Raw genomic sequence first — 41,086 nt, 5'->3', positions numbered from 1 at the left:
TGAGTTGAGCCCGCTGCTCATCGGTGAGGTATGCAGGCCTACCAGTCCGAGGTTTTTCTTGAAGTCCTTCTAGGCCTTCTTCAAAAAAAATCCGAACCCATTTATTGACACTGGTTCGACTGACTTTGAGAGATTTTGCAATTTGTGTACGAGAGAGGCCGTCTTTAAAGTGTGCGAGCGCAAGTAAACGCATCTTCATCTGAATGGTTTTTTGCTGGCTCGCAAGCTTTTTGAAGTCAGTGTTATTAAGGCTATCCATGGCTAAATTTCACAATAATTCATCAATCTTAATTAGATCACATTTTTACTTTAATTGGTATTAGTTCGCTAACTGATTAATTAGAAAGCTTAGCCTCGACTTGCCCAAGTGCGCGTTGGTACATAAACCAAGCACATGTACCGGCAAGCACATTACCCACCATGGCACCCCAGAACAGGCCTTCAATACCAGCAAGCTGCGAACCAATCCACAAGCAAGGCAAGAAGAAGGCGAACAGGCGCAGTGCTGATATCGTTAAGGCAGTATAAGACTTACCAAGCGCGTTCGAGATAGAAACCATCAGCATACAGATACCCAACGGCCCTAAACTGATAGGAACGATAAGTAAGTGGTAGTTCAAAATGGTCGAGACTTCGTCTTCGCTGGTCATGAGATTTGCCAACCCGCCAGAGAACACCCAAGTTACTAGTGCGATCACCAATTGGAATCCTAATACAAACATCACGGCAATCTTCACAAGACTACGTATGTTCCCTAGGTTCTTTTCTCCCAACATTCGGCCAATCATAGGTGGCATCGACATAGTCAGAGCAAGCACTGCAACAATCGAAAAGAACTCAAAACGTGAACCTAGCGCCCAAGCTGCAACGGCTGCTGTGCCGTAGCCTGCAAGCAGTTTGGTGGCGAGCATCGAAGAGACTGGTGGCAGTAGCTGACTGATCATCGCAGGCCCCATGATGTTTCCTATAGAACGAATACTCTTGCCGATATCAAGATCGTGCCAGTCGAATGTCATCCAATGCTTCTTAGTTACCTTAGGAGCAACGATAAAGATACCCGCACCGAACGCCAAGATGGTCGCAATCGCGGCTCCGTTGATGCCCATGTCGAGCGTGAATATGAAAATCGGGTCCAATATCAAGTTGATGATGCTGGTCGCGATCATCATCGAACCGGGCAGCATGGTATTACCATTGGCACGACACACACTGTAGAAAAAGTAGAGCAGTGCGCCTGTCCAAGAGCTTACCAGCCAATAGATCCAGTAATAATCAATGATCGGCAGTACCGTCGGTGGTGCATCGAGGAGTTGTAAAATAGGACCACGCAACAGATAGATGATGACCGAGAACAGCGCGACACTCACACTGCCCATCGCAACGACTAATCCGCCGAGCTGTTTGGCATAGCGTATCTCGTTAGCCCCAATAGCTCTCGCGATCACAGCCGTTGTCGCGATGCCTAGTCCGACTTGAATCCCGATAATGATCATCTGAATTGGTAGCGTGAAGCCTTGAACCGCGAGCGGCAGTACGCCTAACTGGCCAATAAAAGCACTGTCTACAAGTTGGAAGCTCATCAGGGAGAGCACCCCAAACAGCATTGGCCATGTCATTGTATAGAGTTGTCGGCCAAGAGAAGGCGAGGGAGTTGCGGTCGTAGAATTCATAACACTCTTATCAGTCTTGAAGGTAGGTTTGTCGTAGTGACAATCCACTCAATGAAGAATTGCGTAAAGGATAACGTAACGTTAGCTCGATACCAATAAATGTCATTAAATCTATCGATATTACCTTTGCACAGTTTCATCGGTATGTGAGCATTGTGCAATGTAACTTTATGCGTTCGCTTATTGAAATTTAAGGTGTCGTATCTTGTTTCTGAGTTTTATATTAGCGGATTGGGTCTAAAGGTTTTCCATTCGACTATTTCTAATGTTTCGCTTTATCCCGATAACTTGGTGGCGTGACTCCAACCCAACCTTTGAATGCACGATTGAAATTACTCAAGTCGCTGTAACCCACTTGCCAACTGATGTCTTGAACAGAAAGGTTGGTCTCTTCAAGTAGCTGTTTTGCTTTAGCTTCCCGAACTTGTTCTTTGGCTTGTTTAAAGAGAATGTTTTTGCTCTTCAGGTTTCTCTGCAGCGTTCGTTTTGTCATGCCGAGCATGGTCGCAAACCACTCAATATTGAACCAAGGTAGAGTCGCATAGGTGTCTATTAATATCTCGACAGCGTGATGCCAATCTTGGGTACTATTTCGTTCTGAAATGGCACGATAATCATCGGGCAGCGGAATCGAGAACGCACCGTATTGCTCTTCAAACTGAATATCAGAATCAAAGAAATGCTTAGGTAATTTACGTGCGCTGTTGTTCTTAGAGACCAACTTGGCGTGTGATGGTTGCCAGCGACTGTCAATGAACTTACGGCATAGGCTAATCACGGTCAGGGCGCGAAACCATTCTGCTTGTTCAAAACCTGAGGTCGATGGGTCATAGCAACTTCGATGACACAGCCACCACAATCCATCGCTTTTTTCCGTCCATATGGTGACGTGATTACTTAAGGTCGATATTTCAGTAATCAAGCAGCGTACCGCTTGCTCGAGAGAAGTGCATTGTTCAATTTTTCGGTCTAGCTCAGGTGACAATTGCTCTAGAGAGGCCTTACGTCCAACCTCAATCCCTATCGAATAGCCAAACTTACGCTCAAGGCCATGAATGAAGCGAATCACGTCTTGTGTAGGAAGCCATTGATTGGATTGTGTCAGTTCAATGGGTAGACCGCACGCAACGGCGACGGTGCGCCAATCCAGTCTATGTTTGTCACAATACTGAATATATGGAGCAATGTTACTGGTCGAAGTGAGCAGTATGCTGGTGGTGTTCGATGATGCTTTCATTGTTTTGTGCCTACCATTAAATGTCATCAAGTGACCTAATTAAGTGTAGCGCATCTCCCTATACTTTTCCTAACCCAAACAGGAGAACAATTATGAAACTTAAACACATTGCCGTTCTAGTATCGTTAGCGACCCCATCATCATTTGCTCTTGCAGCAAACCCAGTTGAAGAAGCTCTGAAAGTTGAAGGTGCTCAAGTTACCTTGACCGTGAAAGAGGCGAGCACAGCATTTACCCCAAGTTTTACTGACTCAGCTCGTGAGTTATTCAATAACTTTCATTGGCAGATGGGCGGCGACCACAGCGTTTACTACAACATGCACATGAGTGAGTTTCTACCAACGGCACTGGCGGCTCCAAACGAAGAGTACAAGCCTTTAGTCAAAAATATCGACCCACGACTCGCTGCACTGAAAGTTGATACTGAAAGCAAAGGTCAGTTGACAATGGATGAGTACTTGGCGGATGAACAGTTCCGTACCCAAGGCTTTATGTTGATTCACAAAGGGGAGATCGTTTACGAAGCTTACCCAGGTATGAAGCCGACAGATACGCACGTTTGGGCATCTACAGCAAAAACGACGGTTGGCACAGTGATCGCAATGTTAGTGGAAGAGGGCAAAGTCGACCCTGAAAAAGAGATCGCTGAGTATGTTTCTGAATTGAAAGGAACGAACTGGGATGGCATCACAGTACACCAAGTTCTGAACATGTCGACCGCGCTAGACAATGAAGAGACATTAGAGTCTATCTTGAACCCAGACTCTGATGTGGTGCGTTTCTTTGCGGCATCGTTTAACTCACCTCGTGCAAAAACGGGTGAAATGGAAACTTGGATGGAAGTGGCTCAAGGTGCACAGAAACTGGAAGGTGAAAAAGCCGGTGACCATTTCCGTTACGCATCTATCAACACCATGGTGCTGACTAAGTTAGTTGAAAACGTTGAGAACAAAACTTGGACTCAAGTATTCGAAGATCGTGTTTGGTCAAAAGTGCACGCACGTCAACCAATGCAATTCAACTTGACGCCAGATGGCATGGCGATCGCGGTTGGCTTGGTTTCATCAACGGTAGAAGACATGGCTCGCTGGGGAACACTATTTACACCTAGCTGGAAAGCGGTGGCTGATGAGCCAGTGGTGTCACAAGCTGTGATTGATCGTATCCGCAACGGCGGTGATCCAAAAGCATTCGTAGGTACTAGCAAAGAGAGCAGTTCACTGCACGCATACAACGAAAAAGCAGACTACAACGCATACCAATTTGATTTCATTTTCAATGACGGTGCGATGTCGAAAAGCGGCAACCTAGGCCAATTTATTTACATCGATCCTGCACGTGACTTTGTGGGTGTGATGTTCTCAACCAACCCATACCACTCAGGTTTTGGTGAGAATAAAGGCCCTGCACTAATGCGTTCGGCAGCAAAACTACTTGCTGACAAGTAATCTATTTATTACCTAACAGGATGTTCCAGGCTTCAAGGAGGAAGCAAACGACTTTCGAGAGATATAATGAAAAAGTTTGCTCTATTAATCCCGTTGAGTTTAGGTCTAGCCCTTCCTGCACATGCCGATTCAGATTCCGAACGTGTTATCGATCCTGCTGATGTCACTAAAGTTTATACTCAAGCTGCATTGATGCTGAATGGTAGTTCAGATATCCAATTTCAAGGGCAAGTTTCTGGCGGTTTAGAAAACGGTCAGCAGTTTGCCCTACTGGCCGAAGGGACGTTTGTCGATGAAAGCAACACAGCGCTTCGCGATCCAGACAAATTCGGTACAGAGTACAGCAACTCTAGAATTCAGTACTTCCACGTCTTTGAAACGGGGACGAAAGCTACGCCTAAAGTGGGTCTTTCATTAGATTATATTAATACGCGCAACAGTATTAAAAATGACTTATTGTCGGTTGGCGGTGTTGTTGCGATTAATCCAGCTTATACCGGTGGATTCCTGGTATTTCCAAGAGCAGGACTGATGACTGGTAGTATGGAGATCCCTGGCGTCACTTCATCTAAAGATGATTTAACGGGATACTCGCTTGGTTTGATTACCGCGAAGCATCTCGGTGACTCTGGCGCTTATGTGTCTTTGGTTCCTGAGTGGCAAGATCTTTCTGGTGATGATATCGACATGCAAAACTTCTCATTTAAAACATCGTTAAATGTGCCGATGAACACTGCAAGAACTTGGTGGTTGAATACGCGCTATGACATTACCAAAGCGGATGTTGATGTGAAAGGTGTGCCAATGCCGAATGGTTGGCAAACCGAAGCTTGGGTTGGTGTGAGATACTACTTCTAGCGCTCTAGCCAGCTAATTTGGAAAGAACCTAAAAAAGCCAGTCAACGTGACTGGCTTTTGTCGTTAAGGTACCGCGTGAAGCGTTACTTATTTACTTATTTACTTATTTACTTATTTACTTATTTACTTATTTACTTATTTATTAGCAACGTTACCTAGCTTCAACCACGTATCGATAACCGTATCCGGGTTTAGTGAAACAGAGCTGATGCCTTGCTCCATTAACCACTCTGCTAGGTCGTCATGGTCAGATGGGCCTTGGCCACAAATACCCACGTATTTACCCGCTTTGGTTGCCGCATCGATCGCCATTTTCAGCATTGCTTTCACGGCTGGGTTACGCTCATCGAAGAGGTGTGCCACATCGCCTGAATCTCGGTCGAGGCCAAGTGTCAGTTGCGTCATGTCGTTTGAGCCGATAGAGAAGCCATCGAAGTACTTCAAGAACTCATCAGCCAAGATTGCGTTCGATGGTAGCTCACACATCATGATCACTTTCAGACCTTGGTCGCCACGGCGAAGGTTGAATTTAGCCAGAATGTCGATAACCGATGCCGCTTCGCTTGGAGTACGAACGAATGGGATCATGATTTCAACGTTCTTAAGGCCCATTTCGTTGCGAACGCGTTTGATCGCTTGAGTTTCTAGCTCGAAACAGTCTTCGAATACTGGTGAGATGTAACGAGATGCACCACGGAAGCCCAGCATTGGGTTCTCTTCATGCGGTTCAAACGTTTTACCGCCGACTAGGTTGCTGTACTCGTTCGACTTAAAGTCAGACATACGTACGATCACACGCTTAGGCCAGAATGCAGAAGCGATGGTCGCGATGCCCTCTGTTAGTTTGCCTACGTAGAAATCGATAGGATCTTTGTAACCACGAATACGCTGTGTGATTTCAGCTTTAAGCTCATCAGACTGTGCGTCAAAGTTGAGCAGTGCTTTCGGGTGAATACCGATCATCTTGTTGATGATGAACTCTAGACGAGCAAGGCCGACGCCTTCGTTTGGAATCTGCGCGAAATCGAAAGCACGATCTGGGTTACCCACGTTCATCATCACTTTAGTCGGTAGCATTGGTAGCTCATCAACCTCAGAACGTTTGATTTCAAAGTCGAGTTCGCCGTTGTAAACGTAGCCTGTTTCGCCTTCTGAACATGACACTGTCACGGTATCGCCATCGTTTAGGCTGCTTGTTGCGCTGCCACAACCAACGATTGCTGGAATGCCTAGCTCGCGAGCAATGATCGCAGCGTGACAAGTACGGCCGCCACGGTTAGTGACAATCGCAGATGCTTTCTTCATAACAGGTTCCCAATCAGGGTCTGTCATGTCTGTTACCAGTACGTCGCCTTCTTGAACCAGTGACATTTGGTCTAGTGAATCAACCAAACGAACTGGGCCAGAACCGATACGCTGACCGATAGCGCGGCCTTCAACCAAGACATCCGCCTTGTTGTTTAGCTCGTAACGCTCGATAACGTTTTGGTCGCTTTGAGAACATACGGTTTCTGGGCGAGCCTGAACGATGTAAAGCTTGCCGTCGATGCCATCTTTCGCCCACTCAATGTCCATTGGACGTTGGTAGTGCTTCTCGATGATCATCGCTTGTTTTGCTAGCTCTTTGATCTCTTCATCGTTGAGTGAGAACTCGTTACGCTCTTGAGTATCGGTGTCGATGATATCTACTTGCTTACCGATCTCTTGATTGGTCGAGTAGATCATCTTGATCAACTTAGAACCAAACGTCTTTTTAACGATTGGGTAGTGACCCGCTTCTAACATTGGCTTGTGAACGTAGAACTCGTCGGGGTTCACAGCACCTTGTACAACCATTTCACCCAAGCCCCAAGAAGAGGTGATGAATACCACTTGGTCGAAGCCAGACTCAGTATCAAGCGTGAACATCACACCTGAAGAGGCTTTGTCTGAGCGAACCATGCGCTGGATACCCGCAGACAATGAAATGCCACGGTGGTCAAAGCCTTGGTGTACACGGTAAGAGATAGCGCGGTCGTTAAACAGTGACGCGTAAACGTGCTTGGTTGCTTCGAGTACCGCGTCGATGCCTTTCACGTTAAGGAAGGTTTCTTGCTGGCCTGCGAAAGAAGCATCTGGAAGATCTTCTGCGGTTGCCGATGAACGAACCGCTACAGACAATTCTTCGTTGTCTTCAATTAGCTCACGGTAGTTCTCACGGATGTCTTGCTCTAGTGATTCTGGGAAGGGTGCATCTAGAACCCATTGTCGAATCGTTGCACCTGTCTTACGCAGGGCGTCAACGTCTTCAACATCAAGTTCATCAAGTAGTTGGTGAATGCGCTCATCAAGACCTTTGTAATCAAGAAAGTCGTTAAACGCATAAGAGGTGGTAGCAAAACCATTAGGTACAGAAACACCAGCATTGGACAGGTTAGAAACCATCTCGCCCAGTGAGGCGTTCTTACCGCCGACTTTGTCGACATCTTCCATGGATAGGCCATTGAACCATAGGGTATTATTTTGCATTTATTTCTCCAGAAACATAGCAAGCATTGTAGGGATTTAAAGGCAAACGATTACGTATCAGTTTAAAAAAATGTAAATTATTTTCTAAAGCTGTGGGGGACGTAATAGTCAGCAGGGTTTTATTATCTATATTATGGTTACCATCCTACTCAAAATAATTTTAAACATTAAATAAAAAATGCAAATTGATATTCAAAGTCGTGATGTATTCTATGTTTCTGATGGAACGGCCATAACATGTGAGACTTTAGGGCATGTTGTTCTAGGTCAATTCCCTTTTAAAGCCAATGAAAAAACCTTTCCGTTTGTGGAAAGTGAGGACAAACTTTCTGATTTATTAAAAGAGATTGAAATTTCGTATCGTGATACCGGATTAGAACCGCTAGTGTTCTTTTCGATTGTGATACCTGATATCAAAACCAAATTGCTAGAAGCGCCCGCGCACTGTTATGACGTGTTAGAGAGCATCGTGCAGAAAGTACAGGATGACATTCAGATGGCGCCTGTTCCTAAGTTGCAGCGCTCACGCAGTGTAAACAAGGACTCGGTGAAGTATTTCGACCGTATTGCTGCGATTGAGTACACGCTCGCGCATGATGATGGCATCACGCTAAAAGGGCTGGAAGAAGCCGACATCATCTTGTTGGGTGTTTCTCGAAGTGGCAAAACACCAACAAGTTTGTATATGGCGATGCAGTTTGGCTTACGCGTAGCAAACTACCCATTTATCCACGATGACTTGGCACGCTTAAAGCTGTTGCCAGAGTTTGAGATTTACCGACATAAGCTGTTTGGTTTGACCATTGATGCAGAAAGGCTCACTGAAATTCGTGAGAACCGCTTAGCAGGCAGCGAATACGCCAGTGACTCACAATGTTTGTATGAATTGCAAACGGTAGAGGCGATGTTCCGTCGAGAAGCGATACCTTACATCAACACCTCTTCACTATCGGTTGAAGAAATTTCGACACGAATCTTGGAGCGAACAGGTTTGAGAAGGCGTCTGCTGTAAGACAAAGCCTTAGAGAAATAGAATGGCCAGATAAAAGAAAATCGAAGCTCGCAGTTTACACCTGAGAGCTTCGATTTTTTGTTTGTGCTCGTTGTAGTCGCTTGCGAGTCAGAGCTTGTTTTCTTAATCAGAGCTTGCTTTCTTAATCGAGATAGCTTTCTAGCGAAGTAAAGACAGCTTTAGCGTTTCGCTTTTCTTTTCTAACCAGCGTTCAAGTGCTGGTGGCCAACTGATGCTTGGTTCTACGCAAAAGCAACGAAGCATCGAGAAATACACCGCTTGATCGATTAGAGGCAGTGATGACTCACCATTCTCTAGATCCAGTAAGAGTTCGGCATCTTTCAGTAATGGGTTAATCAGTTGAACGAACTGAGGCGTCTTTTCTAACAGTTCTTCAAAGTTAAAACCTTCGGTCTCTTTACTGGCACGCCAAGCTTCTTTGGCTCCAGAAGAGCGATATTCAGCCAAGTCGAGGTTCCACCAACGTGGGCGTCCAATCTGTTGAGTAAGAGGGAATGCGCGAGTTTGGAACACAGTCACTTGCTCAGATGGCACACGCTGCTCATCGCTTGATTTCAAGTCCATGAAGTACGCGATGATATCTAGGCTCTCTGCCATGATAGAGCCATCGTCTTTTTGTAAGACGGGCACCATCTTTTTACCGATCAGATCGATAAGGGTTTGGGCATCATCATAATCGACAGAAACAAGCTCAATGTTCAAGCCTAGCGATTGAGCAATGTAGGAGACTCTTGCACAGAAAGGGCAGTGGCCGTAAATGTAAAGCTTCATAGCTTCCCTCATTCGGGTCTTTCTTAGTATAAGATGATGCTAATGTACCAGAAACTTTCGCAGACAATAAGCCTTTGTTAACAAGAACTATTCACTGCGATTAAGTGCTCGGGGATATCAAGAGAACGATGGGAATAAGCACTTAGTGTAGAAACTCGTTGCCTAATTCTATTGTCAGTTGAGTGCGGTTTTATTGTAACGAGTAAGCGAATGAGAAAGCTAGTGGGTAAATTACAGGCATAAAAAAGGCTCTGGCTGCTTACTCTAATGCAGAAGAGTGAAGTCAGCCAAAGCCTCAATTTTGTTACCTTTAGTAGAGTGACTACTAAAAGGGCAGAGTGGTTAAACTATGCTTTTTTAAGATCTTGCGCTGGGTAAGTAAGCGTCATTGCGCCTTCTACCGTTGTAACGTGAACGTAGCCGCCACCAGCACTTAGGCCAGTTACTACCATTTCACCTAGTTCAACACCTTTTGTTGCTACAACGCAATCATCAACTGAAAACACTTTACACACCTTCAATAAATTAAATAAATACGATAGATATCGAACGCGGATTTAAACAGATGGGACCTCAATCAACTAATCCGGTTATTTGTCGTAAAGATTAAATTCAGTTATGTATAAATAATTATGTATTAAAAATCAGTTTGTTAACTTACGCTGTGACGTTATTTATCCGCTGGATACACTACACCAACTTGTTGGCGCATCTCTGTAATTAACTTCGCAACCGTTAAAGCGCGCAGTTGGGCCTGCGCTTGTGTTGCGTTGTCGCCAGCAATGCAGCTAGCAAAGGCCTGCGCTTCGTAACTCATGGAGTTTTCGCTTTGTGCTTGAGTAAGGTTTTCTACCGTGCCATCGCGGTAGCGGATCTTAACGTCAGTACATTCAGCGATGTGATCGATGATGATCGCCCCTAATTCACCTTGGATCTCGCTTGGCGCATAAGAGTCGCTGACTTTGGAGTGCGCAAGGGTCACATCAAACTCAGGGTATTGGAAGATCGCACAGCCATGAGCATCGACACCTGAATCAATTAGCTTTGCAGAAGCCTGTGCGTTTTCAGGTTTGCCAAATAGCGCGACTGTCGCGGCAACACAGTAAAAGCCAATATCGACCAATGAGCCGTTAGAAAAAGCTGGGTTGAAGGTATTTGGGTTCTCGCCGTTTAGGTATTTTTGGTAGCGCGATGAATACTGGCAGTAGTTGATGTGTGCTTTATGTACCTTGCCAATCTTTTCTAACCCAAGTTGAACTTGCTTAAAGTTCGGTAGGAATTGAGATTTATACGCCTCAAACAGCACCACACCGTTTTTCTCAGCGACTTCGAACATGCGTGTTGCTTCATCAATATTTGATGCAACCGGCTTTTCACAGATAACATGCTTGCCGTGTTCAATCATGAAGATAGATTGCTCGCAATGCAGTGAGTTAGGGGAAGCGATGTACACGGCTTCTACAGTGTTGTCATTGGCCAATGCGTCGAGTGAGTCATACGTGGTTTCAACGTCAAATTCTTGGGCGAACTGTGCCGCGCTGTCTAGATTTCGAGAGTAAACCGCAGCAAGTTGCATCGATTGAGATTCGTGCGCAGCTTGAACAAACTTTTGTGTAATCCAATTGGTTCCAATTACAGCAAACTTAATCATATAGGTATCCAGTCGTTAGTCGTCGTTAGTATATTGATTCTGCAGAGATAGTAGCACTCAACGGCTGGCAATGTGCCTGAGATTTACGGAACAATTTCCCTAAACATAGTGCCTAATATTAATGTTCAGCCTTCACAGAGCGTCTGAGTTGACCAGTGTAACGGTGCACAACTAAGCCATTTTTGCTAAGGTGTTATTGAATTCAAACAAGGTGATGATATGCAAATCCGGACGGCCAAGGTAACTGATATTAACGCGATCTTAGCGCTCTCTGAGCAGATAAACCGTCAACATCATCTTGGTGCGCCTATGGTATTTGCACCAGCGTCACAAGGCTTGGCCGACAGTGAAGAGTATTGGTTAGGTTTGATGCTTGACCCACTTGGCGCTTTCTTGGTTGCAGTAGACGACAAGCAAGTCGTTGGCTTTTTAGCGGGTAAGGTAACGCAGAACAAAGGCGTCAGTTTTATTCAGCCGCACAAGGTGGCAAGGGTCAATACGATTGTGGTGAACGATCAGGTTCAGAGCCAAGGTGCTGGTCGAGCGTTAATGAAGTCTTTTAATCAATGGGCGCAGGCGAGAGGAGCGATAGAACTTAGGTTGGAGGTAATGGAGTTTAACCAACAAGCTCAGGGTTTCTATGAGTCGTTAGGAATGGAAACTCAGTCACGAACCATGTCCATGCGTTTTGAGGAGATCTAAAGGTGCGTCTGTTTCTGCCTTTATCACTGTGTTTACTGTTTGTGGCTTCGAACGCGAATGCTGAGCAAGTCGTGGTCGAGAAAATAGTCTCTGACGCGACCGCTATCGAAACCATCGTATTCGAGTCTGCACCGGCTCATTCTCAACGTGTCTCAACGTCTTCATCTAACTCAACCTCTTCCACGAGCTCAAACTCCGAGCATGTGATTATTGTGGATGATGTTCTTAACAGTAGCCCTGATGAAAAGGTAGCTCAGTTTTCTCAAGGGTCATCGAAACGTCCACCTCAAAGTTCCTCTCGACAGTTTTACAACGTACCGGATAGCGCATCTGAGATAGATTCGCTGTCGCAAGTGGTTACGTTAGTTAAAGTCGATAAATCGAAACGTAGGATGTATCTGCTAAAAGGTGAAGAGGTGATTCAGGAGTTTCGTATTGCGCTAGGCAAACAACCGAAAGGGCATAAACGCTTTGAAGGGGACAACCGAACGCCGGAAGGGGAATACCAGCTCGATTATGTGATGGAAGAGTCGGACTTTTATCGCTCAGTACATATTAACTATCCGCAACCTTCGGATATGCAATGGGCAGAGCAAAATGATGTAGATCCTGGAGGAAACATCAAAATCCATGGCATCAAAAACGGCGAGCGTCGTTCGCCGAGCTTTATTCAAAGTTTTGATTGGACGGATGGCTGTATCGCGTTAACCAATCAAGATATGGATGAGTTTCTCCAACTTGTAAAAATGGGTACCCCTATCCATATCGAATGGTAGTCATTGGTACCCAGTTTTCTTAATCACTTTCCGCAGTCAATTAGCGCAATCAATTCGCGAAACCAATTCGTAAAAGCAACGTCCAAAATTAAACGCTAAAGCCGTTACAGTAAGACTCGACCTGCACTGAATATTGCAATCACAATCAGCAATGCAATGGTGACTGGCTTAAACTTCGCTCCACCAAATCTTTCGAACAGTTTAGAACCCACATAACCGCCAAACATGCTGCTTGGTAGAAGCGCGAGAGTCAGCCAAACTACATCGCGGTCGACTAACCCAGCGATAGATGCCGAAACAAACGCAGTGGAATCAGCCAATACAAAGAAGGCTATCAGGCCTGCTCTGGCAATGTGCGGACCGACTGGGCTTGCTAATGCATGAGTGCCAATTGGAGGCCCTGACATCGAAGCCGCGCCGTTCATTACACCCGCAAGGCTTCCTAGAATATAGGGAGTAAATCTAGGTTCGCTTTTGTACTGGAAACCTTTGTAGATCATAAGTGCAGACGCAAAAATGAAGGCACTGATGATCAAGATGATCGTGTCTTGGCTAACGGATTTAAGCAGAAGTAAGCCGACTGGTGTGAAGGCAAAACAAGGGATAAATACCTTTAAAACCCAGCGCCAGTTAACGTGTTTTCGAACTTTAGGCAGTAATTGAACATTGCCTAGGAGATCGATCAACATGAAGACAGGAACCAGTTCGATAACAGGCACGAATAACGCACTTAATGGCAATGCCACTAAGGTGAAACCGAAACCTGAGAAGCCACGAACAATAGCGGCGAAAATGAAGATTGCACCCAAAATTGGGAAGGTTGGACTAAAAATGAGATCCATAAATTAAGTAACCAATGAAGCTGTCTGTATAGAGCGAGCTAATGAAACCAAGTGAGTAGCGGAATGTACTCCTACTCACTTGTGTTTGCTACCTAATTTTAAGGTTTCCCGAGAGTTAATTTTAAAGTCTCTCGGGGTTGTTTTTGCGGTATTTGTTTGGTCAATTTATAGAGGTAAATTGATTCGGAAAATCAGTGAATACGGCATCTACTTTTGAGATGAATTTGAAGTGAGACGGATCGTTTACTGTGTAGCACCATGTTTGGATGTTTGCTTCACTGAGTGTATCAAGATCGCTCTGATTCACATGCTCGTAGTTCATGTGACAGCTGAACGCTTTAACCTCGTCAATCAACATCAAGTCGGCTTGAGTCAGTTGCTCTGTGATCAGACCTACGCGGTATCTCGGCAGGTGACGAGCCATTTCAGAAACGACTTGATGGCTGAAACTTGAAAGCAGAACTCTGTCGGTGTCTAGATTTGAACGAATCAACTCGGTATGCAGCAAATCAACGACATGAGGCGCTTGATGTCGACTGTCGACTTTGATCTCTAAATTCACGCTGAGATCATGCTGTTCAGCAAGCGCGAGCAACTCTTCCAACGTTAATATTCTTTCACCTGCGAACTGCTCAGACTTCCAACTGCCAAAATCAAGCTGACGCAGTTCTGCAAGGGTGTGTTCGTCGACACGCCCCTTGCCATCGCTGCAGCGCTCAAGGGTGTGGTCGTGACAAACTACAAGTTGATCATCCTGAGTTGGCTGAATATCTACTTCAATCCATTTCAAGCCGAGTTTAGCGGCTTGTTCAATGCTTGCTTTGGTATTTTCTGGGTGAGTACCTGCTACACCCCGATGACCTACGATGATAGACGACATAATTAATCCTTCTTAAAGACGCACCGTAAAAACGCATTAAATATCAGTGTACTCGATTAAGCGAGGGCCGTCGTTATGCTTGTCGTCTCTTCGCGTGACTCTTGTGAAGTAAAGTTATTCGGCTGAATACGCTTTCCACGACTGTCAAAAATATGCAGGTTAGATTTATCAATGCTTAATCCGAGCGGCAGTACTTGGCATAGTGTCGTTTCTGGCGTGACGGCGATAAAGGGTTGGTCGTTCACAAGGCCATGAACCAATTGATTCGGCCCCAATGGCTCAACCACACTGATACGCAGTTCGAGAGGCAAGGTGTTCATTTTTAATTCGGAACAAACCTCAGAGTGTTCAGGGCGAATGCCAAGCGTGATAGTCGCGTTCTTAACGTGCGCGTACTCTGGCAGGTACATTTGTTGATCACCGATTTCAAGATAGCCATCATCGAGCGTGGCAGTTAGGAAGTTCATCGCGGGGCTGCCAATAAAGCTTGCCACAAAGGTACTGGCAGGCTGGTGGTAAACTTCTCTTGGTGTGCCGACTTGTTCTATCTGACCTTTGTTGAGAACCACGATTCTATCTGCCAGTGTCATGGCTTCGACTTGGTCATGAGTCACGTAAATACTGGTTACGCCTAGCTCGCGTTGTAGCTTTTTGATTTCTAACCTCATGTGAGCGCGCAATGAGGCATCTAGGTTAGACAAAGGCTCGTCAAACAGGAACAGTTGAGGGTCGCGTACAATCGCTCGTCCCATAGCAACGCGCTGGCGCTGACCACCAGAAAGTTTGGCTGGCTTGCGGTCTAGATATTCTTCGATCTTCAGTGTTTTGGCGACTTTCTCAATTTTATCTTCAATAAGGTGCTGACTGACACCTCGGTTCTTTAAGCCATAAGCGAGGTTCTTATACACCGTCATGTGAGGGTAGAGCGCGTAATTTTGGAAGACCATCGCGATATCACGCAGGGCAGGTTTCTCTGTATCAACCCGACGACCACCTATATGTATCTCACCGCCAGAGATGCTTTCTAAACCCGCAATGGAACGTAGGATAGAGGACTTGCCGCAACCCGATGGGCCAACCAACACAAGAAATTCACCCTTTTCGATATCAAGCGAGACATCTTTCACTGCACGATGACCGTTCTCATAAGTCTTGACCAAGTTTTTGATGCCTAACATGGTAGGTGCTTTGTGCGTATGGTTGTGAGTGGCTTGGGTGTGCCCTAACGTTTGTTTTAACTTTGGCATCGGGGTGTCCTCTGTATTTTTGTGGATAGCTTGGTGAGAAGGCAGGTGAGATATCTTGTACTCAGCGAGTGATTGAATGCGGTTATCGTTCATTTGAGTTGTGTCGTTATTATTTTTCACTTTCTACTAGCCCTTTTACAAACCAACGCTGAAATACAACCACTACTAAAACGGGTGGCAACATAGCTAAAATCACCATGGCAAAAACATAGTCGTAGCGCGGTAAACTGGTTTCATTGATGTTGTTGAGTACTTGTTTGATGCCCATCACGATGGTGTTGTAGCCTTCGTCCGTGGTCATCATGATTGGCCACAGATATTGGTTCCAACCCACCACAAACATGATGATGAAGATTGCGGCAATCATGGTTTTAGACAGTGGCAATAAGATGTCGACAAAGAATCGAAATGGACCTGCGTTATCTAACTGTGCGGCTTCTAACAATTCATCGGGGATGGTTTTGAAGAACTGCCTAAAAAAGAACGTCGCGGTGGCTGAGGCGATCAAAGGCAGAATTAAACCTGTGTAGCTATTAAGAAGCCCAAGCCCAGCGACAACCTCATAGGAAGGGATAATGCGCACTTCTAATGGCAGCAAAAGCGTCACGAAGATCAACCAGAACCAAGCTGTAGCATAAGGCAGTCTGAAGTAGACCAAAGCATACGCAGCCATTATCGAAATGATGATCTTACCGATCGCAAAACCTAGCCCCATGATCATCGAGTTGGCGATCATTTTGCTGGCGGTGACTTCGCCACTGAAGCCCATGCTTTTGTTCCAAGCTTCGCTATAAATGGCCGTAAAGTTATCGCCTGGTAGCCATTGCAGGCCTTCGCTGACAATGGTGTTCGGGTTATGCGTCGAGCTGGCGAAGATTAGCCAGATAGGGACCAACATGAACAGCATCCCAGCAATTAGAATTAGGTGGTCATAGACCTTATTACTTTTCATAAATAACTCCTGTCGCGTTAAATCCTAGCGGGGATGGGCTAGTAATGGACACGCTTTTCTACAACGCGAAACTGGATAAATGTGAGAGTGAGTACCAGTAGTAACAGCACAACAGATTGTGCGGAGCTGCCGCCTAAATCTGCGCCAACAAAACCATCTCGATACACTTTGTAGACTAACGAAGTTGTACCGCCACCCGGGCCGCCATTGGTCATGGTGTCTATCACCCCAAAGGTTTCAAAGAAGGAGTAGGTGAGGTTGATGACCAACAGAAAGAAGCCAGTAGGGGCGAGTAGTGGGAAAGTGATGGTCCAGAAACGTTTCGAGTCACTGATACAATCCAACATCGCTGCTTCTTTTACGGCGTAAGAGATCGATTGAAGCCCCGCCAGAAAGTAGATGAAATTCACCGAAACCTGTTTCCAAACCGAAACCAAAATCAGAGCAAACGTGGCATCTAAAGGGTCGGTTTGGAAGCTAAAGTCCCAGCCTATAACCGCAAATATCTCGGTAAACACGCCAATGTGTGGGTTAAACAAGAAAGCACCGATTACGCCTGCAATCGCAGGAGCAACCGCGTAAACCCAAGTAAGAGTGACCTTGTAAGCGCCTTGTCCGTGAATGATGTTGTCGGCTTTAACCGCGAGCAGCAGCGCTAAGGCAAGCGATAAGAAAGAGACCACGATTGCGAACATTAATGTGAAGCCAATCGAGTTCAGATACTCGCTCGATTCGAATAGCATCTGATAGTTTTCGAACCACACGAAGATGGAAGAGGTGCCCCAAGGGTCTTCTAGCATGAAGGACAGGTAAACTGCCTTTGCCGCTGGGTAGATAAAGAAAACCGCAATGATGAGTATCTGAGGCGCCAAAAACAGGTAAGGCAGCGGAGAGTGAAAGAATTGCTGACGTCGTTCCACAGGGTAATCCCCAAAAATTAGTGACTGTTATCACTGTTAGTTACGGTGAGCACTAGCGCTATAGCAAAGGAATGCATCCAGTTGAGTTGTAGTTTTTGGAGCAAGAAATGGCGCTAGTGAAGAATCTCCTCACACCTTGCCATTACGTTTTTAATGACGCAGTGACAAGTGGTGAGGAGCAATGAACGGCTTTGGTTTATTAAGCCTTTAGCTCAGTAATCTGCTTTGGTTAAAAAGCCAAATTAGTTCATCGTACGAGCGAAGCGTTTCAGCAGTTTGCTGCTCTCATCTTCGACTTTATCTAGGCTGTTCTCGACGCTAGAGCGGTCAGCGAAGATATTGTCGAATTCACGATGCATCACTTCACGAATTTGAGGGTAGTAACCTAAGCGGTAACCTTTAGTCCATTCGCCCGATTTTAGGCTTAGCTGCTTAACGCCCACTTCTGCATCTGGTTGTTCGTTGTAGTAGCCAGACTCTTTCGCTAGCTCATAGGCAGCCGTTGTTACAGGTACATAACCAGTGGTTTTGTGCCAGTAGACTTGAGTTTCAGGCTTCGTCAGGTAATCAAAGAACGCTGCGACACCTTTGTCTTGTTGTTGGTCATGGCCATTGAGTGCAAACAGAGCTGCGCCGCCAATGAAGGTTAAGCCTGCGTCTGGGTTAACCGATTTCCAGTATGGAAGGTATGTGGTGCCGAGTTCGAAAGGTACGCGATTACGTAAGCCACCGAATGAGCCTGAAGAACCCATCCACATCGCCACTTCTTGGCGCTCGAAAGGGGTTTGGTTTGCATCCCAGTCGCTGCCGTAATACTTGTAGTAACCTAGATCTGACCACTCTTTCATCTTGCTAACGTGCATCATCATGTCTTTGGTGTTGAACATGATCTTAGTGGACAAGCCATCGTAGCCGTTGTTTTGATCTGCGACTGGCAGGTTGTGGCGAGACTTAAAGTTCTCGAACATGATCCACGGCGTCAGAGATTGAGAAAACGCGATGTGTCCTTCAACCTTCAGTTTCTTAGCGACCACTTCTAGTTCTTCATAAGTTTTAGGCGCGTCTGCACCCACTTCCGCGAGAAGATCTTTGTTGTAGTAAAGAACCGGTGTCGAACTGTTGAAAGGCATACCAACCATCTTGCCTTGGTTGTCGGCATAGAAGTTACGAACGCCCGCTAGGTAGTCGTTTGAATTAAAGTTGTAACCCGACTCAACCAGAATATCCTGTACCGGTTTCGCGACGTCTTTCGCGTTCATGATGGTTGCTGCGCCTGCATCGAAGACTTGCAGAATATTGGGTGCTTCACCTGCTCGGTATGCCGCGATACCGGCTGTTAAGGTCTCTGTGTATGAACCTTTGTAGATTGGCGTGATCTCGTAATCATCTTGTGACGCATTAAAGTCGGTCGCAATTTTGTTTACTGTTTCTCCAAGCTGGCCGCCCATTGCGTGCCACCAAGTGACTTGAGTCGTTGCGAACGCTGGCATTGCCGCTGTCGCAGAAAGAACGCCTGCCAAAATTAGCTTATTCATCTTCGTTTCCTTTTGGATGAAATCGATGTCGAGGTATTGGATTAGAGTGTTAACGAGACGGTAGGGGTGTCGTTTGAAGCTATCTTGAACAGGGCGTATTTCACTTAAGTGGCTAAACCGTTTCACTGATATGAAAGATTCATTTCGATTTCATTTAAGAGAAAAGTTATTGATGGTTTTAATATTTATTGCGTGCGGTTTTTAAGAGGTATGTTGTTCAATACTCGCTCAATATTTGTTCCATAAAAAAGCCTCTCGAAGGAGAGGCTTTGAATAAGCTAGAGCTTGTTATAATCGGCTTTGTTCTAGTGTGCGATATCGAGTTGGTTGTCTTTCACGCCGTTAATACGGAACCAACCTGCAATACTGAATCGCTCTGTGTTTGTCGGCAGTACCTCGTGTGGGAACTGTTCAGATAAGAACACAAATAAGCGGCCTGACTTTGGTGGAATGGTCGTGATGTGGTTGTCTTTTAGGTCGTAAACCACAAGTTCACCAGCGTCTTCTTCTGTCCACTCATCATTCATATAGAACACAGTGGTCAGGCGGCGGTTTTCATTGCCCTTGAAACAGTCTAAGTGCTTCTGGTAGAAGTCGCCTTTTTCGTATTTAGCAAAGTGCGCTTCGTACTCGAACAGACCCAAAAAGAACGCTTGGTTTGCCACTAAACGAATTTGTTCCATTTTGTCTAGGAACAGAGATGCTGGCTGACCCATATCGCGGCGCACCCATTGAATCTTGTCACTACGAATGGTCGACTCTCGCGTTACTTCATCGTTACGGCCAATCCTAGCCTTTTTCCAGTTCTCTGGAATGCAATCCCTCAATGCCACCACTTCTTCTTGAGTTAAGAAGTCATCCCAAACGAAATAACCTTGGGTAGAAAGAGCATCGATTAATTGGTTCATGTATAGCACTCAGACAATAAATTAGAGGCGCATATATAGTCCTAATAACTTAGGTCAACAAATCACGTATTTTGTCGTCACGATAAAAGAGCGGAAGAGCATGGTACTTTGATGTGATTTTGTAGTTAACAAATTTGTTACAAATAAATGTGAGTTTGCTATGGTGTAGGTCTGACCAGTTGAATTATCACAAGGAGTGGGTTTGCAGCTGCATACCATTAAAGGTTACATCCAAGACATGTACTTGGTGGAGTATCCGGACAAATTACTGTTGCTCGATGGCGCATGTCGAGCCGACATCCCGCATTTGAAGGATTTCATCGAAACTGAGCTTGTGCGTGATTTTGCTGATTTGCATACGGTTGTGGTTACACACATGCATCCGGACCACGCAGGGGCAGCGCATACGCTCAGAAAGCTGACTAATTGTCATTTGGTGGCAGCAAACAGAGACAAAGATTGGTATCACGGCATCGATGGCATTTTGATGCACCTGACCGACTTAGCGCTTGCTAGGTGGATGGCGAACCGCTTAGGCAAGCCTAAAGCAAACCTATGGTATTCAAGAAAGTTAAAGCCGGACTACAAGCTGTCTGATGGGGATAGTATTCCAGGGTTTGATGATTGGTTGGTTCTTGAAACACCGGGCCATACCGACCGTGATCTCTCGGTCTATTGCCCATCACACAGCGTGGCTTATGTTGCCGATTTAATGGTCGAGGTTAAGAAGAAGCTGATTCCGCCGTTTCCTATCTTTCACCCTAATAAGTATCGAGCGTCTGTATCGCGCATTTATGACATGCAGCTCGATACCTTGCTGGTGGCGCATGGTGGGCAAGTCGATTTCAGTCAGAAGGCTTTTGAACACCTGCTGATGAGTGCCCCAAGAAGGCCTGTTACACATTGGCGAGTGACGAAAATCAAAACCAAGAAATTACTTTTATCGATTGGGCGATTTGGTTTTCAATCTCATGGTAAATCGAAGAAATAGATCAGAAGTCTGAATGCAAAGTCGTGTATTCAGAGCTGAAAGTAGAAATAGAAAAATAGATAGCAATAAGGCCAGTCATGAGACTGGCCTTATATCGTTGTGACGAGCTTTAGTTATAACCTGTGGAGCGGTTACGATGACTCGGATTAGTGAGTCAACAGGAATTCACCCGCTGGGTCAACAATCACTTTGTCACTCATGCCTTGACGACCAAGCAACATCATGTAAGTCATGTCTTGACGGTTGCTTAGCGTGATATCGATAGGCCATTGTTGGCCACCGATTCTCAGCATGGTTTCAATCACACAACGGTGTTCAACTTCGCCGTTAGATGATTTGATTTTCTTACTTGTTTTCAGTTTCGCCTTGCAGCGCACCGTCTCTTCTAGGTGATAAACGTCTGGGTGAAGGTCGAACTCTACGAATTTCTCACCATTTGATTTAACACATAGTAGATTGTCTACGTGTAGAGAAGAGGTTTTAGCCCCTGTATCAACACGTGTATGTAGTCCAGTTATCCCTAACTCTGGTAAGCAAAGTGCTTCGGTATTCCCTATGATCATTTTATTGTTCATTTTCTTTCCAATCATGAGTTATCGGTATTCAATCAGCCCTTGCCACGAGTACGGTTAGCGTTTGGTTTTGCATTCTTCTCGATGAATTCGAAAATCATGTCTGCTACATCTTTACCCGTTGCTTTCTCGATGCCTTCTAGGCCTGGAGAAGAGTTTACTTCCATTACTACTGGGCCGTTCTTAGATTGTAGGATATCTACACCACATAGGTTTAATCCCATGATTTTCGCTGCATTGATTGCTGTTGCGCGCTCTTCTTTGGTTAGTTTAACCAGCTGAGCAGTGCCGCCACGGTGCAGGTTAGAGCGGAATTCACCTTCACCAGCTTGACGCTTCATTGCAGCAATTACTTTGTTGCCAACAACAAAACAACGGATGTCTGCGCCATTTGCTTCTTCAATGAACTCTTGAACCAAGATGTTCGCTTTTAGGCCCATGAACGCTTCGATAACGCTTTCTGCTGCTTTGTTTGTTTCTGCTAGTACAACGCCGATACCTTGAGTGCCTTCAAGAAGCTTGATCACAAGTGGCGCGCCGCCTACGTTTTTGATCAGGTCTTGAATCTTGTCTGGGCGGCTAGCGAAACCTGTTTTTGGTAAGCCAATACCTTTACGAGACAACAGTTGTAGTGAGCGCAGTTTGTCGCGAGAGCGACTGATTGCTACTGACTCATTGATACAAAAAGTGCCCATCATTTCAAATTGGCGAACAACCGCAGTTCCGTAAAAGGTAATGGAAGCGCCAATACGTGGAATAACAGCATCGTATTGAGGTAGCTCTTCACCCATGTAGCGAATCTTCGGATTGTTACTCGCGATATCTATATCACAGTGCAACGTGTCGATAACATCGACCTGATGACCACGTGCTTCTCCAGCCTGCTTTAGACGAGCGGTAGAGTATAGATTTTCGTTGCGAGAAAGAATTGCGATACGCATGGCGTTTCCTTAGTTAATACCTGATTGGTAACTGCAAATAAATTAGTTGTTAGCTGAGCTTTCAGTTTTTTCTGAGGCTCCTTGCTTGCTTCGGGGCGAACCTTAAGGCTTTTCGTTCAACTAAGAAAACGAATTAAATTTGTCGAGTCGACAACGGAAATTTATCGATTGTGTGAGCTATTGGTACAGCAGGCTTGAGAGGGGAATTGGAATGGAAAAGCGAGTTGAGACCTAACTCATATTGGGGGTAGGAGCATATTAGGTTGTACCCAACTCGCGTTTACTCGGTGCTAAAAAGTGTACTAATAACGCCAGTTACATAGATCTAAAAGTGTTCGTAGTGCTTCTCTTTCGAGCTTACTGCAGGTGCTTTTTAGCTTGTTAAGATAGTATTTTCTCATGGTCATTACTCTCTCTGGTTAGGCTTTATTTACAACCTATGGTTTGTTGCTGACCCGTTCATTATGGATAATTAAGAGGAACTAAAAAACAGATGGTATTTTTATTGGTTGTTCCTGTTTTGGTCGCATTACACTACTTTTTGATGAATATGTTTTATAATGAGCTTAATTAGGAAGAGCTATCTTTAAAAGGTTCACTATTTGTCTGATCTAAACATGATGCGTTACTACACGCGGCTAGAATCGTTCGAGCCAAACATTTCTCATTCAGTCACCCTAGCCGAAGTAGCGGATATGCTGTTTACTAGTTTGCGCCATGCACGAACCTTGTTAGGCAAGATGCATCAGGCTGAGTGGGTAGTGTGGGAGCCTAAAGTGGGACGGAATCAACGTTCTAACCTGACATTACGTTTTAGTAATCAAGAAATGACTCAACATGTTGCCAGTAAATTGATAGAGCAGGGCAAATACGAAAAAGCACTCTCTATTTTGGAAGATGACCGCGCTGTATTTGGCTCTCTCCTCCAAGAAACCTCTGGCGCGACGATGCGCGAAGGGTTACTGCACGTCCAATTGACCTACAAACGTAAGTTTGAAGATCTCTTCCCGCATCATATTCACCGCAGTAGCGAACGATTTTTGATCAGGCAAGTGTTCAGTTGCCTCGTCACTTGTAATGGCAAGGGCAAGTTGAAGGCTGAACTGGCACACCATTGGGAATATGATGCTGAAAAATTGGTTTGGACTTTCTATTTACGCCCAGGTCTAACTTTCCACGATGGCAACCCCGTCGACGCCAAGCAGCTAGTTTCGTTGTTTACTGCCTTACAATTACTACCTTTCTATCAGACAGAGCTGGGCCATGTCGCTTCGATTTACAGTGAACAACCATTGAGTATCAGCTTCCAACTCACCAAAGCAGATACTGGTTTTGCTGGTTTACTTGCTGGCGTTAAATATTCGATTCAACCCGCGGCACAAGTCACTGGTGAACCGTCCCCATTAAACTCGGTGTCACATGCTGTTATTGGAACCGGTCCATTTAAAGTGGTTGAGACCAATAATGAACGAATCAAGCTTGCCGCATTTGAGCACTATTATGGTTGTCGCTCGTTAACTGATGAGGTGACCATCTGGCAGTTTGAGGAACAAATGACGGGCAGTGCTCGGTTTGATGACAGCCAAATGCAAGTCTCGTCTTATGAAGATTCTTCTTGTTTCCATCAGTTAGGGAAAAGCGATACGGAACTTGTTTCTGCAGACACAGACGGCCTTCGTAGCCGAGTCGAGGATGGGTGCTTATTTATCCTGTTCAATCAAAACTCTGGGGCAACTCCGCTTAATAATGAGCAGCGTAAATACCTTTCAGAACTGACCAACCCACAAGCGATCTTGTCTCAGTTGGAACATAACAAAGGTCTGTTTAGTGTCTCTTTGGCTCAAAATATACTGCCAAGTTGGCAGAAGCTGTATCGAACGCCTTCGAAAGAGACACAACTGCCGAAAAAGATGAGTATAGCGGTTTACGATTATTATGCGTTGTATCGATGTGCGATTTGCGTATCTGACATACTCAAACGATATGGTGTGGAAGTTGAGGTGAACACCTACAGTTTTCGAGAATTGGCTCAGTTATCTCAGAGTGGCGAGTTAAAGGAGGACTTGGTGCTGTGTAACTTGAACCTCGATGACAATGCTCCGTCTTCGCTGTTCTCGTGGATGATGAACGATCCTGTTTTGCACTCTGCTTTAGGAGAGATGAACAGCGATTGGCTCAAGCAGCGCTTGGATAGTCATAAAGCATCCGTGGAACTGCCTAATTACTTGGCAGAGCTAGAACCTATCGCGTCTACTCTGATCTCAGATTATTGGTTAGTGCCTATGTTCCATCACTTACAGACCGTTCGTTTCCAAGGGATTCTTAAAAACGTAGCCATCACCAACTGGGGATGGCCAGATTTCAAGAATGTATGGTCTGCTGATTAACCTTTCTTACTAGCTAAATAACTAAGTTAACTCGTTGCCAAAATTGGTTTTTCCAAAATCGACTTTGACACGCTTACGTCTAGATAAATTAAAAATTACACTCGGTGGTTTACTTTTTGGTTTTGGCATATAAACTAGTCGGTGTAGTTTATGTGTTGGGTCTATCCCAACGGTTAAAGAGATACCAATGAAAAAATATCTATTACCGATTTTAGGAGTACTTGCCGTGGTCGCTATCGTAAGCACAGGTTCACAATCAAACGACAATCTAGATAAGCTTCCAAAGAAGTTTACTAACAGTGAGTTGGAATACAAATCGGGTATGTCTGATATTTTTTCAATCTTGAAAGCATACGTGACTGTGGAAAGAAACGAGCCAGTGCCGCGCGCTGCATTGCCTTTGATTCCAATGACAGCTGAGCAATTGATCGAAGAACAAGACGACGTTGCTTACCGCTTAGGTCACTCAAGCGTGATGATGAAGCTGGATGGCAAGTTAGTGATGACTGACCCTGTGTTCAGTGATCGTGCATCACCAGTGCAATGGATGGGGCCAAAGCGCTTTCACCCAACCCCAATCTCACTGCAAGATCTACCTGACATCGATGTGGTAGTGATCAGCCATGATCACTACGACCATTTAGACAAAGGTGCCGTGAAGGTATTAGCCGACAAAGTAGGGACGTTCTTAGTGCCATTAAGAGTGGGCGCACTGTTGGAAAAGTGGGGCGTGGATAAAGAGAAGATCATCGAATTGAACTGGTGGGAATCGGCAACGGCCTCAGACATTGAGTTCACGTTGACACCGACACAGCATTTCTCTGGTCGTGGCTTGCTTGATCGTGACCAAACACTGTGGGGCAGTTGGGTTATTAACGCTTCAGACAAGAAAGTCTTCTTTAGCGGTGATTCTGGTTACTTCAATGGCTTTAAAGAGATTGGCGACCGTTTTGGGCCGTTTGATTTAACCATGGTTGAAACGGGTGCGTATAACTCACTTTGGGCGGATATTCATATGTTCCCAGAACAGAGTGTTCAGGCACACATTGATCTGCAAGGTAAGGTGATGATGCCAATCCACAACAGTACCTTCGACCTTTCTATGCATGATTGGCAAGACCCAATGGAACAAGCACTGGCGATAAGCAAAGAGCGAGATGTACAAATGGTAAGCCCGGTGATGGGTGAACGTTTGGTGATCTCAGAGCCTGTACCTGTTCAGGCATGGTGGAAACTAGCATCGAATTAGAGCTGTCATCCAAATAGACATAGCTAAACCACTAAGCTGTACAACCCAACTTCTACACGAAACGCCACCGATCTTACGATTCGGTGGCGTTTTTTCGTTTTATTTTTAAGATCAGCTTTCTAAGTTCTGCGCCATTTTCTTCGCAATTTTTCTGAATTGTTCTAACTCGTCTTCGGCCATGCCTTTGGTCATTCTCTTCAGCATGTCTCGATCGATATCCGAGACCTTACTCATGATCTCTTGACCCTTATCAGTCAGAACCAATAACTGGCTGCGCTTGTCTTCCGGGTTCGGAGACTTCTTCACAAGTTCCTGATTGATCAAGGCATTAATGAGCCGAGTGACCTGTGCTTTATCACGATCTAGGAAGTGTGCGATATCGATAGCGGTACATGGAGACTTCTTAGTAATGATCTTCATGACACGAATGTTCATAGGGGCGATCTCTGAGTCTAAGCTCTCAATCTGTTCGCTCATTTGACGTTTCAAAGAGTGCACTAGACGAAAGATTGATTCTAGCGATGTGTTATCAGACATAAACTATCCTTAGAAATATAGTTGACATTATCAACTACTGTATTTATAGTTGACATTATCAACTTAATTGTTCGTAAATTCAAGACAGGAAATAGATATGACGATTCAAGCAACTCTAACGCCAACTCTTCCTGAGCAAAAAGGCACACCGGTTTTATACAAAGTTTTGGTCATGATGAGCTTAATGCTGACGATTGGCGGCAGTTTAACGGCTGTGATGACTTACATGAATGTCGGATTCGGCGAGGAATTTATTGGCAACTGGCTTTCTTCGTTAGCCCTTGTTGTCGTGATCATGATGCCAATGGGCACGGTGATGATGGCTTTAGTCACCAAAGCCGTTGCTAGAGTGTTCACAACTTATAGCGAGAAAGTTCGCAACCTGATCGTAGGACTGATCATGGCATTCATAATGGAGTCCATGATGGCATTTGTAACAGCGGCAAATAACATTGGATTTTCGGATACATCGGCGTTTACCAGTGGATGGTTTAATGGATTTATTGCCGCACTTCCCATTGGCCTTGCGATCATGGTCGTGATGTCGATGACGGTTAAACCTAAGCTCGAACGATTCATGAAGAGCTAACCAAAACACTTTTTAAGCATTTTAGGAGGTCCACATGAAAGCATTCACAGGCAAACACAATAACTACCGTATCACTATCGAAGAAGTGAACATCAAAGAAGATCGTGAACTTCAAACCATGCAGTTTGAAATTGAAGACAGAGAAGATATGTTCGCGATTGTTGAGAAGATCAAACATGACAGCGGCTTAGACGAGCAATCAGCAGCGCGACTAGGAGTGAGTATTCGCTTACTCGGCCCATTGATGATGCAAGATAGAAAGCATCCTCTGTTTGTTAATTTTATGCCTCACTTCAGAGACTTCATGCAAAACCTTAAGAAGATCTTGAAAGGGCAGTAAAGCCTAATCATCAGTAACACATCGAAAAGCCAGTAACGAACTTACTGGCTTTTGTTGTCTTTAAATCAAAATAATTTCAGTTGTTTGCGTCTAGAATATGCGAAAATTGATGGCTGAATTTTCGGTGTAGCACCGTTGTTGAATTGTCTATTCAAGCTTTAAGAAATCCGATATTATACTGGTCATAAAACTAAAGGTGATATTATATGACAAATGTATTTAAGCAAGCAGCTGAAGAACTGTTGAGTCGTCGCGTTGCTGGCACCAAAGCACCAAGATTGGACGAACAGTACCGTCCGAATAACTTGGAAGATGCGCTAAAGATCCAATCTTCAATGATCGATTTGAAAAGCGATAAAGTCGGCGGTTGGAAGTGCTTACTTCCTCTGGCTGAAGACAAGTTTGTTGTTGCGCCAATCTTCTCGGGCAGCGTTCAACAAGGCGAAGTTTGTGAACTGTTTGCAGACAACGATGTAGTGCGTGTTGAGCCTGAAATTGCATTTACTCTTGCTAAGAGTCTGCCTGCAAACCAAGAAGGCTACAGCGAAGAGCAAATCAACGAAGCGATTGGTTCTTGTCACATGGCACTTGAGTTAATGCAGTCTCGTTTTGCGGATGACAGCGGCGCTGAGTTCTATGAAAAACTGGCCGATGGCCTAGTAAACCAAGGTCTATTCATTGGCCCTGAGATTGATCGCGAAAAAGCGTTCACTTCTGCAGAGATCAGTATTGAAGTGACTCAAGGCGAGCAAGTTCAAGCATTCGACGGTAAGCACCCGAATACACTGCCACCAAGCCCAATTTACTGGCTGATTAACTACATGACGCGTCGTGGTGTCGATTTCCAAGCGGGTGAAGCTATTATCACGGGCTCTTACTGCGGTATCGTGGAAATGGAATTCGATAAGCCAACGACCTTCCACTACGAAGGCATTGGCGAATACCAAATAACGTTCAAGCAGAAACGCTAACTTCTAGCGGCGCACTATCTGTTATCGAAAGGCTGTTTACTGATGAGTAAATAGCCTTTTTTATTACGTGATGCTCAATAGGGTTCTTATTACTTTGCATTAAATTAGGCGTTTAGACGTCTAGACGTTGACAAGTTCTAAGTGTGACATTAGTCTGCTCACCTTCCTGTTCTATTGTGTTGTCGTTCCATGTCCAATTCAAAAAATTCTAACGCGGTAATTGCCCCTTCTGCAGTGGCGCTTATCCCTCTGATCGTTTTCCTTGCGCTGTTTATTGGCGTGGGTACATACCTGTCGCTACAAGGCGTCGATTTTGCTTTCTATCAACTTCCAGCTCCGATTGCGGCTCTGCCTGCTGTGATGTTAGCGTTGCTATTGAGCAAAGATAAATTGAACCGTGCGATTGAGCAGTTCTTAGGTGGCGTGGGTCACAAAGACATTATCGCAATGTGTATGATCTACCTATTGGCGGGTGCTTTTGCTGCTGTGGCTAAAGCTTCTGGTGGCGTGGACGCGACGGTAAACCTTGGTCTATCGGCTATCCCAACGAGCATGATCCTACCGGGCATCTTCCTTATTTCGGCGTTCATTGCGACAGCAATGGGCACCTCTATGGGTACTATCGCTGCGGTTGCTCCTGTTGCACTAGGCATTGCTGACTCAGCTGGCATGAGTATTCCTCTAACCGCTGGCGTGGTGCTAAGTGGCGCTATGTTTGGTGACAACCTTTCTATCATCTCAGATACCACGATTGCTGCGACTCGCTCGCAAGGCTGTGAGATGAGAGACAAGTTTAAAGAGAACATCCGTATAGCACTTCCTGCTGCACTTATCGCGATTGTTATCTTTGCTTTCAACAGCACAGCAACTCAAGTTCCTGAAACAGGCCCAATTGAATGGCTGAAAGTCCTTCCGTACATCACTATTTTGATTCTTGCTGTATCGGGTATGAATGTATTCGTTGTGCTGACGATTGGTATCTTGCTGGCGGGTGGCGTGAGCCTAGGTTCTGTTGAGAACTACGGTATGACGGATTACGCTCAAGATATCTACGCAGGCTTCGGCAACATGCAGGAGATCTTCTTACTGTCGATGCTGATTGGTGGTTTGAGTGAGCTGATGCGTCGCCAAGGTGGATTGGCGTTCCTGACTAGCTTGGTAAGTGGTGTGATTCGTGCGTTTGGCTCTTCACACTCTAAGCAAGCGAATGGCCGTGCGAGTGAGTTGGGTATTGCGGGCTTGGTATCAATGGTGAACCTATGTACTGCAAACAACACGGTAGCGATTATTGTGTCTGGTAGTGTGGCTCGCCAATTAGCTGAAGAAAATAACGTTTCTCCACGTCGCTCTGCCAGCTTATTGGATATCTTCTCTTGTGTGATTCAAGGCGTATTGCCTTACGGTGCACAGGTATTGCTATTAGGTTCGGTATTTAACTTATCGCCTTTGGATATCGTGGCTAATTCTTACTACTGTTTCGCGCTTGCAGTCGTTGCTGTGGTAGCTGTGTTTATTAAACACCCAGCACATCAAGTGGCTCAAGCTTAGTAATAATTGACCAAACTGAGTGCTCACTGGCTCTGATAAGAAGGCTCCTTAATAGGAGCTTTTTTGTGCGTGAAACTCATGGCTTGAAAATTCAATGTACGTCTTCAAATACAAGAAAACCGCCTATGTAGACGGTTTCTAATTTCGTTATAGCGGTTTTCAAGTTTATTGTAGTGTGAATGACAATTAGGCTTGAGAGCTTTAATTCAGCTTATTAGTCACGAACTCTTTGTTTCTGACCATTAGCCACATCAGGCCGCCTAGCGTACCGATGGATAATTGGATAAAGCCTAGGTTTTCAATCAGTGACTCTGGGCGGATTGAAACTAATACCATGCCAAGCGAGCCACAAATCATGCTGAAGAACTGTATCAGTGCGACGGCAGAGCCCGTGTCATGATCTTGTTGATTCAACATCAAGTTGGTCCCCGGTACTCGCATGATGATCGCCATTAATGTCGCTGGTGCAGCGATGAACATGAAGAACCAAGGGGACAGGTCGCCAATGGTTAGGGTGAAGATTCCCGCAAGCGCTAATAAAGCAAAACATCCTGAGATGACCTTTTGAACCGGCATTCGGTAGGACAACTTCATGTAAATTGTTGGACCAAATGAGGCGCACAATGCATTGAATGCGAATGCGTAACTAAACTGTTGTTCGGTCAATCCAAAGTGATCGATGTAGATATAAGAACCCGCCGCAAGAAAGCCCATCAACGCCATCGGTATGATAGAGAAAATGACCAGTAGCTTGAGGAACGAGCTGTTTTTCATGACCACGCCCATTCTTCCCCATGAGCGGAACATAGAACCTTGGTATTTGGTTTCGAGCGTTTCTCGATAGCAGCAAGCTAATACTGACGCAAATGCACCAAAAATGGCGAGGGTGACGAACATCATTCGCCAAGACGCAATTTTCAGTAGAAAGGCACCAAATACAGGCGCAACCATTGGCGCGATGATCACCAGTGACATGATAGTCGCCATGATCTTTTCACGTTCTCGGCCATCATAAAGATCTTTGACAATGGCGGTAGCGATAACGGTGATAGCACTACCAGCAAAGGCTTGGCATACACGAGCACCAATTAACTGTTCGATGCTATTGGTCATCGCGCACAATATGCTCGCGACCATATAACCCGCTAATCCAATTAATAGGATCGGCTTACGACCGAATTTTTCGCTGAGCGGCCCCCAGAACAAAAGACCGATGGCGTAAGTAACGAAGTAGCTGCTCAGGGTTAGGTTGACCATGGATCGGTCAGTATTAAACACCTCGACCATCTGCGGAAGCGCAGGTAGGTAAAGGTCGATGGTCAATGGAGGGAAAGCACTTATTATGACGAGAAAAAATAGCATACCGGTCTTTCCCAGTACTGGTTGTGGTCTCTTCAAGGTGGCTCTCCGTTGTCCAAAATAGGTTTTTAATTGGTGTGATATTGCTATACAGAAGGCTAAGGCACGTCAGACAAGAAGGATAGAGTCGTTCAAGAATATGGTGAAAGTAACGATGAACTTATCTCTAATGAGTTCGAATCTACGAAGTCGGTCTTTGCACTGAATTGTATTACAAAACATTATTGCTTTTATAGCTAACGAGTTCAATCAGTTAGTAGCAGTGTAGCTTGTAATCGCCAGCGACACATTGTAATGATTATCGACTTGGCTTGTTATCTTTTCTTTGGGCGTTTTTCGACTAAACCGTTACGCTCTAAACCACGTCGAACGCTGCTGCATAGTTTACCAAAGCGGCGCAGTTCTTCGAAGTTAGGGCCTTGGCCAATGGAAATACTGTGCTCCCAATACATTAACTCGCTGTCGACCATCTCAAGTAGTTTCTTAGAGCAACCCGAGCAATTTCCTTTTGGACCACAGATAAACGTCTCTGACTCGTAAAGTGGGAGTTCGTTTTTAACTTCTTCAATTAAGTTAAGCATTGCCGAGTTTAAGTCTGGCTTTTTGGATGTAAGTGGCTTCAAGCTCGGTGCTTGAGTCGCAATTAATGGGGAAGTCAGTTTGTTAGGTTGTAAATTCAAAGCAGCTGATGACATATCAAAGGCCTCAAGGAGAGAAGAAGGTGGGCATGCTACTCTTCACAACAAAGTGAATCTTGATGTAGTGCAATAAGCGTGGATATATACCCAAAAGAGGTAGGAGCCACAAGCGGTTGTGACTCCTTATCAAAGCTCGGTACTAATGAGAGATTTTAGAATTCGGCGTCGAACTGGAATTCCATCCACTCTTTGGTGACTGGGTGGTGCAGCGCAAGTCTTTCTGCGTGTAAGTGCAATCGGTCGGCTTTATTGCCATACAAGCCGTCACCGACGATAGGCATGTTAAGGCCTTCTTGGTGTGAACAGTGAACACGCAACTGGTGTGTACGCCCTGTTTTAGGATGCAGGTAAACCTTAGTGGTTTGCCCGTTTCGCTCAATCACTTCCCATTTGGTTTCTGCTGGCTTGCCGTGTTCGAAGCAGACAATTTGACGAGGGCGGTCATACAAATCACCACGTAATGGTAGTCGAACATAGCCTTCATTTTCTGTTAGAACGCCTTCAATCATTGCCACGTAACGCTTTTCGACTTCACGAGTAATGAACTGCTTCTGTAAGCTCTTGTTCGCACGTCGTGTGAGAGCGAAGATTAGAATGCCAGAGGTCGCCATGTCTAAGCGGTGTATAACGAATGGCCCTTCAACATCAGGATGCATTTCTTGAACGCGAGTGTAGGCCGAGTCTTTGATGGTTTTTCCCGGTACGGATAGAAAACCTGCTGGTTTGTGTACCACAACGATGTGATCGTCTTGGAACAGGATATCGAGGTCTTTGCCTTCAGCTGGGTTTTCTAGCAATGGGTTGGGATCGACTTCTAAGCCTTTCATCATATGGCCTAAAATCGGCACACATTTACTCTGACAAGAAGCGTAGTATTTCTTGTGCTTGCGGATTTCCGACTTTGGAGAGCGGCCCCACCAAAATTCAGCCAATGCCAGTGGCGTGTAACCATGTAAGTACGCGTATTGCAGCAATTTAGGCGCAGCGCATTCACCAGAGCCAGCTGGTGGTATCTTGTTTGGCGTGTTTTCAAAGATCTGGTTAAGGTCTTCAACGTTCCCTTCCGCATTTTGGAAAGCGTATTGTGAAAACAACTTGTGCTGAAGCTGATGAGAAATGTGTGCTCTTTGCTCTTTTAGCTCAGCCAGTTGAGTGTTGAACACATCAACTTTAGCTTGCAACACTTGCAGGGTCTGTTCCCAGTTAAGTTTTAGGTACTTCTGCTGGTTCTTGTCGGCAACACTGGCTTTGTTTAGCTCATTATTTAGCTGTTCGAAAGCTTGCTCATCAAGGTTTTCTTTACCTTGTTCACGTTGTTCTTTACGCGTTTTTCGGCCTTCAATAATCAATAGACGTTGAGCTTCAATCTCTTGCTCGGCTTGCGCTTTTTGCTGTGCCAGTTGCTCGCACAATTCAAGGTATTCAGTATTTGCTTGCAGCGCTTTAAACTCAGCGTTGACAGCCATCATGTCGGCTGTGTCTTGATGGAAAAAGCTGTCGCTGCTGAGCATGTCGAACACGGGCGGTACAAAGTGAGGCAGTAGGTTTTGGTCGGCGATTTTCCCTGAAAAAGCAGAGAAGTACCCCAATTCACCTTCAGGGCTTTTCACCAATAACACACCAAACATTTTGCCGCGACCAGCGTCAGTATCAAGTCCGAAGTCATGCTGCCAGTCGGTTTGAGTTTCTAGATATTGTTGAAGCTGATGAGAAGCGATTTCACACAATGGGTGCGGTTCGTAGTAGAACGGGAATGTGAAACGCTCAGGCAACGAATATGACTCGATCGGCTGTTGAAAACGAGTGAAGCAATGCTCAGGTGTATGGCTGTTTTCTGAGTCGTGCGTTGGTTTTGATGAGTGCATAGTCGTATTAATACTTATATCGTGGTGATAAATGGTTGTGAGTCTACTGTGTATGTTCAGAGACGTTAAACACAGTACAAGGCGGCGATTCTACTCTTTATCGAAAAGCGCCTCAAATAAGAAATAGTTCTATTACTGGATAGCCAAGCGACGAGCCTATGAGTTATGGCTTGAACGCCATTAATTGATGAGTAACTTCTCGTTTTTAATCATAGAAGACAATTTAACAAACCAAGGGTGGTAGCCTTGCCGCCCTCTTATTAAAACTAAGGTAACGTTATGATTCCACTCAATACTTCGATTGTTTCCGGTGTCGCTATTTCAGAGAGCGGCGGACAAATGAAAATGCTATTAATGAAGCGTGTTAAAGGTGAGTTTTGGTGTCACGTCGCAGGCTCGATTGAAGCGGGTGAAACAGGCTGGCAGGCTATCGTGCGCGAGTTTGAAGAAGAGACCCAAATTAAAGTGGAAGCTTTGTATAACGCGCAGTTTCTGGAGCAGTTTTATGAGGCGCACGTGAATGTGATTCAGCTAATCCCTGTGTTTGCGGTGCTATGCCCACCCAACCAAGCGATTGAACTGAATGACGAACACACCGAGTACCGCTGGTGTAATTTAGAATAAGCAAAAGCGTTAGCGCCGTTCCCCAACCAACATGCCGTCTACGATCATATTTGGTCGTATTTTGTCGATAAGCCAGTCAATCCGCTTTACCGAGTGAAATTGAACTAATACTGGCTGTTTAAGATCTAGGACTTACCAAGGTAAGAGGTTAAAAAGGCGCTCACTTGCGCTTGGCATAACCCCACATCTACCTTCACACCGTGCGATTCAAGGATCGCAACACCACGACCATTATTGCGAGGGTCTGGGTCTAGCATCGCCACGACTACGTGTTTTACACCTGCTTTAACCAATGTATTGGCGCAAGCGGGAGTTCTGCCAACAAAAGAGCATGGCTCTAAAGTTACGTAAGCGGTAACCCCCTCCATTGTTCCGTCCGTTTTGTCGTTATAACTATTCAGTGCTTCAACCTCGGCGTGGTTTCCGCCGACTTTTTGCGTGTACCCAACAGACACCACCTTATCGTTCTTCACCAAAACGCAGCCTACTGGCGGGTTTGGTTGGCAATCAGGTAAGGCTTGGCGCGAAGCTTCGAGTGCTTGCAGCATGTATTGTTGGTTCATGGTCGTTACTCAGTATGACGAGAGAGCGTAGCAGCTAGTCGCCACGCGTGGTTGATGAGTTGGTTAATTACTAACTTAATAAGCTAATAAGTGGGGCATGTTCGATCTGATTGGACTTTTAGTCAATGGTTTTAGCGTTTGAATTCGACTGCTAGTTAACTGTGACTCATCGTTAACTTGGGCCACTGGGTTAGCCAACCTTTGGATTGCACTCTTTGATCAAAGATATCTCGGCTACGCTTTGGATTGGGTGTGATTTGCAAATCAAACAAACTCTCTAAGCCAAAGGCAGAAATACACTCGATGTTTCCATGGAGGCTTTGTTTCACGGCGACGGCGGTTTCTTTCTCTGGCCAATAACTCATCGCATCCAATGAGCCTTGGTAACGTTCATCCCCATTTCTAGTGTGCATGTAGGCTTGATTGCGAACTTGCCAATTCAGTTCGGGTAACCGTTGTTTAAGCTGAGCCTCGTATCTAAGATCCGATTCGTAAGAGATATCAATGGGATCAAAGTAGATCACATCAATATCATTGAATGGAGTCGGGGAGGCATAACCATGCTGGTGATCCCAAACGAGGTTTCTCACAAAGCCCGCAGCGACATAACACTGCGGTAAATCCAACTGAGCGACACAGTCTAAAACCTTCATTCGTAAGGGATCTTGTTTGATCAACGTGACGATGCGTTTGGCTAGCGGATGTATCATTATGATGTCGGAACATCAGTGACTTGGTAATGACGTGTCACGTTCTGGGAGATTTCACCCCATTCAGAGGCTTTTACTCGCTGTTGGTGCATTTCGAATGCTTCTCGGCTAGTGAATTCTTCATACACTTCAAAGCGATTAGGTTGAAGCGTGCTTTGACTGACTCGAAACACAATACAACCAGGTTCTTCTAGTGTCAGTTCTTTGTGCACAACCAAGGCATGTGTCACTGCTTCTAGGTCGTTGTCTGGCACTAGAATATGCCCTTGCAGAATTACTTTACTCATAATTACGTCCATTTAATTACGTCTATTTAATTTGGTCCATTACGGCTTTTTTCTATCAAAAGCTCTATCCGTTACAAACATAATCCCATTTTGATGTTGTAACGTATAGGCTAATGTGGCGATTATTAGTTCACATTGAATGTATCTTTTAGTTACACCGTAACTTTAAGGGTGATGTAATCAACAAATGATAAGACACTGGAACTAAATCAGCGTTGGTCCGGTCTATTAAATTAGTATCATTGAACTGTATTGATACTGAAATGAATTTGTCATCTGAGAGAACTAACCTTAATTTTGAACAGCGGCTCATAGGATTGAATTGAGCTATAGTTGATATCTAGGTCATACTTTGATGTAAATGGTACTCAAAACTCTATATATTTTGTGATTTGTATCATTGATCTGGGCATCAAACACCGTTAGATTCGATTCGTTGGCAATAAAAATAGCTCATGAAGAGCAGTTAAAGAAAAGGAAATATCCCTTATGAAAAAAATGAGAAGAGCACAGCTTCATCGCGTTCGTATCCAATACTGGAAAGACACGTCAAAAGAAGCATCAAAGAAATAAGCTTTAAATCGTAAAGCTTTATAAAGCTGAAAAGCTTAATCAAATGTAAAACGCAACAAACCGATTTCATTAGCACTCTCAAGGACCTTCATCTGGTCGGCGACTAAAGAAATCATCCCCAAAGAGCTGGCAGGCATTAACAACAATGCAATTCAATGTCAGCTCATTATACCTCCTCTTAGATTCTCTTGTTGCTTCACTCTGTTACTCCTAACTAAAACCCCTTTGCACCTTTGCACCTTTGCACCTTTGTTCTTGTTACCCATATCTGTATTCGCAAAGTCGTGATCAAAAAAAGCTTCCGATTTCTCAGAAGCTTTGATTTAGATTTTGATATCTGGTGTGGTTACCTGCTCGGGAGAGATAACACCAACGTCAGGAGCGAATGCGTTAACGTTGGAACAGCGTCTTTAAGCTCACATCGTCCGTTCTATTTAGCTTTAGGCTCAGTAGATAGCCACCAACACCGATCAGTGCGTAAATACCTAAAGATAAAATCGGCGCTTCTGCAATCGCACTTAATGGGTTGCTTGCTATGAGTACATTCATTGGTAATGACGCGATGAGAGATAGGAAGTCATTGATGCCATAGAACCCAAACACTGCGACAGAGAGGAACTTAATCGCATAGCTTGAGATGAAAATGACAAGCAATGGAGAGTTTACCAGCTGCGAAATCGCTAGAGTGACGGTTGCCAGTGGCAATAAAACCAGTGCAACTAACATCATTCGTCCAAAAAACACGACCCAGTTGCTCAGCACATAAAACAGAGATTGTTGTTCAACCAATAGCGCCAGTTGTTGTTCACTTGAGACGTTCAATATCCAGAATAGAAAATCTGCGAACAGTACTAACAATGCACAGATAGCCGGAATCACCACTAAACCGAAGCCGAGTTTCACACCGTGAGTCATTGCGTTAGATACCGGCATACTTCTCCAAAACATCGAACTGCCTTCTTGGCGCTCTTTACGCAGCGTTTTAGGGATGTAAAGCGTTGATAGGATCAGTGAAATAAGGCCCGCGCCAAAGTAGATCACTGAGTTGAGGTCTTGTGCGAACTCTCTGTGGATGTCGCTCACGTCACCGTTCACTTGCATTTCGAAGAAAAACTCATGCTGCGCTGCGCCATTGAAGAACAGACTAACGAACAGTAAGAAACCACATAACGCGACAAACAGAGGCAATCGAGTGTTAATTTTGTGCTCGATGAGTTCTTTTTCTAGCATGTAAAAACTTGGATGCATTATGCCTTCTCCGTCTGTGTTGCAAGGAATAGATCTGCGAGACCAACGTTATAGATGTTACCCAGTGATTCAACCTGCGCTTTGTATTGACCTTCCAATAACCACTTAGTGGTGCCCAGGCCTGATTGCGAGGTCAGTGGGTTGAGTTTCTGTATCTCGCTTGAATGGTTATTTGCGACTTCGATAATGAAATAGTCATTTTCGATGTCTTCCATGCTCTTTTGCAGCACACAATGGCCTTGTTTTAAAATCAGAACATCCGTTAATAGGTGTTCAATTTCTGAAACCTCATGGCTTGCAATGATCATGGCGCGTTCACCGTCGTGAAACCATTCTAGTAGGTGGCGATAAAAAGTATCGCGGTACAGCAAATCTAAGCCCAGTGTAGGCTCATCTAAGATCAACACTTGAGTGTCAGTCGCGATGATGATCGCAAGGTGAAGTTGTACTTTCATCCCTTTAGAAAGCTGCTTGATAGTAGAAGACAACTTAATGTTGGTGCTGCTTAATGTCTGTTCTGCTTTTTGCTTGTTGAAGCTAGGGTGCACACCTTGTGTGTATCGAAGCAGTTGTTTAACCGTCATCCACTCTGGTAACACGTTAACATCTGAGATGTACGACAAGTGCTGCATGAGCTCTGCGTGCTGGTGGATAGGGTGGTAGCCGTTTACTTCAATCTCACCTTGATAGTTGTGTCCACCAAGCAGTGATTTGATCAGAGTCGATTTACCTGCGCCATTGTGGCCCAGCAGTCCAAGCACTTGCCCCGGTTTTAACTCAAAGCTGATGTTCTCGACACCCACTTGATTTGAATAGGTTTTGGTTACGTTTTTCACGGAAAGTAAAGTACTCATGACTTGTCCTTTATATGTTGTGCTAGCTGTTTCACGAGTTCTTCGACACTCATATCAATGATGCTTAGCGTCTCAGCGATGGCTGGGATCTGTGTGTTGATGAATGATTGGTGTGCGGACTCTTTCAATTTTTGAAGTGCCCCTTCGGCCACATACATGCCTTGGCCGCGTTTTTTCTCTACCAAGCCTTCATCCACCAGTAACTGGTAGCTTTTCATGACAGTAAGGTGGTTGATCTTGAGATCGGCGGCAACCGCACGCACAGAGGGCAATGCTTGTAGCTCTAGCCAAACACCCTGAAGAATTTGGTCACTGATCTTGGCGGCAAGCTGCCTAAAGATCGGTTGGTCGTCTTTCCATTCGGTCATAATTAAAACTGCATGGTGATATACATGTGTATAACACTAACCTTTTTATTCGAATTGGCAAGGGTTTTATGAAAATGGATCGGATATTTTTATATTTGGATAAAGCATGTTTGGCGGGGAGGGTACTTGAAGCCTACGTCCTTGTGGGCTCTCAAGCAGCTGTATGAGCGATGATTATTTGAATAGGAAATGGTTGCTGATCAAGATTTCTATTAGGCTGGGCCTATTGCTCCTTTGAGTCATTAGGCCGGCTATATAGGTAACCTTGATGTAAGTTGTAGCCTAACTGACACAAGATATATTGCTGCCTACGCGTCTCGACACCTTCATAAATCATTGTGATATTTGATAGGCGTCCAATCTCCGAGATATTGAGCAATACACCCTGATGATGCTCTCCTGACTCGATATCCTTAACAAAGCAACGATCCAGTTTTAGATAGGCCGGAGAGATAACATTGATGATTTCGATGTTGTTATTGCCCGTACCAAAGTCATCCAGAGCGATAGTGATACCAAGCTTTTTGATATCCTTAATGTTATCGATAACCTCACACCCATAGCCAATGTTCGAATATTCAGTAATCTCTACGACAAACTCATTCGCTTCCATCGCGGCTAAATGCTCTCTGAGCCTTGCGAAGTTCGACCCTACCAAAGCACTCGGACACACGTTGACACCATAGATCTCATGGCTGTTGTTTAACTTCGCTTTTCTGACTGTCTCGATGAGTAAAATAGTATGAAAGGTGAGTAAATTGGTGCGTCTCATGGTGTTGATGAAGCTTAAAACGCCAACGTTACGCACACGAGATAACAACTCGTAGTAGAGAACGCAGTTGTCTTCGGTGTTGATGATCGGCTCTTCTTCAAAGGAGATGTGTTTCCAACGAAACAGGTAGATCACGAAACCCAGAATATAGGAGCGATAAAGCAGGGTGGCGAGTATCAGAGAAAGCGCAATCCATAGTGCAACAATGTCGTCACTGTAGAAGGTGATGGTTGCACCCGTTGGTAGGGAGGTTTGATAGATAGATTTACTCTCTTCGCCAAGGTTTAAGATGTGGTAACCATTCTTCTGGATGGAAATCGAATCGACTAATAGAGGCAATAGTGAGTTCTTGTATCGAGCTTCGATAGATCGTTTAGATATTCGAGCAACCATCTCAATGTCGTGCTCGGTATCCATGAAGCGTGAATAGGCAAAGTCAGCACTATCGTAGAAGTCGTCTAATTGATTGAGCTCTATCATCTTAGAACGTGTTTTAGAGATATAGCAGGAGTCATAAGGTGTGGTCATGACGACAGAATCAAGGTTGAGCGAGTGCCTTAGCGAGTGCACAGCCCCGTGGCTATCGCAACCGTAGTCCATGACTTCTGCGGCAATGTGTTTGGTGTTCTCACTGTATTCATTCGCAATCTTCGTCGTATAAAGGATTTGGAAAAAGTAGACAACGAATAGGAAAAAGGAAGAGATGGTGAACACGGCTATCAGAGCCTTGATCAGTTCTCGATGATAGGTGTTGAACATCAGTTTCAACATCTCGAACTGGCTGGGCTTGAACTGGTTGATGTCATACTTTGGTGCGATACGGTTGGTTGAGCTTTTATCGAGATCGATAAAGTAACCTACCTTATAAAGGTTAGAGATAAGTTCGCTATTATTATCTACCTTCGCTTTTTTGCATAAGCTTCGATATTTCTTTCTTATAGAAGCAATAATGTTTTTTAACGCGTATAAGCTAAACTCTTCGTCAAAGTGTAATTTAAAAGATTCTTCAACATCTCGTGCAGATTGAGGGTTTGATATTGACGAGTGCCCTATCTGGCAGGGTAGATGTCACTGTTAAAATTTAACCAGTTTGGGCGATAAA

The 41,086-nt window shown here is 44.9% G+C and carries 38 protein-coding genes and 2 pseudogenes; 13 read left to right on the top strand and 27 right to left on the bottom strand.

Translation table 11 applies throughout. From position 1 onward, the window contains the following. The 3 genes from AB6E52_RS16400 to AB6E52_RS16390 all read right to left on the bottom strand — a co-directional run. The coding region (locus AB6E52_RS16400) for a transposase (protein ID WP_372099823.1) at window positions 1–259 on the bottom strand (259 nt) is incomplete at its 3' end. A gap of 76 nt (window positions 260–335) precedes the next feature. Beyond that, the gene (locus tag AB6E52_RS16395) at window positions 336–1,670 is read right to left on the bottom strand and encodes an MATE family efflux transporter (RefSeq protein ID WP_102321071.1); all 1,335 of its coding nucleotides are present in this window, start codon (window positions 1,668–1,670) and stop codon (window positions 336–338) included. A 262-nt stretch (window positions 1,671–1,932) separates the two neighbouring features. Beyond that, on the bottom strand, window positions 1,933–2,907 hold the full coding sequence (locus tag AB6E52_RS16390; RefSeq protein ID WP_102321070.1) for an AraC family transcriptional regulator: 975 nt from the start codon (window positions 2,905–2,907) through the stop codon (window positions 1,933–1,935). Window positions 2,908–2,999: 92 nt separating this feature from the next. Between AB6E52_RS16390 and AB6E52_RS16385 the strand changes: the two genes are divergently transcribed. Both AB6E52_RS16385 and AB6E52_RS16380 read left to right on the top strand, forming a co-directional pair. Further along, complete coding sequence (locus tag AB6E52_RS16385) at window positions 3,000–4,355, top strand: serine hydrolase (RefSeq protein ID WP_017060556.1); 1,356 nt, start codon at window positions 3,000–3,002, stop codon at window positions 4,353–4,355. A gap of 66 nt (window positions 4,356–4,421) precedes the next feature. Beyond that, on the top strand, window positions 4,422–5,213 hold the full coding sequence (locus AB6E52_RS16380; protein ID WP_017060557.1) for a hypothetical protein: 792 nt from the start codon (window positions 4,422–4,424) through the stop codon (window positions 5,211–5,213). Between the two features lie 135 nt (window positions 5,214–5,348). Here the strand turns inward: AB6E52_RS16380 and ppsA are convergent, their stop codons facing one another. Then, window positions 5,349–7,721, bottom strand: a complete 2,373-nt coding sequence (gene ppsA, locus AB6E52_RS16375; protein WP_102321069.1) for a phosphoenolpyruvate synthase — start codon at window positions 7,719–7,721, stop codon at window positions 5,349–5,351. 178 nt (window positions 7,722–7,899) lie between these two features. Between ppsA and AB6E52_RS16370 the strand changes: the two genes are divergently transcribed. Next, window positions 7,900–8,733, top strand: coding sequence for a pyruvate, water dikinase regulatory protein (locus tag AB6E52_RS16370; protein ID WP_017060559.1), 834 nt, complete (start codon window positions 7,900–7,902; stop codon window positions 8,731–8,733). A gap of 159 nt (window positions 8,734–8,892) precedes the next feature. Here AB6E52_RS16370 and grxB read toward each other — a convergent pair whose 3' ends face one another. The 3 genes from grxB to AB6E52_RS16355 form a co-directional block, all read right to left on the bottom strand. Then, the gene (grxB, locus tag AB6E52_RS16365; RefSeq protein ID WP_102321068.1) at window positions 8,893–9,525 is read right to left on the bottom strand and encodes a glutaredoxin 2; all 633 of its coding nucleotides are present in this window, start codon (window positions 9,523–9,525) and stop codon (window positions 8,893–8,895) included. 347 nt (window positions 9,526–9,872) lie between these two features. Continuing rightward, window positions 9,873–10,031, bottom strand: a complete 159-nt coding sequence (locus tag AB6E52_RS16360; RefSeq protein WP_102321067.1) for a hypothetical protein — start codon at window positions 10,029–10,031, stop codon at window positions 9,873–9,875. Between the two features lie 164 nt (window positions 10,032–10,195). After that, a complete protein-coding gene (locus AB6E52_RS16355; RefSeq protein ID WP_102321066.1) occupies window positions 10,196–11,176 on the bottom strand; it encodes a Gfo/Idh/MocA family protein in 981 nt (326 codons plus the stop codon). 219 nt (window positions 11,177–11,395) lie between these two features. Between AB6E52_RS16355 and AB6E52_RS16350 the strand changes: the two genes are divergently transcribed. Together AB6E52_RS16350 and AB6E52_RS16345 are read left to right on the top strand one after the other, a co-directional pair. Beyond that, window positions 11,396–11,878 carry a GNAT family N-acetyltransferase gene (locus AB6E52_RS16350; RefSeq protein ID WP_065584882.1) on the top strand — a complete coding sequence of 161 codons (483 nt, stop codon included), beginning with the start codon at window positions 11,396–11,398 and terminating at the stop codon, window positions 11,876–11,878. Window positions 11,879–11,880: 2 nt separating this feature from the next. Continuing rightward, window positions 11,881–12,654, top strand: coding sequence for a murein L,D-transpeptidase family protein (locus tag AB6E52_RS16345; protein WP_017064906.1), 774 nt, complete (start codon window positions 11,881–11,883; stop codon window positions 12,652–12,654). A 104-nt stretch (window positions 12,655–12,758) separates the two neighbouring features. Here AB6E52_RS16345 and AB6E52_RS16340 read toward each other — a convergent pair whose 3' ends face one another. The 7 genes from AB6E52_RS16340 to AB6E52_RS16310 all read right to left on the bottom strand — a co-directional run bounded on the left by AB6E52_RS16340 (window position 12,759) and on the right by AB6E52_RS16310 (window position 19,938). Beyond that, on the bottom strand, window positions 12,759–13,496 hold the full coding sequence (locus tag AB6E52_RS16340; protein WP_102321065.1) for a sulfite exporter TauE/SafE family protein: 738 nt from the start codon (window positions 13,494–13,496) through the stop codon (window positions 12,759–12,761). Window positions 13,497–13,656: 160 nt separating this feature from the next. Then, a complete protein-coding gene (locus AB6E52_RS16335; protein ID WP_017067272.1) occupies window positions 13,657–14,376 on the bottom strand; it encodes a glycerophosphodiester phosphodiesterase family protein in 720 nt (239 codons plus the stop codon). Between the two features lie 56 nt (window positions 14,377–14,432). Continuing rightward, window positions 14,433–15,743, bottom strand: a complete 1,311-nt coding sequence (gene ugpC, locus AB6E52_RS16330; protein WP_102321064.1) for a sn-glycerol-3-phosphate ABC transporter ATP-binding protein UgpC — start codon at window positions 15,741–15,743, stop codon at window positions 14,433–14,435. Further along, window positions 15,733–16,575 (bottom strand): sn-glycerol-3-phosphate ABC transporter permease UgpE, encoded by an 843-nt coding sequence (gene ugpE / locus AB6E52_RS16325; protein WP_102321063.1) that lies wholly within the window; start codon window positions 16,573–16,575, stop codon window positions 15,733–15,735. The genes ugpC and ugpE overlap by 11 nt, the downstream gene beginning before the upstream one ends. Before the next feature lie 38 nt (window positions 16,576–16,613). Next, entirely contained in the window at window positions 16,614–17,495 is an 882-nt protein-coding gene (locus tag AB6E52_RS16320) for an ABC transporter permease subunit (RefSeq protein WP_102321062.1), read from the bottom strand. Between the two features lie 242 nt (window positions 17,496–17,737). Next, window positions 17,738–19,030 (bottom strand): extracellular solute-binding protein, encoded by a 1,293-nt coding sequence (locus AB6E52_RS16315; protein WP_102321061.1) that lies wholly within the window; start codon window positions 19,028–19,030, stop codon window positions 17,738–17,740. 305 nt (window positions 19,031–19,335) lie between these two features. Further along, window positions 19,336–19,938 (bottom strand): 2OG-Fe(II) oxygenase, encoded by a 603-nt coding sequence (locus tag AB6E52_RS16310; RefSeq protein ID WP_102321060.1) that lies wholly within the window; start codon window positions 19,936–19,938, stop codon window positions 19,336–19,338. A gap of 202 nt (window positions 19,939–20,140) precedes the next feature. On the opposite strand from AB6E52_RS16310, the gene AB6E52_RS16305 reads away from it, so the two are divergent. Further along, the gene (locus AB6E52_RS16305; protein WP_102321059.1) at window positions 20,141–20,929 is read left to right on the top strand and encodes an MBL fold metallo-hydrolase; all 789 of its coding nucleotides are present in this window, start codon (window positions 20,141–20,143) and stop codon (window positions 20,927–20,929) included. Between the two features lie 146 nt (window positions 20,930–21,075). Here AB6E52_RS16305 and AB6E52_RS16300 read toward each other — a convergent pair whose 3' ends face one another. Next, complete coding sequence (locus AB6E52_RS16300; protein WP_004740039.1) at window positions 21,076–21,504, bottom strand: RimK/LysX family protein; 429 nt, start codon at window positions 21,502–21,504, stop codon at window positions 21,076–21,078. A 32-nt stretch (window positions 21,505–21,536) separates the two neighbouring features. Continuing rightward, a complete protein-coding gene (rimK, locus tag AB6E52_RS16295; protein ID WP_004740040.1) occupies window positions 21,537–22,442 on the bottom strand; it encodes a 30S ribosomal protein S6--L-glutamate ligase in 906 nt (301 codons plus the stop codon). Window positions 22,443–23,044: 602 nt separating this feature from the next. Between rimK and AB6E52_RS16290 the strand changes: the two genes are divergently transcribed. Continuing rightward, a complete protein-coding gene (locus AB6E52_RS16290) occupies window positions 23,045–24,829 on the top strand; it encodes an SgrR family transcriptional regulator (RefSeq protein ID WP_102321058.1) in 1,785 nt (594 codons plus the stop codon). A gap of 187 nt (window positions 24,830–25,016) precedes the next feature. After that, window positions 25,017–26,078: an MBL fold metallo-hydrolase gene (locus AB6E52_RS16285; protein ID WP_102321057.1), complete on the top strand. Its 1,062-nt coding sequence runs from the start codon at window positions 25,017–25,019 to the stop codon at window positions 26,076–26,078. 111 nt (window positions 26,079–26,189) lie between these two features. Here AB6E52_RS16285 and AB6E52_RS16280 read toward each other — a convergent pair whose 3' ends face one another. Then, on the bottom strand, window positions 26,190–26,615 hold the full coding sequence (locus AB6E52_RS16280; RefSeq protein WP_017060573.1) for a MarR family winged helix-turn-helix transcriptional regulator: 426 nt from the start codon (window positions 26,613–26,615) through the stop codon (window positions 26,190–26,192). Window positions 26,616–26,712: 97 nt separating this feature from the next. On the opposite strand from AB6E52_RS16280, the gene AB6E52_RS16275 reads away from it, so the two are divergent. The 4 genes from AB6E52_RS16275 to AB6E52_RS16260 all read left to right on the top strand — a co-directional run bounded on the left by AB6E52_RS16275 (window position 26,713) and on the right by AB6E52_RS16260 (window position 30,063). Continuing rightward, the gene (locus AB6E52_RS16275) at window positions 26,713–27,204 is read left to right on the top strand and encodes a DUF2798 domain-containing protein (RefSeq protein WP_017081271.1); all 492 of its coding nucleotides are present in this window, start codon (window positions 26,713–26,715) and stop codon (window positions 27,202–27,204) included. A gap of 34 nt (window positions 27,205–27,238) precedes the next feature. Next, the gene (locus AB6E52_RS16270; RefSeq protein WP_102321056.1) at window positions 27,239–27,544 is read left to right on the top strand and encodes a DUF3861 domain-containing protein; all 306 of its coding nucleotides are present in this window, start codon (window positions 27,239–27,241) and stop codon (window positions 27,542–27,544) included. A 206-nt stretch (window positions 27,545–27,750) separates the two neighbouring features. Continuing rightward, entirely contained in the window at window positions 27,751–28,515 is a 765-nt protein-coding gene (locus AB6E52_RS16265) for a hydratase (RefSeq protein WP_102321055.1), read from the top strand. Between the two features lie 189 nt (window positions 28,516–28,704). Beyond that, on the top strand, window positions 28,705–30,063 hold the full coding sequence (locus tag AB6E52_RS16260; protein ID WP_102321054.1) for a Na+/H+ antiporter NhaC family protein: 1,359 nt from the start codon (window positions 28,705–28,707) through the stop codon (window positions 30,061–30,063). Window positions 30,064–30,264: 201 nt separating this feature from the next. Here the strand turns inward: AB6E52_RS16260 and AB6E52_RS16255 are convergent, their stop codons facing one another. The 3 genes from AB6E52_RS16255 to AB6E52_RS16245 all read right to left on the bottom strand — a co-directional run bounded on the left by AB6E52_RS16255 (window position 30,265) and on the right by AB6E52_RS16245 (window position 33,985). Then, the gene (locus tag AB6E52_RS16255) at window positions 30,265–31,425 is read right to left on the bottom strand and encodes a multidrug effflux MFS transporter (RefSeq protein ID WP_102321053.1); all 1,161 of its coding nucleotides are present in this window, start codon (window positions 31,423–31,425) and stop codon (window positions 30,265–30,267) included. 311 nt (window positions 31,426–31,736) lie between these two features. Beyond that, window positions 31,737–32,117, bottom strand: coding sequence for a hypothetical protein (locus tag AB6E52_RS16250; protein WP_017064884.1), 381 nt, complete (start codon window positions 32,115–32,117; stop codon window positions 31,737–31,739). 155 nt (window positions 32,118–32,272) lie between these two features. Next, entirely contained in the window at window positions 32,273–33,985 is a 1,713-nt protein-coding gene (locus AB6E52_RS16245) for an RluA family pseudouridine synthase (protein WP_102321052.1), read from the bottom strand. A 279-nt stretch (window positions 33,986–34,264) separates the two neighbouring features. On the opposite strand from AB6E52_RS16245, the pseudogene AB6E52_RS16240 reads away from it, so the two are divergent. Beyond that, window positions 34,265–34,717: pseudogene (locus AB6E52_RS16240) on the top strand (NUDIX hydrolase). A gap of 17 nt (window positions 34,718–34,734) precedes the next feature. Here AB6E52_RS16240 and AB6E52_RS16235 read toward each other — a convergent pair. The 7 genes and pseudogenes from AB6E52_RS16235 to AB6E52_RS16205 form a co-directional block, all read right to left on the bottom strand. Then, window positions 34,735–35,172 carry a bifunctional diaminohydroxyphosphoribosylaminopyrimidine deaminase/5-amino-6-(5-phosphoribosylamino)uracil reductase RibD gene (locus tag AB6E52_RS16235; protein ID WP_102321051.1) on the bottom strand — a complete coding sequence of 146 codons (438 nt, stop codon included), beginning with the start codon at window positions 35,170–35,172 and terminating at the stop codon, window positions 34,735–34,737. 155 nt (window positions 35,173–35,327) lie between these two features. Beyond that, complete coding sequence (locus AB6E52_RS16230; protein ID WP_102321050.1) at window positions 35,328–35,882, bottom strand: nucleotidyltransferase family protein; 555 nt, start codon at window positions 35,880–35,882, stop codon at window positions 35,328–35,330. Beyond that, entirely contained in the window at window positions 35,882–36,169 is a 288-nt protein-coding gene (locus tag AB6E52_RS16225; RefSeq protein ID WP_017060584.1) for a putative quinol monooxygenase, read from the bottom strand. The genes AB6E52_RS16230 and AB6E52_RS16225 overlap by 1 nt, the downstream gene beginning before the upstream one ends. Window positions 36,170–37,132: 963 nt before the next feature. Then, window positions 37,133–37,990, bottom strand: a complete 858-nt coding sequence (locus AB6E52_RS16220; protein WP_017060585.1) for a hypothetical protein — start codon at window positions 37,988–37,990, stop codon at window positions 37,133–37,135. Beyond that, on the bottom strand, window positions 37,990–38,844 hold the full coding sequence (locus AB6E52_RS16215; protein WP_102321049.1) for an ABC transporter ATP-binding protein: 855 nt from the start codon (window positions 38,842–38,844) through the stop codon (window positions 37,990–37,992). Before AB6E52_RS16215 ends, AB6E52_RS16220 begins: the two co-directional genes overlap by 1 nt. Then, window positions 38,841–39,212 carry a GntR family transcriptional regulator gene (locus AB6E52_RS16210; RefSeq protein WP_017060587.1) on the bottom strand — a complete coding sequence of 124 codons (372 nt, stop codon included), beginning with the start codon at window positions 39,210–39,212 and terminating at the stop codon, window positions 38,841–38,843. The genes AB6E52_RS16215 and AB6E52_RS16210 overlap by 4 nt, the downstream gene beginning before the upstream one ends. A 223-nt stretch (window positions 39,213–39,435) precedes the next feature. Continuing rightward, window positions 39,436–41,037, bottom strand: a pseudogene (locus AB6E52_RS16205) (EAL domain-containing protein); the annotation flags it as partial. Window positions 41,038–41,086: the final 49 nt, after the last annotated feature.

This window comes from Vibrio sp. 10N.247.311.13 (assembly GCF_041467595.1).
Classification (GTDB): domain Bacteria; phylum Pseudomonadota; class Gammaproteobacteria; order Enterobacterales; family Vibrionaceae; genus Vibrio; species Vibrio crassostreae_C.
The sequence above is the reverse complement of the archived record's forward strand: the minus strand, read 5'-3'. Positions and strand labels throughout refer to the sequence as shown.

What these genes read in the sequence shown, in the direction of transcription:
- AB6E52_RS16395 (WP_102321071.1), bottom strand. Translation starts at nt 1,670, where the DNA reads ATGAATTCTACGACCGCAACTCCCTCGCCTTCTCTTGGCCGACAACTC.
- AB6E52_RS16390 (WP_102321070.1), bottom strand. Translation starts at nt 2,907, where the DNA reads ATGAAAGCATCATCGAACACCACCAGCATACTGCTCACTTCGACCAGT.
- AB6E52_RS16385 (WP_017060556.1), top strand. Translation starts at nt 3,000, where the DNA reads ATGAAACTTAAACACATTGCCGTTCTAGTATCGTTAGCGACCCCATCA.
- AB6E52_RS16380 (WP_017060557.1), top strand. Translation starts at nt 4,422, where the DNA reads ATGAAAAAGTTTGCTCTATTAATCCCGTTGAGTTTAGGTCTAGCCCTT.
- ppsA (WP_102321069.1), bottom strand. Translation starts at nt 7,721, where the DNA reads ATGCAAAATAATACCCTATGGTTCAATGGCCTATCCATGGAAGATGTC.
- AB6E52_RS16370 (WP_017060559.1), top strand. Translation starts at nt 7,900, where the DNA reads ATGCAAATTGATATTCAAAGTCGTGATGTATTCTATGTTTCTGATGGA.
- grxB (WP_102321068.1), bottom strand. Translation starts at nt 9,525, where the DNA reads ATGAAGCTTTACATTTACGGCCACTGCCCTTTCTGTGCAAGAGTCTCC.
- AB6E52_RS16355 (WP_102321066.1), bottom strand. Translation starts at nt 11,176, where the DNA reads ATGATTAAGTTTGCTGTAATTGGAACCAATTGGATTACACAAAAGTTT.
- AB6E52_RS16350 (WP_065584882.1), top strand. Translation starts at nt 11,396, where the DNA reads ATGCAAATCCGGACGGCCAAGGTAACTGATATTAACGCGATCTTAGCG.
- AB6E52_RS16340 (WP_102321065.1), bottom strand. Translation starts at nt 13,496, where the DNA reads ATGGATCTCATTTTTAGTCCAACCTTCCCAATTTTGGGTGCAATCTTC.
- AB6E52_RS16335 (WP_017067272.1), bottom strand. Translation starts at nt 14,376, where the DNA reads ATGTCGTCTATCATCGTAGGTCATCGGGGTGTAGCAGGTACTCACCCA.
- ugpE (WP_102321063.1), bottom strand. Translation starts at nt 16,575, where the DNA reads ATGAAAAGTAATAAGGTCTATGACCACCTAATTCTAATTGCTGGGATG.
- AB6E52_RS16315 (WP_102321061.1), bottom strand. Translation starts at nt 19,030, where the DNA reads ATGAATAAGCTAATTTTGGCAGGCGTTCTTTCTGCGACAGCGGCAATG.
- AB6E52_RS16310 (WP_102321060.1), bottom strand. Translation starts at nt 19,938, where the DNA reads ATGAACCAATTAATCGATGCTCTTTCTACCCAAGGTTATTTCGTTTGG.
- AB6E52_RS16300 (WP_004740039.1), bottom strand. Translation starts at nt 21,504, where the DNA reads ATGAACAATAAAATGATCATAGGGAATACCGAAGCACTTTGCTTACCA.
- rimK (WP_004740040.1), bottom strand. Translation starts at nt 22,442, where the DNA reads ATGCGTATCGCAATTCTTTCTCGCAACGAAAATCTATACTCTACCGCT.
- AB6E52_RS16285 (WP_102321057.1), top strand. Translation starts at nt 25,017, where the DNA reads ATGAAAAAATATCTATTACCGATTTTAGGAGTACTTGCCGTGGTCGCT.
- AB6E52_RS16280 (WP_017060573.1), bottom strand. Translation starts at nt 26,615, where the DNA reads ATGTCTGATAACACATCGCTAGAATCAATCTTTCGTCTAGTGCACTCT.
- AB6E52_RS16275 (WP_017081271.1), top strand. Translation starts at nt 26,713, where the DNA reads ATGACGATTCAAGCAACTCTAACGCCAACTCTTCCTGAGCAAAAAGGC.
- AB6E52_RS16270 (WP_102321056.1), top strand. Translation starts at nt 27,239, where the DNA reads ATGAAAGCATTCACAGGCAAACACAATAACTACCGTATCACTATCGAA.
- AB6E52_RS16265 (WP_102321055.1), top strand. Translation starts at nt 27,751, where the DNA reads ATGACAAATGTATTTAAGCAAGCAGCTGAAGAACTGTTGAGTCGTCGC.
- AB6E52_RS16260 (WP_102321054.1), top strand. Translation starts at nt 28,705, where the DNA reads ATGTCCAATTCAAAAAATTCTAACGCGGTAATTGCCCCTTCTGCAGTG.
- AB6E52_RS16255 (WP_102321053.1), bottom strand. Translation starts at nt 31,425, where the DNA reads ATGCTATTTTTTCTCGTCATAATAAGTGCTTTCCCTCCATTGACCATC.
- AB6E52_RS16250 (WP_017064884.1), bottom strand. Translation starts at nt 32,117, where the DNA reads ATGTCATCAGCTGCTTTGAATTTACAACCTAACAAACTGACTTCCCCA.
- AB6E52_RS16245 (WP_102321052.1), bottom strand. Translation starts at nt 33,985, where the DNA reads ATGCACTCATCAAAACCAACGCACGACTCAGAAAACAGCCATACACCT.
- AB6E52_RS16235 (WP_102321051.1), bottom strand. Translation starts at nt 35,172, where the DNA reads ATGAACCAACAATACATGCTGCAAGCACTCGAAGCTTCGCGCCAAGCC.
- AB6E52_RS16230 (WP_102321050.1), bottom strand. Translation starts at nt 35,882, where the DNA reads ATGATACATCCGCTAGCCAAACGCATCGTCACGTTGATCAAACAAGAT.
- AB6E52_RS16225 (WP_017060584.1), bottom strand. Translation starts at nt 36,169, where the DNA reads ATGAGTAAAGTAATTCTGCAAGGGCATATTCTAGTGCCAGACAACGAC.
- AB6E52_RS16220 (WP_017060585.1), bottom strand. Translation starts at nt 37,990, where the DNA reads ATGCATCCAAGTTTTTACATGCTAGAAAAAGAACTCATCGAGCACAAA.
- AB6E52_RS16215 (WP_102321049.1), bottom strand. Translation starts at nt 38,844, where the DNA reads ATGAGTACTTTACTTTCCGTGAAAAACGTAACCAAAACCTATTCAAAT.
- AB6E52_RS16210 (WP_017060587.1), bottom strand. Translation starts at nt 39,212, where the DNA reads ATGACCGAATGGAAAGACGACCAACCGATCTTTAGGCAGCTTGCCGCC.